General features: G+C 67.7%; 53 protein-coding genes. 25 read left to right on the top strand and 28 right to left on the bottom strand.

Annotation, left to right across the window (positions count from 1 at the left end):
- Positions 1-164 precede the first annotated feature (164 nt).
- On the bottom strand, positions 165-650 hold the full coding sequence (locus tag Q0263_RS17385; protein WP_298019361.1) for an Lrp/AsnC family transcriptional regulator: 486 nt from the start codon (positions 648-650) through the stop codon (positions 165-167).
- Positions 651-881: 231 nt separating this feature from the next.
- Between Q0263_RS17385 and Q0263_RS17380 the strand changes: the two genes are divergently transcribed.
- The 5 genes from Q0263_RS17380 to hslU all read left to right on the top strand — a co-directional run bounded on the left by Q0263_RS17380 (position 882) and on the right by hslU (position 5,692).
- The gene (locus Q0263_RS17380; protein ID WP_298019360.1) at positions 882-1,871 is read left to right on the top strand and encodes a nucleoside recognition domain-containing protein; all 990 of its coding nucleotides are present in this window, start codon (positions 882-884) and stop codon (positions 1,869-1,871) included.
- 159 nt (positions 1,872-2,030) lie between these two features.
- On the top strand, positions 2,031-3,137 hold the full coding sequence (locus Q0263_RS17375; protein WP_298019356.1) for a GTP-binding protein: 1,107 nt from the start codon (positions 2,031-2,033) through the stop codon (positions 3,135-3,137).
- A 78-nt stretch (positions 3,138-3,215) separates the two neighbouring features.
- Positions 3,216-3,656 carry an RNA polymerase-binding protein DksA gene (gene dksA / locus Q0263_RS17370; protein WP_298019353.1) on the top strand — a complete coding sequence of 147 codons (441 nt, stop codon included), beginning with the start codon at positions 3,216-3,218 and terminating at the stop codon, positions 3,654-3,656.
- 162 nt (positions 3,657-3,818) lie between these two features.
- A complete protein-coding gene (gene hslV / locus Q0263_RS17365; protein WP_298019351.1) occupies positions 3,819-4,352 on the top strand; it encodes an ATP-dependent protease subunit HslV in 534 nt (177 codons plus the stop codon).
- A gap of 8 nt (positions 4,353-4,360) precedes the next feature.
- Positions 4,361-5,692 carry an ATP-dependent protease ATPase subunit HslU gene (gene hslU, locus Q0263_RS17360; protein WP_298019347.1) on the top strand — a complete coding sequence of 444 codons (1,332 nt, stop codon included), beginning with the start codon at positions 4,361-4,363 and terminating at the stop codon, positions 5,690-5,692.
- Positions 5,693-5,753: 61 nt separating this feature from the next.
- Here hslU and Q0263_RS17355 read toward each other — a convergent pair whose 3' ends face one another.
- Positions 5,754-6,113, bottom strand: coding sequence for a copper-binding protein (locus Q0263_RS17355; RefSeq protein ID WP_298019345.1), 360 nt, complete (start codon positions 6,111-6,113; stop codon positions 5,754-5,756).
- 50 nt (positions 6,114-6,163) lie between these two features.
- On the opposite strand from Q0263_RS17355, the gene Q0263_RS17350 reads away from it, so the two are divergent.
- Together Q0263_RS17350 and Q0263_RS17345 are read left to right on the top strand one after the other, a co-directional pair.
- Complete coding sequence (locus tag Q0263_RS17350) at positions 6,164-6,670, top strand: GNAT family N-acetyltransferase (RefSeq protein WP_298019343.1); 507 nt, start codon at positions 6,164-6,166, stop codon at positions 6,668-6,670.
- A 42-nt stretch (positions 6,671-6,712) separates the two neighbouring features.
- A complete protein-coding gene (locus Q0263_RS17345) occupies positions 6,713-7,261 on the top strand; it encodes a cob(I)yrinic acid a,c-diamide adenosyltransferase (RefSeq protein WP_298019341.1) in 549 nt (182 codons plus the stop codon).
- Here Q0263_RS17345 and Q0263_RS17340 read toward each other — a convergent pair.
- Together Q0263_RS17340 and Q0263_RS17335 are read right to left on the bottom strand one after the other, a co-directional pair.
- Entirely contained in the window at positions 7,252-7,779 is a 528-nt protein-coding gene (locus tag Q0263_RS17340; protein ID WP_298019338.1) for a carboxymuconolactone decarboxylase family protein, read from the bottom strand. The two genes, Q0263_RS17345 and Q0263_RS17340, sit on opposite strands and share 10 nt — an antisense overlap.
- Before the next feature lie 80 nt (positions 7,780-7,859).
- Positions 7,860-9,185 (bottom strand): aspartate aminotransferase family protein, encoded by a 1,326-nt coding sequence (locus Q0263_RS17335; protein ID WP_298019336.1) that lies wholly within the window; start codon positions 9,183-9,185, stop codon positions 7,860-7,862.
- A gap of 85 nt (positions 9,186-9,270) precedes the next feature.
- On the opposite strand from Q0263_RS17335, the gene Q0263_RS17330 reads away from it, so the two are divergent.
- A complete protein-coding gene (locus Q0263_RS17330; protein WP_298019334.1) occupies positions 9,271-10,134 on the top strand; it encodes a MurR/RpiR family transcriptional regulator in 864 nt (287 codons plus the stop codon).
- A gap of 6 nt (positions 10,135-10,140) precedes the next feature.
- Complete coding sequence (locus tag Q0263_RS17325; RefSeq protein ID WP_298019332.1) at positions 10,141-11,190, top strand: C45 family peptidase; 1,050 nt, start codon at positions 10,141-10,143, stop codon at positions 11,188-11,190.
- Here Q0263_RS17325 and Q0263_RS17320 read toward each other — a convergent pair.
- From Q0263_RS17320 to Q0263_RS17290, 7 genes are all read right to left on the bottom strand, one after another.
- Positions 11,174-11,491, bottom strand: a complete 318-nt coding sequence (locus Q0263_RS17320; RefSeq protein ID WP_298019329.1) for a c-type cytochrome — start codon at positions 11,489-11,491, stop codon at positions 11,174-11,176. The genes Q0263_RS17325 and Q0263_RS17320 overlap by 17 nt on opposite strands.
- Positions 11,492-11,580: 89 nt before the next feature.
- The gene (gene nirK / locus Q0263_RS17315) at positions 11,581-12,663 is read right to left on the bottom strand and encodes a copper-containing nitrite reductase (protein ID WP_298019326.1); all 1,083 of its coding nucleotides are present in this window, start codon (positions 12,661-12,663) and stop codon (positions 11,581-11,583) included.
- Between the two features lie 194 nt (positions 12,664-12,857).
- Positions 12,858-13,691 carry an SUMF1/EgtB/PvdO family nonheme iron enzyme gene (locus tag Q0263_RS17310; protein WP_298019323.1) on the bottom strand — a complete coding sequence of 278 codons (834 nt, stop codon included), beginning with the start codon at positions 13,689-13,691 and terminating at the stop codon, positions 12,858-12,860.
- A 104-nt stretch (positions 13,692-13,795) separates the two neighbouring features.
- Positions 13,796-14,446 (bottom strand): lipoyl(octanoyl) transferase LipB, encoded by a 651-nt coding sequence (gene lipB, locus Q0263_RS17305; RefSeq protein ID WP_298019320.1) that lies wholly within the window; start codon positions 14,444-14,446, stop codon positions 13,796-13,798.
- Between the two features lie 9 nt (positions 14,447-14,455).
- Positions 14,456-14,731 carry a DUF493 family protein gene (locus Q0263_RS17300; protein WP_298019317.1) on the bottom strand — a complete coding sequence of 92 codons (276 nt, stop codon included), beginning with the start codon at positions 14,729-14,731 and terminating at the stop codon, positions 14,456-14,458.
- 8 nt (positions 14,732-14,739) lie between these two features.
- Entirely contained in the window at positions 14,740-15,984 is a 1,245-nt protein-coding gene (locus Q0263_RS17295) for a D-alanyl-D-alanine carboxypeptidase family protein (RefSeq protein ID WP_298019315.1), read from the bottom strand.
- 153 nt (positions 15,985-16,137) lie between these two features.
- Entirely contained in the window at positions 16,138-16,797 is a 660-nt protein-coding gene (locus Q0263_RS17290; RefSeq protein WP_298019313.1) for an alpha/beta family hydrolase, read from the bottom strand.
- A 57-nt stretch (positions 16,798-16,854) separates the two neighbouring features.
- On the opposite strand from Q0263_RS17290, the gene Q0263_RS17285 reads away from it, so the two are divergent.
- From Q0263_RS17285 to galU, 4 genes are all read left to right on the top strand, one after another.
- Positions 16,855-17,718 (top strand): biotin--[acetyl-CoA-carboxylase] ligase, encoded by an 864-nt coding sequence (locus Q0263_RS17285; protein ID WP_298019311.1) that lies wholly within the window; start codon positions 16,855-16,857, stop codon positions 17,716-17,718.
- A complete protein-coding gene (locus tag Q0263_RS17280; RefSeq protein ID WP_298019308.1) occupies positions 17,715-18,545 on the top strand; it encodes a type III pantothenate kinase in 831 nt (276 codons plus the stop codon). The genes Q0263_RS17285 and Q0263_RS17280 overlap by 4 nt, the downstream gene beginning before the upstream one ends.
- A gap of 139 nt (positions 18,546-18,684) precedes the next feature.
- On the top strand, positions 18,685-18,861 hold the full coding sequence (locus Q0263_RS17275; protein WP_298019305.1) for a hypothetical protein: 177 nt from the start codon (positions 18,685-18,687) through the stop codon (positions 18,859-18,861).
- On the top strand, positions 18,858-19,697 hold the full coding sequence (gene galU / locus Q0263_RS17270) for a UTP--glucose-1-phosphate uridylyltransferase GalU (protein ID WP_298019303.1): 840 nt from the start codon (positions 18,858-18,860) through the stop codon (positions 19,695-19,697). The genes Q0263_RS17275 and galU overlap by 4 nt, the downstream gene beginning before the upstream one ends.
- Positions 19,698-19,736: 39 nt before the next feature.
- On the opposite strand, the gene Q0263_RS17265 is transcribed toward galU, so the two are convergent.
- Together Q0263_RS17265 and waaC are read right to left on the bottom strand one after the other, a co-directional pair.
- Positions 19,737-21,071: a 3-deoxy-D-manno-octulosonic acid transferase gene (locus Q0263_RS17265; protein WP_298019300.1), complete on the bottom strand. Its 1,335-nt coding sequence runs from the start codon at positions 21,069-21,071 to the stop codon at positions 19,737-19,739.
- The gene (waaC, locus tag Q0263_RS17260; protein WP_298019297.1) at positions 21,068-22,042 is read right to left on the bottom strand and encodes a lipopolysaccharide heptosyltransferase I; all 975 of its coding nucleotides are present in this window, start codon (positions 22,040-22,042) and stop codon (positions 21,068-21,070) included. Before waaC ends, Q0263_RS17265 begins: the two co-directional genes overlap by 4 nt.
- A gap of 141 nt (positions 22,043-22,183) precedes the next feature.
- Here waaC and Q0263_RS17255 point away from each other — a divergent pair, with 141 nt between their 5' ends.
- A complete protein-coding gene (locus Q0263_RS17255) occupies positions 22,184-22,705 on the top strand; it encodes a gamma carbonic anhydrase family protein (RefSeq protein WP_298019294.1) in 522 nt (173 codons plus the stop codon).
- A 35-nt stretch (positions 22,706-22,740) separates the two neighbouring features.
- Here the strand turns inward: Q0263_RS17255 and Q0263_RS17250 are convergent, their stop codons facing one another.
- The 4 genes from Q0263_RS17250 to Q0263_RS17235 all read right to left on the bottom strand — a co-directional run bounded on the left by Q0263_RS17250 (position 22,741) and on the right by Q0263_RS17235 (position 26,877).
- Positions 22,741-23,796, bottom strand: coding sequence for a glycosyltransferase family 4 protein (locus Q0263_RS17250; RefSeq protein ID WP_298019292.1), 1,056 nt, complete (start codon positions 23,794-23,796; stop codon positions 22,741-22,743).
- Positions 23,797-23,867: 71 nt separating this feature from the next.
- Entirely contained in the window at positions 23,868-25,235 is a 1,368-nt protein-coding gene (gene glmU, locus Q0263_RS17245) for a bifunctional UDP-N-acetylglucosamine diphosphorylase/glucosamine-1-phosphate N-acetyltransferase GlmU (protein WP_298019289.1), read from the bottom strand.
- Between the two features lie 117 nt (positions 25,236-25,352).
- Positions 25,353-26,000: a PhaM family polyhydroxyalkanoate granule multifunctional regulatory protein gene (locus Q0263_RS17240; RefSeq protein ID WP_298019286.1), complete on the bottom strand. Its 648-nt coding sequence runs from the start codon at positions 25,998-26,000 to the stop codon at positions 25,353-25,355.
- Between the two features lie 43 nt (positions 26,001-26,043).
- Positions 26,044-26,877, bottom strand: a complete 834-nt coding sequence (locus tag Q0263_RS17235) for an NUDIX domain-containing protein (protein ID WP_298019283.1) — start codon at positions 26,875-26,877, stop codon at positions 26,044-26,046.
- Positions 26,878-27,131: 254 nt separating this feature from the next.
- Between Q0263_RS17235 and coxB the strand changes: the two genes are divergently transcribed.
- From coxB to Q0263_RS17210, 5 genes are all read left to right on the top strand, one after another.
- Positions 27,132-28,292, top strand: a complete 1,161-nt coding sequence (gene coxB, locus Q0263_RS17230) for a cytochrome c oxidase subunit II (protein WP_298019280.1) — start codon at positions 27,132-27,134, stop codon at positions 28,290-28,292.
- Positions 28,293-28,378: 86 nt separating this feature from the next.
- Complete coding sequence (ctaD, locus tag Q0263_RS17225) at positions 28,379-29,986, top strand: cytochrome c oxidase subunit I (protein WP_298019277.1); 1,608 nt, start codon at positions 28,379-28,381, stop codon at positions 29,984-29,986.
- A 31-nt stretch (positions 29,987-30,017) separates the two neighbouring features.
- Complete coding sequence (locus Q0263_RS17220) at positions 30,018-30,134, top strand: cytochrome oxidase small assembly protein (protein WP_298019274.1); 117 nt, start codon at positions 30,018-30,020, stop codon at positions 30,132-30,134.
- Complete coding sequence (locus Q0263_RS17215) at positions 30,131-30,322, top strand: DUF2970 domain-containing protein (protein ID WP_298019272.1); 192 nt, start codon at positions 30,131-30,133, stop codon at positions 30,320-30,322. The genes Q0263_RS17220 and Q0263_RS17215 overlap by 4 nt, the downstream gene beginning before the upstream one ends.
- Before the next feature lie 22 nt (positions 30,323-30,344).
- A complete protein-coding gene (locus Q0263_RS17210; RefSeq protein ID WP_298019271.1) occupies positions 30,345-31,223 on the top strand; it encodes a cytochrome c oxidase subunit 3 in 879 nt (292 codons plus the stop codon).
- Between the two features lie 20 nt (positions 31,224-31,243).
- Here Q0263_RS17210 and Q0263_RS17205 read toward each other — a convergent pair whose 3' ends face one another.
- On the bottom strand, positions 31,244-31,456 hold the full coding sequence (locus tag Q0263_RS17205) for a twin transmembrane helix small protein (protein WP_298019269.1): 213 nt from the start codon (positions 31,454-31,456) through the stop codon (positions 31,244-31,246).
- A 150-nt stretch (positions 31,457-31,606) separates the two neighbouring features.
- Here Q0263_RS17205 and Q0263_RS17200 point away from each other — a divergent pair, with 150 nt between their 5' ends.
- The 5 genes from Q0263_RS17200 (at position 31,607) to Q0263_RS17180 (ending at position 35,674) form a co-directional block, all read left to right on the top strand.
- Positions 31,607-32,365 (top strand): SURF1 family protein, encoded by a 759-nt coding sequence (locus tag Q0263_RS17200; protein WP_298019268.1) that lies wholly within the window; start codon positions 31,607-31,609, stop codon positions 32,363-32,365.
- The gene (locus Q0263_RS17195; RefSeq protein ID WP_298019265.1) at positions 32,362-32,970 is read left to right on the top strand and encodes a hypothetical protein; all 609 of its coding nucleotides are present in this window, start codon (positions 32,362-32,364) and stop codon (positions 32,968-32,970) included. Before Q0263_RS17200 ends, Q0263_RS17195 begins: the two co-directional genes overlap by 4 nt.
- Before the next feature lie 92 nt (positions 32,971-33,062).
- Positions 33,063-34,085 carry a COX15/CtaA family protein gene (locus tag Q0263_RS17190; RefSeq protein ID WP_298019369.1) on the top strand — a complete coding sequence of 341 codons (1,023 nt, stop codon included), beginning with the start codon at positions 33,063-33,065 and terminating at the stop codon, positions 34,083-34,085.
- A gap of 10 nt (positions 34,086-34,095) precedes the next feature.
- Positions 34,096-35,001, top strand: coding sequence for a heme o synthase (gene cyoE, locus Q0263_RS17185; RefSeq protein WP_298019262.1), 906 nt, complete (start codon positions 34,096-34,098; stop codon positions 34,999-35,001).
- A 61-nt stretch (positions 35,002-35,062) separates the two neighbouring features.
- On the top strand, positions 35,063-35,674 hold the full coding sequence (locus Q0263_RS17180) for an SCO family protein (protein ID WP_366140726.1): 612 nt from the start codon (positions 35,063-35,065) through the stop codon (positions 35,672-35,674).
- On the opposite strand, the gene Q0263_RS17175 is transcribed toward Q0263_RS17180, so the two are convergent.
- The 10 genes from Q0263_RS17175 to Q0263_RS17130 form a co-directional block, all read right to left on the bottom strand.
- Positions 35,658-38,270 (bottom strand): cation:proton antiporter, encoded by a 2,613-nt coding sequence (locus tag Q0263_RS17175; RefSeq protein ID WP_298019259.1) that lies wholly within the window; start codon positions 38,268-38,270, stop codon positions 35,658-35,660. The two genes, Q0263_RS17180 and Q0263_RS17175, sit on opposite strands and share 17 nt — an antisense overlap.
- A gap of 377 nt (positions 38,271-38,647) precedes the next feature.
- A complete protein-coding gene (gene rpoH / locus Q0263_RS17170) occupies positions 38,648-39,553 on the bottom strand; it encodes an RNA polymerase sigma factor RpoH (RefSeq protein ID WP_298019256.1) in 906 nt (301 codons plus the stop codon).
- 155 nt (positions 39,554-39,708) lie between these two features.
- A complete protein-coding gene (locus Q0263_RS17165; RefSeq protein WP_298019253.1) occupies positions 39,709-40,563 on the bottom strand; it encodes an endonuclease/exonuclease/phosphatase family protein in 855 nt (284 codons plus the stop codon).
- Positions 40,564-40,580: 17 nt separating this feature from the next.
- Entirely contained in the window at positions 40,581-42,371 is a 1,791-nt protein-coding gene (gene aspS / locus Q0263_RS17160; protein ID WP_298019251.1) for an aspartate--tRNA ligase, read from the bottom strand.
- Between the two features lie 45 nt (positions 42,372-42,416).
- Positions 42,417-43,064 (bottom strand): DUF502 domain-containing protein, encoded by a 648-nt coding sequence (locus tag Q0263_RS17155; protein ID WP_298019249.1) that lies wholly within the window; start codon positions 43,062-43,064, stop codon positions 42,417-42,419.
- Between the two features lie 17 nt (positions 43,065-43,081).
- Positions 43,082-43,429, bottom strand: coding sequence for an FmdB family zinc ribbon protein (locus Q0263_RS17150; RefSeq protein WP_298019247.1), 348 nt, complete (start codon positions 43,427-43,429; stop codon positions 43,082-43,084).
- A gap of 42 nt (positions 43,430-43,471) precedes the next feature.
- On the bottom strand, positions 43,472-44,746 hold the full coding sequence (locus Q0263_RS17145) for a putative Na+/H+ antiporter (RefSeq protein ID WP_298019244.1): 1,275 nt from the start codon (positions 44,744-44,746) through the stop codon (positions 43,472-43,474).
- A gap of 118 nt (positions 44,747-44,864) precedes the next feature.
- Entirely contained in the window at positions 44,865-46,478 is a 1,614-nt protein-coding gene (locus Q0263_RS17140) for a GMC family oxidoreductase N-terminal domain-containing protein (protein WP_298019240.1), read from the bottom strand.
- A gap of 186 nt (positions 46,479-46,664) precedes the next feature.
- Entirely contained in the window at positions 46,665-47,555 is an 891-nt protein-coding gene (gene ubiA, locus Q0263_RS17135; protein WP_298019364.1) for a 4-hydroxybenzoate octaprenyltransferase, read from the bottom strand.
- Positions 47,556-47,572: 17 nt separating this feature from the next.
- Entirely contained in the window at positions 47,573-48,775 is a 1,203-nt protein-coding gene (locus tag Q0263_RS17130) for a PLP-dependent aminotransferase family protein (protein ID WP_298019237.1), read from the bottom strand.
- Positions 48,776-49,086: 311 nt separating this feature from the next.
- On the opposite strand from Q0263_RS17130, the gene Q0263_RS17125 reads away from it, so the two are divergent.
- A partial coding sequence (locus Q0263_RS17125; RefSeq protein ID WP_298019234.1) for a HAMP domain-containing protein occupies positions 49,087-49,924 on the top strand: 838 nt, incomplete at its 3' end.

Below are 49,924 nucleotides of genomic sequence, written 5' to 3'. Positions count from 1 at the left end.
TGCCCTGCGGCGAAGAGACCGAACTATAGCACAGCTTTTTTACGCCATGCAAGTCATCCCGACATTTATCGAAAATATCGCGCCAGGCCCGTTCTCGCCGCATAGGCCGGCCCGGTTTCTTGCCGCATGGGATGGTCCGGTGTTCCCTATGTATAGGGCGACCGTCAGGCCTGGGAGACGGGCAGCTCGGTGGTTTCCTTGATGGATTGCAGGGCGAAGCTGCTGCGGATGTCGATCACGGCGGGATGGCGCAGCAGGGTATCCATGGCGAACCGCGAAAAGGCGGACAGGTCGGACACTTGCACGCGCAGCAGATAGTCCATGTCGCCCGACATGGCGTAGCACTGCGTGACCTCGGGCCAGCCCTGCACGTCCTGGACGAAGCCGGAGATGGCGCTGTGTTCGGCTCGATGGGATTTATCCAGACGCACGGAAATATAGGCCAGCAGGCCCAGGCCCAGGCGATCCGGATCGGCCAGGGCGACGTAGCGGCGGATGTAGCCCTGCTCTTCCAGGCGCTTGACGCGGCGCAGGCAGGGGCTGGGGGACAGATCGACCCGCTGGGCGAGCTCTTGGTTGCTGATGCGGCCGTCCTGCTGCAGATGCATCAGGATGAGCCGATCGGTCTGGTCCAGGTCCTCGGGCGTCATGGGGCTTCCGGTGTGAGTCGAGCATCGACGGAATCTTCAGAATAGAGGCTGGGGGCTGCGCTGGCAATCCCGAGCCATCCCGGGCATCCCTTCCTGGAAGACGCCGGACCGCGCGCCCTTGCCATGTCCGCGCGAGGCCCGTTTACACGGCGCCCCGTCGCCCGCTTACAATTTCCGGGCCAACGGGGCCGCAGGACGAGCCGGCAGCCAGGCGCCTTCTTCCGCACAACCATGACGATTCTTCACTATCTGAACACCATCCGCCAGCGCAGCACGCGCATGTTCATGACCATCGCCCGCATCATGGTGCCCGTCATGGTCATCGTCTACGCGGCGGACCGGTTCGGACTGGTGCGGCTGGCCGGGGAGACCCTGGCGCCCGCGATGTCGCTGCTGGGGCTGCCGCCGCAGGCGGGCATCATCTGGGTCACCACCGTCATCACCAACATCTATGGCGGCATGGCCTCGATGGCGGCGCTTTCCGACAGCCTGCAGATGAACGTGGCCCAGGTCAGCGCCCTGGGGGCCATGATGCTGTTCGCCCACAATGTGCCGACCGAGCAATCCGTGGTGCGCCGCGCCGGCGCCAGCGCCCTGGTCACGGGCGCGCTGCGGGTGGTGGTCGGCATTCTCTATGGCGCCGCCGTCACCTGGACGTGCCACGCCATGGGCTGGTTGCAGGACCCCGTTTCGTTCGCCTGGATGGGCCAGGACGCCGGCCTGACGCAGGGGCCGCCGGACTTCGGGACCTGGCTGCTGTCCACCGTGCAGTCGCTGCTGCTGGTGCTGGTCGTGATCATCGGCATGGTGATCCTGCTGGACCTGCTGGAGCGCCTGGGGATCACGCGCCTGGTGACCCGGCTGCTGACGCCCGTGCTGCGGCTGTCGGGGCTGGAGGAACGCGCGGCGCCGCTGACCACGGTGGGGGTGCTGCTGGGCCTGGCGTACGGCGGCGCCCTGATCATCGAGGCTGCCGAGCGCGAGGGCTTCAGCCCGCGCACACGCCTGCTGGCCCTGTCCTGGCTGTCGCTGTGCCATGCCCTGATCGAAGACACGCTGCTGATCCTGGCGCTGGGCGCCAACATCTGGGTGATCCTGGTCTGGCGCGCGCTGCTGACCCTGGGGATCCTGGCGGCGATCGCCGCGCTGACGCAGCCCCACACGCGCTGGGGCAGGCGCCTGACCGCCCGGGCCGGCGGCCCGTCCGCCCCGCCTGCCTGATCCCGCTCCAACGCCCCTTTCCTCCCGAGTTTGCCCTAAACCCCCGCCTATGATGTAATCGCATGCTGATCGCCCGAACCCCTTGACAAGGACCGCAAGGTCAGAATGACGTTCTGACAGACGGCATCGTCGGGGCGGCGCATCGCATTCGAGGTCATCATGAACGCTGCCAATCCCGCCCGAACCCCTGATTCCATGATTCCCGTCACCGTGCTGACGGGATTCCTGGGCGCGGGCAAAACCACGCTCCTGCGCCGGATCCTGACGGAATTCCACGGCCAGCGCATCGCCGTCATCGAAAACGAGTTCGGCGAGGAGAACATCGACAATGACGTGCTGGTGCAAGACAGCGACGAGCAGATCGTCGAACTGAGCAACGGCTGTGTCTGCTGCACGGTGCGCGGCGACCTGATCCGCACGCTCAACGACCTGGCCGCCCGCCGCAAGGCCGGCGGCATCCGGTTCGACCGCGTCATCATCGAGACCACCGGCATGGCCAATCCGGGGCCGGTGTGCCAGACGTTCTTCATGGACGACGACATCTCCGAGACCTACCGGCTGGACGCGGTCATCACCGTGGTCGACGCCAAGCACGGCATGGGCGCGCTGGACCGCCAGGAAGAGGCCCAGCGCCAGGTCGGCTTCGCCGACCGCATCCTGATTTCCAAGAAGGACCTGGTCAACGAGGCCGACTACGAAGCCCTGCGCGCCCGCCTGGTGCGCATCAATCCCCGCGCCTCGATCACGCCGGTGCATTTCGGCGAAACCGATCTGCACACCCTGCTGGACGTCAGCGGCTTCGACCTGGACGCCATCCTGGACATCGATCCGGAATTCCTGGCCGAAGAAGACGCGCACGATCATCATGGGCACGATCACGACCACGATCATGACCACGACGAAGACGGCCATGTCTGCGGCGCGGGCTGCGCCCACGATCACCACGACCACCATCACGCCCACCACAGCGACGACATCGGCGCCTTCGTGTTCCGGTCCAACCGGGCGTTCGACCCGGAACGCCTGGAAGACTTCCTGGGCGGCATCGTCCAGGTCTACGGCCCGGACCTGCTGCGCTACAAGGGCATCCTGTACATCAAGGGCATCAAGCGCCGCATGGTGTTCCAGGGCGTGCACATGATGATGGGCGCCGAACCGGGCGCTCCCTGGAAGGCCAGTGAAAAACCGAATACCCGGCTGGTGTTCATCGGCCGTAAACTGCCTCAAGACATCTTTACTCAGGGGCTCGAACAATGCCTGGCCTGACCGCCCACCCCACGCTGCCCCGCTGTACTCTCGGGATGCGGACGACAGGCCCCGGCACATAATAAGGAAGGACACAACATGGCTAGCAAATCCGGCTCCAAATCGACGGCCAAGGCCCTGACCGAAAAAGAACTGTTGGCGATGCCCGAACAGGACTACATGAACGACGCCCAGCTCGCCTTCTTCCGGGATCGCCTGCACCAGCTCGAACATGAAATCCTGACCAACGCGGGCGCCACCACGGAAAACCTGCGGGAAACCCAATACGTCCCGGATCCGGCCGACCGGGCCACGATCGAGGAAGAACACGCGCTGGAACTGCGCACCCGCGACCGCGAGCGCAAGCTGCTGAAAAAGGTCCAGCAGGCCATCGCCCGCATCGACGCCGGGGAATACGGCTGGTGCGAGGAAACCGGCGAACCCATCGGCATTCCGCGCCTGCTGGCGCGCCCCACGGCCACGCTGTCCCTGGAAGCCCAGGAACGCCGCGAAATGCGCCAGAAGCTCTACGGCGACTGATCCGGGCGCTGTCGACCCCACGCAAGGCCACGGCTCCAGCTCCTTCGGGAGCCGGGGCCGTTTTCATTCACGGGCCGGCGAACCCACGGTCCGCGCCGGCGGCAAGCCTTGAATTCCGCCGCCGCCATCCCCATCTGCAAGGTCTTGGACCAAGAGAACGCCATGGAACAATTTCACGCCACCACCATCGTCTGCGTCCGCCGCGGCAACGACGTCGCCCTGGGCGGCGACGGCCAGGTCACGCTGGGCAACATCGTCATCAAGGGCACGGCCCGCAAGATCCGCCGCCTGTACCACGACAAGGTCCTGGCCGGGTTCGCCGGCGCCACGGCCGACGCCTTCACCCTGCAGGAACGCTTCGAGGCCAAACTGGAAAAACACCAGGGCCACCTGATGCGCGCCGCCGTCGAACTGACCCGCGACTGGCGCACGGACCGGGTGCTGCGACGGCTGGAAGCGATGCTGATCGTCGCGGATCACGAACACACCCTGATCCTGACCGGCAACGGCGACGTGCTGGAGCCGGAGCACGGCATCGCCGCCATCGGGTCGGGGGGCGCCTACGCCCAGTCGGCCGCCCGCGCCCTGCTGGACGCCACCGAGTTCACGCCGGCGGAGATCGTCAAGAAATCCCTGGAGATCGCCGGGGAACTCTGCATCTACACCAATCAGAACCACATCGTCGAAACGCTATAAGGCCCGCCATGTCCGCCACCCCCATGACCCCCAAAGAAATCGTCTCGGAACTGGACAAGAACATCGTCGGCCAGGACAAGGCCAAGCGATCCGTCGCAGTGGCTCTGCGCAATCGCTGGCGCCGCCAGCAGGTCGCCGAACCTCTGCGCCATGAAATCGTCCCCAAGAACATCCTGATGATCGGCCCGACCGGCGTGGGCAAGACCGAAATCGCCCGCCGGCTGGCCAAGCTGGCCAACGCGCCCTTCATCAAGATCGAAGCCACCAAGTTCACGGAAGTCGGCTACGTCGGCCGCGACGTGGACACCATCGTGCGCGACCTGGTGGACGTGGCCGTCAAGCAGGTGCGCGAGACGGAAACGCGACGCGTGCGCACCCAGGCCGAAGACGCCGCCGAAGACCGCATCCTTGACGCCCTGCTGCCGCCTTCGCGCAATGCCCAGGGCGATCCGGAACGCGAGGAAACCAACACCCGCCAGGTGTTCCGCAAGCGCCTGCGGGAAGGCAAGCTGGACGACACCCAGATCGACATCGAGATCACCCAGGCGCCCGCGCACATGGAAATCATGGCGCCTCCGGGCATGGAGGAAATGACGGAACAGCTGCGCGGCATGTTCGCCGGCCTGTCGCAGGGCAAGACCAAGACCCGCAAGCTGTCCGTCAAGGAAGCCTTCCGCCTGCTGACCGAAGAAGAAGCCGCCCGCCGGATCAACGAGGAAGACCTGCGCACCCAGGCCGTCACCCTGGCGGAGCAGCACGGCATCGTCTTCCTGGATGAAATCGACAAGATCGCCACCCGCCAGGAAGCGGGCGGCTCGGACGTCTCCCGCCAGGGCGTGCAGCGCGACCTGCTGCCCCTGGTCGAAGGCACGTCCGTGAACACCAAGTACGGCATGGTCCACACCGACCACATCCTGTTCATCGCTTCGGGCGCCTTCCATCTGTCGCGGCCGTCCGACCTGATCCCCGAGCTGCAGGGGCGCTTTCCGATCCGGGTGGAACTGGATTCGCTGAGCACGGACGATTTCGTGCGCATCCTGAGCAGCACCGACGCCTCGCTGACCAAGCAGTACAGCGCCCTGATGGCGACGGAGGACGTGACCCTGGAATTCACCGAGGAAGGCATCCGGCGGCTGGCCGAACTGGCCTTCGAGGTGAACGAGCGCACGGAAAACATCGGCGCGCGCCGTCTGTACACCATCATGGAAAAACTGCTGGAGGACCTGTCCTTCGAGGCCGCGAGCCCCGGATCGCAGTCCGTGGTGATCGACGCCGACTACGTCAACGACAAGCTGTCGGAAACGGCTGGCAGCCAGGACCTGGCGCGCTACGTGCTGTAGCGGTCCGCCTGACGGGATCGGCTTCCGGAATCCCCGCCACGGCCCTCCCTGGCGGGGATTTTCATTTCTTTTCCAGCGCCAGGATGCGGTACTGGCCCTGGACGCGCGTCGCCGTGAAATTCACGGAATCCCCCGCCGCGATGCCCCGCAGCAAGGCGGGGTCCAGGTGATAGACCAGCGTCATGGCGGGGATGTCCAGCTTGCTGATCGCACCATGGCGGATGGCGATCTTGCCGGCAGCGGCATCGACGCGCACGACCTGGCCGCTGGCCTGGGCCTGCACGGGCTGGGCCTGCGCGACCGCCGGTGCCGGCCAGACCAGCGCGGCGGGCGCCGCGACGGCGGCTGACAAGAGAATCCCCGGCCCGGCGCCGCGCAGGGCGGCCAGCAGGTTCAGGGTGCGCAAGGCGGGAAAACGCATGGGCTACACTCCATTCATCAATCCAAGCATACCGCGAAACAGAGTCCATTTTGCCTACCCCCGTTCCCGGCTACATCCTTCGACCCGCCACCGAATCCGACATTCCCGCCATCCACGCCCTGATGCTCGAAATGGCCGTCTTCGAAAAACTGACGGACATCTTCAAGGCCAGCCACGACAGCCTGCGCGCCAGCTTCTTCGGCGCCGAACCCGCCGCGCGCTGCCTGGTGATCACGACCGAAGGCGCCCCGGACACGGCCATCGCCTACATCATGTGGTTTCACAACTATTCCAGCTTCCTGGACCGGCGCGGCCTGTATCTGGAAGACGTCTACATCTCGCCCGCCCACCGGGGGCAGGGCCTGGGCGGCTGGGTGCTGAAGCACCTGGCGGCCATGGCGGTGGAACTGGGCTGCGGCCGCTTCGAATGGGTGGTGCTGGACTGGAACCGGAATGCCATCGACTTCTACAAGCACCACGGCGGGGAAATCCTGGACGACTGGCGCGTCGTGCGCGTCACGGGCGAGGCGCTGCAGCGCCTGGCGACGCAGGACTGACAGCCGCGACATCCTCTTTCAAACCTGCCCCAGGAGCCTTCCATGTCGATCCGCGTCTCCATCGTCTCCACCCGCACCGGCGACGACGGCACCACCGGTCTGGGCGACAAGACCCGGGTGCCCAAGGACGCTCCGCGCATCGCCGCGCTGGGCGACGTGGACGAACTGAACAGCGCCATCGGGCTGTGGCGCGCGGTCGGCCTGCCGGCGGAAGTCGACGCCCTGCTGGACCGCATCCAGCACGATCTGTTCGACCTGGGCGGCGAGCTGTGCATTCCCGGCTGGACGGCGCTGAAGGAAGAACACGTCCTGCGCCTGGACGAGGCCCTGGCGCACTACAACGCGTCGCTGGGTCCGCTGCGGGAATTCATCCTGCCCGGCGGCTGCCCCGCCGCCGCCCACGCCCACATGGCGCGCACCATCGCGCGCCGCGCGGAACGGTCGGTGGTGACGCTGTCGCGCCAGGAAACGGTGAACCCGCCGGTGCTGCATTACCTGAACCGGCTGTCGGACCTGTGTTTCGTGCTGGCCCGCCACCTGAACCGGGCCGCGGGCGTGCCGGACACGCTATGGGAACACGGTCAACGCTGATCGTCGGAATGCACCTGCAAGGCTTCCAGAAAGCGCGACACCATGTTGTAGGCGGCGATCGTCGCCGTCAGTTCCACCAGCTCCGCTTCTGAAAAAAACGCCCGGACGGCGGCGAAGACCGCATCGGGGACCTGCACAGAGCGCGTCATGGCGTCCGCGTAGTCCAGCACGGCGGCCTGGCGCGGATCGAACACGCCCGACGGCGGCGCGGGCAGCGCCAGGGCATCCAGCTGGTCCTGGCGCAGGCCTTCGCGCAGGGCGATGGGCGCATGCTGGTCGGCCTCGTAGGGCGCCCGGTTCAGATGGGCGATACGCATGATCACGAGTTCGCGCAAGGCGCCGTCCAGGCCGGATTTCTGGCGGATGGCCGTCAGGTACGTCAGCCAGCCTTCGGCCACCGGGGGGCTGTGCAGCAGCATCTGGTACAGATGCAGCACGCTGCCGCGTTCGGCGATGATGCGCTGCGCCAGATCGGCGGCGGCGCCCTGCCGCAAGTCGGCGTAAGACAGTCGGGCCATACGGGTCTCCATGCAAGACGCCGGGCATCCCGCCCGGCAGGGGTTCGCGGCAACCGGGGCGCGGCCGGACGTGGCGGTTCTCAGGCCGGCAGGACCTGGCGCACCGTGCGGTCCAGCAGCTCCACGATCCGGTCGATATCGGACGCCGTGCAGATGAACGGCGGCGCCAGCAACACGTGATCGCCATGCACGCCATCGATCGTGCCGCCCATGGGATACATCATCAGGCCGTTTTCCATGGCCTGCTTCTTCAGCCTGGCATGCGTTTTCAGGACGGGGTCCAGCACGGTCTTGCCGGCCCGATCCTGCACGAATTCGACGCCGACGAACAGGCCCCGGCCCCGGATGTCGCCCACGTTCGGGTGATCGGCGAACACCTCGCGCAGGCGCGCCCGCAGCTGTTCGCCCCGGACGCGCACATTGGTCAGCAGATCGTCGCGCTCGATCACCCGCTGCACCGCCAGGGCGGCGGCGCAGGCCGTGGCATGCCCCATGTAGGTGTGGCCATGCTGGAAGAAGCCGCTGCCCCGCACGATGGTGTCGTACACCCCGCGGCTGGCCAGCAGCGCGCCGATGGGCTGGTAGCCCGCCCCCAGGCCCTTGGCGACGGTCAGGATGTCGGGAGCCGCGCCGTCCTCGGCGCAGGCGAACAGGTGGCCGGTGCGCCCCATGCCGGACATGACCTCGTCCAGGATCAGCAGCACCCCGTGCCGGTCGCACACCTGGCGGATGCGCTGCAGGTAGGTGCGCACGGGCGGTACGGCGCCCGCCGTGGCCCCCACCACGGTTTCCGCCACGAACGCCGCCACCCGGCCGGGGCCGATCGAACGGATCATCGCGTCCAGCTCGTCCGCCAGGCGCTGGGCATAGGCCTCCTCGGTCTCGTCGGGCCGCTGATCGCGGTAGGCATAGCAGGGCGATACGTGATGGGCCGGCGTCAGCAGCGGCAGAAACGGCTGGCGCCGCCAGGCATTGCCGCCGATGGCCAGCGCCCCCAGAGTATTGCCGTGATAGCTCTGGCGCCGGGCGATGAACTGGCTGCGGTCCGTTTCCCCGCGCTCGACGAAATACTGCCGGGCCAGCTTCAGGGCCGCCTCGACCGATTCCGACCCGCCCGACACGAAATAGACGTGGTCCAGATCGCCGGGCGCCCGCTGCGCCAGGAAGTCCGCCAGATCCTCGCAGGCCTGCGTCGTGAAGAACGAGGAGTGGGCATAGGCCACCTGGTCCAGCTGGTTCTTGATGGCGGCGATGACGTCCGGATGCCCATGCCCCAGACAGGATACGGCCGCCCCGCCGGACGCGTCCAGATAGGCGCGCCCGTCCTCGTCAAACAGGGAAATTCCCTGGCCGCGCACGGCATGTTTCAGCGTATGCTGGGGATTCCGGTGGAATACGTGTGTCATGATCGGATTCAACAAATGTTTCGTTTATCATATAACATGAAACACACAAATCAAACACCAAACCGCAATCTTCAACGCTCGCGTCATGTCGGCACCACATTCTCTGGATGAACTCACCCGCCTCATACAATCCCGGTACAAGGACCTCAGCCCCCAGTTCCAGGCGGGGGCCCGCTACCTGATCGACCACCCGACCCAGGTCTCGACCCTGTCGGCGCGCAAACTGGCGGCATTGGCCGGCGTGCAGCCCGCCACGCTGGTGCGCCTGGCCCAGCACCTGGGCTACTCGGGCTGGGACAGCCTGAAGACCATCTTCACGCAGGAACTTCACCCTCCGGGCGCCTACGCGGCCCGCGCCCAGTCCCTGGTCCGACACCCGGAATCGACCCAGGCCGCCTGGCAGGCCGCCGCCCGCCAGCAGACGGCCAATCTGCTGGCCCTGGAACACGCCAATCAGGCCGCCCTGGCCCAGGCCGTCGCCCTGCTGTCCGACGCCCGGCGCATCGTGATCGCCGGGTTCCGATCCTGCTACCCCGCCGCCTTCAGCCTGCGCTACCTGTGCAGCCTGTTCCGACCGGACGTGCTGCTGCTGGACGACACCGGCGGCGCCATGAGCCTGGACCTGCACCACCTGCGGCCCGACGACGCGGCGATCCTCATCAGCTACGCCCCCTATTCCCGCGAGGCCATCGAACTCGCAGACGCGCTTCCGCCCCAGGGCTGCCGCGTCCTGGCGCTGTGCGACAGCCAGCTCGCCCCGATCGCGCTGCACGCCGACTGCGTGCTGACCTTCACGACCCAGGGACATTCCTTCTTTCCGACCACAGTGGCCATCCAGGCCCTGGTGGAGATGCTGGCCCAGCAACTGCTGGTCCACGGCGGCAAAGCCGCCATCGCGGAACTGAGCCGCGCCGAAGCCCGGCTTCACGCCACAGGCGCCTACCGGTGAATTCCCATGACGATTGATCATTCCCCGCTTTTCTGGCTGGAGGCCCACGGATCCCATCATGAAATCGGCCTGGCCCTGGGCCGGTGGGGCGCGCGGGCTTGCCAGCGGCATCTGATCCATTCGCCGGCCTGGGCGCAGGTCATGGCCCATCGCCACGACCCAGCCGTACCGGCCCTGCGCGCGATGCTGCACCGGCATTTCCCCTGGATCGAGCAGGAACTCGCCGGCCTGGCGGAAGGCCTGGGCCTGCCGCCGGAAGACGTGTTCCTCTGGAATTGCCGGGGCGACCTCTGGGCCCTGGCGCCGGACGGCTGCACCACGGTGCTGGCGCCGCAACGGCTCAGCCACAACGAAGACGGAGACCCCGGATTCGCCGGCGCCTGCGGCCTGGCCCGGATCCGCCCCATCGACGCGCCCGCTTTCGTGTCGTTCCTGTATCCGGGTTCGCTGCCCGGACACACCTTCGCCGTCAACGGGGCCGGGCTGGCCATCACCGTCAACAACATCCGCGCCCGGGAAGCCCGGGCGGCGGGGCTGCCGCGCATGGCGCTGACCCGCGCGCTGCTGGCCGTCCAGTCACCCCCGCAGGCCATCGCGCTGCTGCAGGCGCATCCCCGCATGGGGGCTTTTCACCTGGGCATCGGCCAGCCGGGCGGCGCCGGCACGTTCAGTGTGGAGTTCAGCCAGGCGGCGGTCTCCGTGCAACCCATCCGCCAGGCCAGGCGCCTGCATGCCAACCATGCCCTGCACGAAGCCCAGCGGGATCTGCCCCAGATCGTCACGGAATCGTCTTCGCGCCGCCAGGCCCGGGGAGCGGCGATGCTGGATCGGCAGGCCGACGCGCTGGACATCCTGCGCGACACGGAAGACGGCGCCGAACCCATTTTGCGCCTGTCCCCGGCCGACACCGACCAGGAAAACACCCTGGCCACGGCGGACATCGATCTGTCAGGCGAACAGGTCCGCTGGGCCGTCTACAGCCCGGGCGGCCGCCAACCCGACTACCGGTTCGACGGCCTGCGCCAACCCCCGGCGCCGCCTACTTGGCGCGGCTGACCATGTATTCGACGGCGGCGCGCAGCGCGGCGTCGTCGGCCTTGGTGCCCCCGCGGGCCGGCATCGCGCCCTTGCCGTTGGTGGCGACCGTCATCATTTCATCCATGCCGCGCGCGATGATGGGCGCCCAGGCCTGCTTGTTGCCCAGTTTCGGCGCGTTGGCCGCGCCGGTGCTATGGCAGGCGACGCACGCCGACTTGTACAGCTTCTCGCCCTGTTGCAGGGTGCCGCCATCGTTGGCCATCGACACGGCCGGAATCAGGGCCAGGCTCAGGGTGGCGATACTCAGGGTCTTCAACATGCTCATCTCCGTCATTCAGGTGCCTTGCCACGCAAGGCGATGATTTTTCCGCATCCGGGCCGGCTTGCGGCCCGGATTCCGTCCAGCGATTACTTGATCGGGCTGGGCGCCACGACCTGTTTCATCAGGTCGTTGTTCCACTTGCCTTCCACCTTCACGTGCCCCGCCGCGCCCAATTCGAAGGCCTCGATCAGGTTGTGGTTCACGTAGGCGTACACGCCCGGCTGCTTGAAGGTGTAGAGCGCCGCGCCGGCCGTGCCGCCCGGGATGAACCAGGTCTCCAGGTTGCGTTCCGGCTTGTTGATGAACTTGCCCGTGGCCCAGACGTAGTCGCCGTGACCGCCGATCAGGTGCGGACGCGTGTCGCGGTTGGCGGACGAGTGGATGAACAGCACCGACTCGCCGACCTTGGCCGTCAGGGCGCCTGCGCCGGTCAGGGCGCCGACCTTGCCGTTGAACACGACGTGGGTGGGCGTCAGCTTGCGCATGGCTTCCACCGTGTCGCCGTAGCTTTCCAGCGGCGTGTCGTAGGACTTGTACTGGCCGTTTTCATCCTTGGGGATGTACAGATCGAATTCACCGATCGTGTAGGCCTTGTCGTAGCTCAGCTTCTTGCCGTTGCCGTCGGTCAGGCCTTCGCGCGGCAGCACCATCAGCGTGCCGCTCATGCCGGAGACCACGTGCCAGGGCACCATGCCTTCCGGGGCGCAGTGATAGACGAATGTACCGGTGCGATCCGCCTTGAAGCGCAGCACGGTCTGCTCGCCCGGCTTGATCTTGGTCAGCGCGCCGCCGCCCAGAGCGCCGGTCGAGGCATGGAAATCGATGTTGTGTTCCAGCGTGTTCTTGGTCGGATTGATCAGGGTCAGCTGCACATAGTCGCCCTCGTGCACCACCATGGTCGGACCCGGCATCGTGCCGTTGAAGGTCATGGCCTGCAGGGTCGTGCCGTTTTCCTCATCGATGACGATCTTCTTTTCCTCGATCGTCATGGTGAATTCAACGACGCGCGGTTTGGCCTTGGTCGCCTGCTCGTGCTTCATCACATTGGGCGGAGCCACCAGCATGGGGCGGATGTGCTCCAGCGAGTCGGCAGGGTCTGCAAGCGCCACGCCGCCCGCCAGCAAGGACGCCAGCGCGGTGGCTGCCATACACAGACGAAATACCTTCATATACAACTCCCTGTTTGATGTTGTCGTCTCTTTCGACGATTCCATCTTGTCACGCCCAGGGTTAACCCTTGTTGCGCTGGATCAAACTCATTCAGGGGAGGTTCAGGTGTCGTGAAGCGGCTTTGATCTGGCGCAAAAGCCGGCGGGCGGCGGCCGCCCGCATGTCGCCGGAAAGCGACAGCCGCGGGATGGCTTCAGAGGTCGCGGATCAGCCGGAACCCCAGATTCGCGGGCGGCAGGCCGATCGAGCAGGCGCCGTTGCGCGGATCGCGAATGAAATCCGGCATGGCGGCGATATGCGCCCCGGCCAGGATGCGCACGCCGCAGTTCTCGCGCGGAGCCAGGGGCAGCGCGCCCACGCTGTGGCTGGCAAAGCAGGTGGCCGTCCATTCCCAGACGTTCCCCGCCATGTCGCTGACGCCCAGGGCATTGACGCCGAAATGTCCGAAAGGCTGGGCGGGCTTGATGCGCCCCTGGCTGCGGCTGATCTCCCGATCGTATTCGGCCAGCCAGCGCACCGCCGGATCGTTCGGATCCGACGGCAGCGCGCCTTCCTCCCGGTAGCGGTCCGCGGCCGCCCGCACCCATTCGGCATAGGCCGGCAGCCGCCAGGACTGGCCGGTCTCCCGGGACAGCCAGGCCGCGTATGCCATGGCATCAGCCCAGCTCACCCCGACGGCGGGCAGATCCGGCGACGCCAGGTGGCGGAAACCCTTGTCCAGCGGCTTGCAGGCGCCGGCCCCGACGCACTGCGCGTATTCGGCCTGGCTGACCTGCCGGCGCATGATGGCCCGTCCGGCATCGACGGTGCCCTGCACGCGCGGCGCATCCACCGGCCGCCCCTGGTCCAGGAATTCGCCGGCGGCCTGATAGGTGAAGGCGCCCGCCGGAATGGGCACGACGTCGATGGCGGGCGCCGACGCGGCCGCCATCGACGCGGCCGCCAAGGCCGCGGCCAGCGCCGCGCGCCGCAGCGCCCGCGCGCGGCGGGGGAACGGGAAGTTCTGAGGAAAAGGAATCTGCTTCATGGAAAGGCCTCATGGAGACCCTTCCATTGGACGCGGAAGACGCGCGCGCCGTATTGAGGCGCATCAAGCAACCGCGTCTGCGCCGCGCCGGGGCGCGGCGCGCTTCAACGATCCGTGGTTTCCCAGGCGGCGCTGAAGCGCCCCGCCAGGCGCTCGCCGACGTCCGCCAGGTCCGCCCGCACCCCGCAGGCCCGCAGGTCCACGGTCTGCAGGCCCGCGTAACCGCAGGGGTTGATGCCCGAAAAGGGATCGAGATCCATGTCCACGTTCAGGGCCACCCCATGATAGGCGCAGCCCCGGCGGACCTTGATGCCCAGCGCCGCGATCTTGGCCAGATCATCCCCCCGGGGCTGGCTCAGCGTCGATTGGGGCACGTAGATGCCGGGGGCGCCCGGCTTGCGGCACGCCGACGACACGCCCAGATCCGCCAGCACGTCCAGGACGGACTGCTCCAGCAAGGTCACGAAATCGCGCACGAACACCCCGCGCCGGCGCAGGTCCACCAGGGTATAGAGCACCACCTGCCCCGGCCCGTGGTAAGTGACCTGCCCGCCGCGATTGCAATGCACGACGGGAATGCCATGAGGGTTCAGGATGTGGGATTCCAGCCCGGCCTGCCCCAGGGTATAGACGGGGGCGTGTTCCACCAGCCACAGTTCGTCGGGCGTGTCCGCCCGGCGGTCTTCGGTGAAATCCTGCATGGCCTGCCAGACGGGCAGATAGGCGGCGGGACGATCCAGCCAACGCAAGCGCATGCCGCCCGCCTACAGGACGACGGACACCAGTTCGTGCCCATGCAGGGCGCGGTACAGGTTGTCCAGTTGTTCGCGCGAGTGCACCCGCACCGTCAGGGTCAGGCCCAGGTAATTGCCGCTGGAACTGGGGCGCACTTCGATGGAGGCCGGATCGAAGCCGGGATCGAAGCCCCGGACCAGGTCGGCCATGGCGGGCAGGAATGTGTCCACCGCCCGCCCCATGACCTTGATCGGAAAATCGCAGGGATACTGGATCAGGGATTCTTCCGGAGGAATGGTCGCCATGCCGGGCCTTACTGGAACATCAGGCGGACCTTGTCCACCAGGCGGCCGAAGAAGCCGGCCTCGGGCACCGAATGCATCACCAGCAGCGGCACCTGTTTCAGCGGCTTGCCATCGAGGGACGCCACCAGGGTGCCGGCCTGGTCGCCTTCGGTCAGGGGCGCCATCAGCGGCTGGGTGTAGCGGGCTTCGGTTTTGATCTGATCGGCCTTGCCGCGCGGCACGGTCACCCACAGCGGTTCGGTCACCCCCAGATCGGCGGTCTCGGTCGCGCCTTCCCAGACCCGGGCGGAGACGGCCGGCTTGGTCTTGTCCAGCAGCTTGACCGTGTCGAAGTTCTTGAAGCTCCAGTTCAGCAGCTTCAGGCTGCTTTCGGTACGGGCGGCATCGCTGGCCGCGCCCACGATCACGGACACCACCCGGCGCCCGTCGCGCAGCGCCGTCGCCACCAGGCAGTATCCCGCCGACTGGGTGTGGCCGGTCTTCAGGCCGTCGACGGTGGAATCCGCCCACAGCAGGCGGTTGCGGTTGCTCTGCTTGATGTTGTTGTAGGTGAATTCCTTCTGGCTGTCGTAGTGCCGGTACTGCGGGAAGCGCTGCACCAGCGCGCGCGCCAGGATCGCCAGGTCCTCGACCGTGGTCATGTGGTTGGGGTCGGGCAGGCCGGGAGCGTTGGTGAAGTTCGTGTGCTTCATGCCCAGGGCCTTGGCCTGCTGGTTCATCAGCGCGACGAAGGCCGATTCGCTGCCGGCCACGGCTTCGGCCAGCGCCACGGTGGCGTCGTTGCCCGACTGCACCAGCATGCCCTGCAGCAGGTCATCCACCGACACTTCCGTGTTCGGGTTGATGAACATGCGGGAGCCTTCGGTCTTCCAGGCCTTTTCGGAGATCCGGACCTTCTGGTCGAGCTTCAGGCGGCCGCTTTCCAGGGCCTCGAAGATCACGTAGGCCGACATCAGCTTGGTCAGGGACGCGGGTTCGACGGCGTCCTGGGCGCCCTGGGCCGCGATGATCTGGCCGCTGGTGGCGTCCAGCGTCAGCCAGGCCTTGGCGCCCAGCGTGGGCGCGGGCACGCTGGACAGGGCGCTGACGCCTTCGGCCGGCGCGGCGGCGGGCGTTTCAGCGGTGGCCGCGGGCTGTTGGGCCGGCGCGGCCGCGGTGGCCGACCAGGCCGCACCCGGCACCAGCAGCGCGCAACTGAGCGCCAGCGGCGCCAGACGGAAACGGCGAAGGGTCGGCAGCGGAACAGATCTCATGGGCATCATCGAAAAAGGGAAATAAAACGTGAGGCCCATTATAGGCAGCGCACCTGACGGCTTCATGGACCGCCTCGGCGGAAATCGAGACAAAACGCAAGCAACTGAAACTCGAAGTCTCGATGCCCGCGGGCGCCGGCCGCCGGCGGATCGTCAGGGCAAAGGTTCCGCCAGCCCCGCCAGGCTGCTCAGCACGATCTGGCGCAGGATCAGCAGCTTGCCATGGAAGAAATGACCGGCATCCGGCACGATCGTCAGGGGCAGCTGGTGCGCCCGGGCGAAATCCATGCCTTCGGACAAGGGCACGACCTCGTCCTGTTCGCCATGGATCATCAGCGTGGACGCCGGCATGGACAGGGGGCGGTACCGGAAGCGTTCGACGGCGCAGCCGATCAGCATCAGGCGCGAGGGCAACGGCAGGCCGCGGTCGGCCAGTTCCGCATACAATTGAGCCGCCACGGCCGAGCCGAAGGAGAAGCCGGCCAGCACCCACGGCCCCTGGGCCGCCTGCGGCCAGTCCTGGAAGACCTGCTCGACGCACGCCACCATGTCGGCGGTTTCGCCGACGGCCCGGTCGAATTCCCCCTGCGAGCCGCCGACCCCGCGGAAATTCGGCCGGATCGACAGCAGGCCCTGCTGCACGCAGGCGCGCGCCACGGTGGTGACGACCTTGTTGTCGCGCGTGCCGCCATGCAGCGGATGCGGGTGCAGGACCAGGGCCCATCCGGCGGGTGACTGTTCCGGATGGTCCACGGTATATTCAACCGTTCCCGACATCCCCCGGAAAGCCGATTGTTCCGTACGCAAACTCATGATGAACTGGACTCTTGATCGGTGTGACTCACGCCTCATTCTACCTACATGAACGGCATGGCTCCTGATTCCGCCTTCCCCTTCCCCGACCCCGATCGGATGGCCAGCGAGCTGCGGGCGGCGCTGCCGTTCTTTCAACAGGTCGACTGGCTGGCGGACACCGGCTCGACCAACGCGGATCTGCTGGCGCGCGCGCGCCAGCCCCAGGGCTCGGTCGCCCGCCCCTGGCTTCTGGGCACGCACCTGCAGACCCAGGGGCGCGGACGCGCGGGCCGCACCTGGCAGAACAGGGTGGGCGCCAACCTGATGTTTTCTTGCGCCTTCGACGTCTTCCTGCCCGCGCGGCAGCTGCCCACCCTGTCGCCGCTCATCGGGCTGGCGACCTGCCAGGCGCTGCGCCGGCAGCTGGGCCCGGAACACCGGGCCCGGCTGAACATGAAATGGCCCAACGACCTGCAATGGGACCAGGCCAAGCTGGCCGGCATCCTGATCGAGTCCACCCGCTCGGGCACCGCCCAGGTCGCCGACCACCACCTGATCATCATCGGCATGGGGCTCAATCTGCTCGACGCCCGCGCGCTGTCGCAGTCCCTGGACCGCAACGTGGCGGACTGGTCGGGCCTGGCGGCCCTGGACTCTCAGGCCGCCCGGGCCACGCCCGCGTCGCTGGCCGCCTGCGCCGCCCTGGCCTGGTATGACGCGCTGAACCAGGCCACGGCGCATGGTTTCGCCGACCTGCCCGCCCGTTATGCCCAGGTGGACGGCCTGGCGGGGCAGCCGCTGGACGTCATCGACGACGGCAAGCTGCGGCAGACCGGAATCGCCTGCGGCATCGACACGCAGGGCCGGCTGCTGCTGCGCAGCGCCAACGGCGTCCAGGCCGTCTCGGTCGGCGAAATTTCGGTACGGCTGCGACGATGAAGCTGCTGATCGACGTCGGCAACACCCGCGCCAAGATCGCCTGGGTGACGCCCGGGGCCGCCGCCCGCCGCAGCCCGGCGCAGACTCTGGACTACGCGCTGCTGCCGGAACTGGCCGCCCGCCTGCCGCACCGGCCCGGGGAAATCCTGGGATCGAACGTGGCCGGGCCGCACATCCGCCAGCAACTGGATCAGTCCTGCCAGGCGGCCTGGGGCCTGGCGATACGATGGTGCGACACCCGCGACGGCCGGACGCTGCTGGACAATCCCTATGCCGATCCCTCCCGCCTGGGGGCGGATCGCTGGCTGGGTCTGCTGGGACTGCTGGACACGCTGTCCGACGAACCCGGCTGGCGCTCGGGCCACCCCGCGCTGCTGGTCAGCTTCGGCACCGCCACCACCATCGACACGATCCTGCCGGGCGACGGCCGGGCCAGGCCCGCCTTTCTGGGCGGACTGATCCTGCCCGGCCCATCCCTGATGGCCCGCAGCCTGGCCCAGGGCACGGCGCAACTGCCCCTGGGGTCGGGGCGCTGCGTGGACTTTCCGCAGGACACGCAGGATGCCATCGCCAGCGGCATCGCCGCCGCCCAGGCCGGCGCCCTGCTGCGCCAATGGCGTCTGGCCCGCCAGCAGGCGCAGGGCCGGGCGCCGCTGGTGTTCGTCTGCGGCGGAGGCTGGCCCGCGGTCGAGACGGCGATCCAGGCGGAACTGGCCCGCGCCCAGGATGCGCTGCAGCTGCCCCGCAGCCCCGCCCGGGCGCTGGACGGCCCCGTGCTGGACGGACTGGCCTGCCTGGCCGCGGCCGTCCGCGCGCCGGCCGCCTGACCGCCCCGGGGAACGGCCGGATCCCGACGGCCGGCCGGAAGCCCCGCCCGCGCCAGTTGATATACTGGCCTTTGCATCGCCTCAACGGCGCCATTCCGGCCGGCCTGTCCGGCGGCCGATATCCGACACCCTTCGCCTCATGCGCTTCCTGCTGACCCTCGCCGTCGCCGCCAATCTGGCCCTGCTGGCCTACGGCCAAGGGTTTTTCGGCCCGCCGCCCTCGGAACAGGGCCGCACGCCGCGTCCCCTGTCGCAGCGCAATCAGCAGGCGCTGGCGCCCAGCGCCCCGATCCCTCCTGAATTCACGCCACGATGAAACCTATCCGCAAAGCCGTTTTCCCGGTTGCCGGCCTGGGCACCCGTTTTCTGCCCGCCACCAAGGCCATGCCCAAGGAAATGCTGCCGATCGTCGACAAGCCGCTGATCCAGTACGCCGTCGAAGAAGCCCTGGCCGCCGGCATCACCGAACTGGTCTTCGTCACGGGCCGCAACAAGCGCGCCATCGAAGACCACTTCGACCGCGCCCCCGAACTGGAAGCGGAACTGGAAGCCAAAGGCAAACAGGCGCTGCTGGACACCATCCGCACCATCCTGCCCGATCACGTGCACTGCATCTACACCCGCCAGGCGCAGCCTCTGGGCCTGGGCCACGCGGTGCTGTGCGCCGCGCCCATCGTCGGCAACGAACCCTTCGCCGTGCTGCTGGCCGACGACCTGCTGGACGCCGACACGGCCGTGACGCGCCAGTTGGTCGATGCCGCCCATCAGCACGACGGCAGCGTGCTGGCCATCCAGGAAATCGACCCCGCGGATTCGCGCAAGTACGGCATCGTCGCCGGGTCCTCCGTCGACGCCCGGAACACCCGGGTGGAACACATCGTCGAGAAGCCCGCGCCGCAGGACGCGCCCTCGAACCAGGCGGTCGTCGGCCGCTACGTGCTGGAACCGGAAATCTTCGACTTCCTGCGCCAGACCCAGGCCGGCGTGGGCCAGGAGATCCAGCTGACCGACGCGATCTCGGCCATGCTGCGGCACCGCAAGGTCTTCGGCCACCGCTACGTCGGCGAACGCTACGACTGCGGCAGCAAGGAAGGGTTCTTCAAGGCCACGATCGCCCTGGGCAAGAAATACCACGGCCTGAGCGCCGACTGATTTCTTCGCGAAGGGCCGACGTTCCGCCCGGCCCCGGCATCAGGCTGGCCGCCGCGCCAGCAGATCCTCGATCCCGTCGACCACCCGGGCCACCGCGCCCGCATGCTGGCGCACCCAATGGCGACCGGCCTGCCCCGCCTGCGCGGCGAGAGCCGGATCGTCCAGCCACCGCAGGGCCTGGCGCACCGCCTGCTCGGGATCGGCCGCCTGGACGACCGCGCCGGCCGCCTGCGCATCGGCCACGGCCTGCTGAAAATTCGCCGTATGCGGCCCGACGATCACGGGGCAGCCCAGGGCGCTGGCCTCGATGAAATTCTGCCCGCCCAGCGGCGCGAAGCTGCCGCCGACGATCGCCACCTGGCTGCCGGCGTAATACCAGGGCATTTCCCCCAGGGTGTCGCCCAGCAGCACCGCCGCCTGCCGGCAGGCCGCCAGCGCGGAACTGCTTCCGTCGCCCAGTTCCAGCAGCTGCGTGCGCCGCACGAACGGCAGGCCCGCCGTGCGCAACTGATCGGCCGCCTGATCGAAGCGCTGGGGATGCCGGGGAATCAGCAGGAACAGCAGCGGCGGGACGGATTCCGCCCCGGTCGCCGCCACCCGTTCGCGCGCGCGGCGGATGGCCTGGATGAACGCCGGGTCCTCGCCCTCGCGCGTGCTGGCGATGGCGATCACCCGGCGGCCCAGCTGCGCGGCGAACGCCCGCCCGCGCGCGGCCTTGTCCTGATCCAGCTGGACGTCGAATTTGAAATTGCCCGAGACGCTGACCTGCCGGGCGCCGGCGCGTTCCAGGCGCCGCGCGTCCGCCAGCGACTGGGCGTAGGTGCGGGCGATGCCGCCGTAGGCCGGGCGCATCAGCCCGCCCACGCGCAGGGCGCGGCGCAGGCCGGATTCGGACAGGCGGGCGCTGGCCAGCACCAGCGGCACCCCCGCCCGCTGCGCGGCATGGACCAGATTGGGCCAGAGTTCGCGTTCGATCAGCACGCCCAGCGAGGGCCGGTACTGGCGCAGGAACCGGCGCGTCGCCCCGGGGAAATCATAAGGCAGCCAGGCCTGCTGCAAGGCGCCCCGATCCAGGTCTTCCGCATACGCCCGCCGGCCTTCGGCCCATCCGGTGGCGGTCAGGTGCGTCAGCAGCACCCGATGGCCGCGATCCAGCAGCGCGCGGATCAGCGGCTGGGCCGCGCGGGTCTCGCCCAGGCTGACGGCATGGATCCAGATCGCGCCGGCGGCCGGCGCAGCCGTCTTGTAGCGGCCAAAGCGCGCGCCGTCCAGCACCGCCCACCGCCCCCCCGCCCGGCGCGCCCGCATTCCCATCCAGGCCAGCAGCAGCGGCGACAGCAGCGTCAGCAGCAGGGAATACAGGCGGCGGATCATTGCGCCGGATCCGGCCGGGCCGCATCCAGGGCGGCGTCGATGGCCGCCAGCACCTGCCCGGCATCGGGTTCCTGGCCGCGTTCGCCCAGGCTGGCCGTGTAGGCCGGCCCCTGCAGCGGCGTGCGCACCGGCGTGGAGGCCTTGTAGATGCCGATGGTGGGGCGCCCCAGGCCGGCGCTGAGATGCGTCAGGCCGCTGTCCAGCCCCACCATGATCCGCGCCCGCGCCAGTTGGTCGGCCACCTGGCGCAGCCCCAGGCGCGGCAGGACTTCGGCCTGTTCGCGCCCCTGGATCAGTTCGCGGGCCCGCGCCTGTTCGGCCTCGTTGCCCGCCAGCAGGCGCAGGCCCAGGCCGCGCGCCTGCAGATGATCGAAGACCCGGCGCCAATGACCGGCCGGCCAGAGCTTGTCGTCGCGGCTGGCCGACGGCATGATCAGGGCCGCCGGTTCGATGGCCGCGCCGTCGGTGATGGCCCGCAGGCCGAAATCGGGCGCCCCTTCGGGGGTGTAGCCGAAGGTCGCCGCCGCCAGCGTGCGCTGGCGGACGATGGCCGGTTGCCAGAACTCCACGCGGTGCTTGACGTCGTAGAACAGGGACGCCAGGGGCTCGCGGGCGGATTTCCAGTCCAGCCCGTGGCGCACGCCTCGCGCCTGGCGCACCAGCCAGACCGATTTCAGCAAGGCCTGCATGTCCAGGATGATGTCGTATTGCCGCGCCGCCAGATCCGCCCGCAGGGCCGCCCGCTCGCGGCGCGTCTGCGCATCCCACCAATGCTTGCGCCAGCGCCGGTGCGCCACGGGAATGACCTCGTGCACGGCCGGATGCCAGGAAGGGATCTCGGCGAAGGATTCCTCCGCGATCCAGTCGATCCGCGCGTCGGGCACATGCCCGGCGATGTCGGAGATGGCCGGCAGCATGTGCACCAGGTCCCCCAGCGAGGACGTGCGGACGATCAGGATACGGGTTGTCATGGCGCGATTATAGGCGGGCTACCCTCTCCGCTTGCGGGGCTGGTATCCTTGTTGGCATCCAGCCACACGGCCCCGCCGGCGCGGCGCGCGGTCCGCGATCGAGCCCCGCCGCCGACCGGCCCCGACCCGGAGCACCGACCCATGACCTGTTATTCCCTGGGGGATCTGACCCCGCACATCGATCCCTCCGCCTTCATCGCCGCCGAGGCCACCGTGATCGGCGCGGCGACCTTGCAGGCGGGCGCCAGCATCTGGCCGGGCGCGGTGATCCGCGCCGACAACGAACCGATCGTCGTGGGCGAGCAGTCCAACATCCAGGAAAACGCCGTGCTGCACGTCGACAAGGGCAAGCCGCTGACCATCGGCCGGCAGGTCACGGTCGGCCACCAGGCCATGCTGCACGGCTGCACCATCGAAGACGGTTCCCTGATCGGCATCCAGGCCGTCGTGCTGAACGGCGCCGTCATCCGCCGCAACAGCCTGGTGGGCGCCGGGGCGCTCGTCACCGAAGGCAAGACCTTTCCCGAAAGATCCCTGATCCTGGGCGCGCCCGCCAAGGCCGTGCGCACATTGTCGGACGAGGAAGTCGCGGCCCTGCAGCGCAGCGCCGCCGACTACGCCGAGCGCGCCGGCCACTACAAGGACGCCTTGCGCCCGCTGTAGTCCCCGGGCCGATCTTCAGGGCCGCCGGCGGGACGCTAGGCGCGCAGCAGGCGGCCGTACAGCTGCTGATACGCGGCCACCATCGCCGGCACCGAATACGCCTGAGCCACGTGCGCCTGAGCCCGCTGCCCCATGACCCGGGCGGCATCCGCGTGGTCCAGCACCCAGGCGACGCGCCGCGCGATGGCCGAATCATCGCCGGCCGGCGCCAGCAGGCCGCGATCCGGATCCAGGATCTCCCGATGGCCGCCCACGTCCGTCGCCACCACGGGCAGGCCGGCCAGGCAGGCATCCAGCACGCTGGTACCCAGGGCCTCGAATCGCGAGCTGCTGACGTAGACATCCGCCAGCGCCAGGCAGTCGCCCACGTTCCCCTGAAAGCCGGCGAAGCGGTAATGATCCTGCAGGCCCAGAGCCAGCACCCGGGCGCGGGCGGCGTCGGCCGCCGCGCCGTCGGCCCCGCAATGCAGGCAGATCACGTCCGGATGATCCGCGCGCAGGCGGTGCACGGCCTCGATCAGGGTCAGGGGATCTTTTTCGGGGCTGAGCGCCGCCGCCGTCACCAGCACCCGGCGCCCCGTCAGACCGAACTGCCGGCGCAAGGCCTCGACACGGGCCGGATCCGCCTGCTGCGGCTCCACCGCGCTGGGGATCACGATGGCCGACAGCCCGCAGGCCCGGGGCGCCGCGGCGGCGGCCTGGCTGATGGCCACCAGGGCATCGGCCCGCCCCCATTTCCAGCGCTGTCGCCGCACCCTGTCCGGCGCATCGAAGGCGGTGCGCCGGGTGAAGACCAGGGCCGCCCGCAGGACGGGCCGCAGAAAGGCCAGCAGGCTCATGGCCTGGGCCGTCTGGGCATGGATCACGTCATGGGAACGGCGCTGCGCCAGCAGCAGCCGCGCCAGCGCCAGGCTGCCCGAACAAGGAAAGACCCGAATGCCGGCGGCCTCGGCGCGCTGCGCCAGCGGCCCACCCGCGCGCGCCGCCAGGGCCACCTGATGGCCGGCGGCCCGCAGGCCTTGCAGAGTGAACAGCGTCTGGCGCTCGCCGCCGCGCCAGCCTTTTTCCAGGTTCAGATGCAAAATGCGCATGGCGCGGCCCATCCCCTTTCAGGCGAAGTGCCCGGACGGCGCCCGCGCGCGCCCTGCGCGGCACCCCACGATCAGCCCTTGCGCGCCGGCCGCTTCCAGCCTTGCACGGTCTGCTGGCGGGGCCGCGACAGGGTGAGCTCGCCCGCGGGCGCATCGCGCGTCAGCGTGGTGCCCGCGCCCAGCGTCGCCCCCTGGCCGACCTTCACGGGGGCGACCAGCTGCGTGTCCGAGCCGATGAAGACGTCGTCTTCGATGATCGTCTGGAATTTGTTCACGCCGTCGTAATTGCAGGTGATGGTGCCGGCGCCCACGTTGACGCGCTCGCCGATCACGGCATCGCCCAGATACGCCAGGTGATTGGCCTTGGACCCCCGCCCCAGGCGGGTCTTCTTCAGTTCGACGAAGTTGCCGACGTGCGCGTCGGGGCCGACGTCCGCGCCCGGCCGCAGGCGGGCGTAGGGGCCGATGCGGGCGGAGTCGCCCACCAGCGCGCCTTCGACGTGGCTATAGGCATCCAGCGCCGCGCCCGCGCCGATGTCGGCGTCGCGGATCACGCAATGCGGCCCGACGCGCACCCCGTCGGCCAGCCGCACGCGGCCTTCGAAGACGCAGCCCACATCGATGAAGACGTCGCGCCCGCAGCTCAATTCGCCCCGCAGGTCGAAGCGCGCCGGGTCCGCCAGGGTGACCCCCTGTTCCAGCAGCAGCCGGGCCTGCTCGCCCTGCCAGATGCGTTCCAGCTGCGCCTGCTGCACGCGGCTGTTCACCCCCAGGGTTTCCCAGTGCGCGGCCGGCTGGGCATGCGCCACCGGCACGTGCTCGCCCACCGCCAGCCCGACGATGTCGGTCAGATAGTATTCGCCCTGGGCGTTGTGGTTGTCGATCCGCCCCAGCCAGCGCCGCAGCGCGGCCGTGGGCGCGGCCAGGATGCCGGTGTTGACCTCGGCGATGGCGCGCTCGGCGTCGCTGGCGTCTTTATGTTCGACGATGCGCTGCACGCGCCCCTGGGCGTCGCGCACGATGCGCCCGTAGCCGCTGGGGTCGTCGAGCGTTTCCGTCAGCAGCGCCAGGCCGTCGCCCCGCGCCTGCAACAGCGCCTGCAAGGTGGCGGACTGCACCAGGGGCACGTCGCCATACAGCACCAGGCAGGTGTCGTCGGGATCGCCCTCCAGCAGATGCGGCAAGGCCTGCATGACGGCATGGCCGGTGCCCTGCTGGGGCTGCTGCAGCGCGAACGTCAGGTCCTGGCCCGCATAGGCCGCCTGCACGCGATCCGCGCCATGGCCCACCACGACCACCACCCGGTCGGGATTCAGGGCGCGGGCCGCGCCCAGCACGTGGCTGAGCATGGGTTGCCCGGCGATCGGGTGCAGGACTTTCGGCAGGTCGGACTGCATGCGCTTGCCCAGGCCCGCGGCCAGAATGATGATGTTCAGCATAGATGTAAAGATTGAAAATTGAAGATGGGATTCCGATGGATGCCGCGGGCCGGCCGGCCCCGGTCAGGGGCGGTCGGCCCCGGTCAGGGGCGGTCGGCCCGCGGTGCGCGACGCGCGTCAGGCGCGGGGCTTGCGGCCGGTCTTGCCGGCTGCCGGGGTCCGGCTGGTCTTGCCGGCGCGCGCGGAGGAGGTCTTCGCGGCCGTGGCGCGGGGCTTGGCCGGTTTCTTGGCCGTTCCCGCCACCGAGGCGGTTTCGGCGGCTTCCGCCATGCTGCCCAGGCTGGCGGTGGTGGCTTCGCGCAACTGTTCGAACTGCTGCTGCACCATGTTCCACCAATCGCCGGCCGCCTGCGCATAGGCCTGCCCCGCGGCATCGGCCTGGGCGCCGGCCGAAGGCTTCGCCGACCGGGCCGACGCGGCGGATTTGCCGGACTTGGCCGCCGAGGCGGCCGCGCCGGGGAACGCGCCCCCGGAGAAGGATTGCAGGGTCTTGAGCGTGCTGCGCTGGATTTCCAGCCCCTGGATGGTGTTGGCCAGCATCGTGGCGTTCAGCTGCAGCCAGTTCTGCACTGTCTGCAATTCGCGGATGCGCCGGTCCAGCTCATCCAGGGACATGGCCGGCATGGCCGGGGCATCCATGTGCCCGGCCAGGTTCTGCCAGGCCTGGCGCATCATGTCCAGCCCGGCGAACAGCGGGTTGCCGGCGGACTCGCCTTGCTGACCGAATCCGGGCAACACGAAGGGATTGGGGGATTCCTGTGCCATGATGGTTTACCTCCGCCGGATCGGGCCGGCATCAATCAAGGGGTCAAGGACGCGGCGGCGCGGTCAGGCGCCGCCGCAGCGAATCCAGGATGCACAATTCGGCTTCCAGAGTAAAGGCGCCGCGCGTGATCATGTCCCACAATTCGGCCATGTCGACGCAGCGGAACGCCAGGACTTCGCCATCCAGATTGGCCGGCGCCGTGGCGGCGTCCAGCACGCAATCGCTGAGCAGCACGGTTTCCACCTGATAACCGTCGGGCAGGCGGCGATGCATGCGCAGCACGGTGCGCACGGGGCTGTGCGAGGCCAGCGCGGCCGGCACCAGGCCGGCTTCTTCGTGGGATTCGCGCAACAGCGCCGAGGCGGGGTCTTCGCCCGCCGCCACCAGCCCGCCCGACAAGGTATCCCACAGCCCGGGGTCCGTGGATTTGCTGAGCGCGCGGCGGGCCACCCACAGCCGGCCGTCGGGGGCCCAGCCGTTCAGGTGCACGGCCTGCGTCAACAGCCCCAGCGGACGCACGGCGCCGCGTTCGATGCGCCCCAGCAGGCGGCCTTCGGCCACGACGTCCAGCAATTCGTCGCGCCAGCTGCGGATGCAGCCCGCATCCCGCAGGGCCAGGGCCAGGGCGCGCAATACGCCATCCAGTCCCAGGCGCGCCGCGGGCGCCGCCGACAGGTGGGCGGCTTCGGCTTCGACGTGGACGCCGGGATGATCGGCGATGGCGGCCAGGGCCTCGGGACCGATCCAGCCGGCCACCCGCCCCGAGACCGTCACCGGCCGCGCGCCGACCGGCGGCAGCTGCTGGGCGCGGCGCACCAGCCGCGCACTGCGTGCCGACACGTCGCCCAGGGTAAAGACCTCGGAGGTGGAATCCATCGGAGCATTGTAGTGGAAGCCCGGACGGGATAGGTGGAAACCCGCGAAAGCCCACGATCAGCGCCGCACCCCGCCTGTACAAGCCTGCATGCTTGGCTATAATCCCTTCAAGCTTATAAGGACATCGCAGGCCGCCGCTGTCGCAGTTTCGCGGCCTGACGATATCATCATGTGTGCAGGGCTCGTTTCCCCCTCGTGTGTCTTTGACGAAGGTCAACCCGCCCCGGAGAACACACACCAACCAGAGGGACAACATGAAGATGGTCAGAGGGTTGTTGGGCATGATCGCGCTGTCATGGATGGCAGTCGCCACCGCGCAGGTTCAGGACATTCCGGGGGGACCGGCGGTCGATCAGCTGAACGTCACTCCGGGGGTCACGCCGATCTCCCAGGAAATACACGAATTGCACTGGATGATCCTGATCGTCTGTACGATCATCTTCATCGGGGTTTTCGGCACGATGCTGTATTCCATCGTCAAGCACCGGAAATCCAAGGGCTACAAGGCCGCCAAATTCGATGAAAACCTGTCCATCGAACTCACCTGGACCGTCATCCCCTTCCTGATCATCGTCGGCATGGCCATCCCGGCCAGCCGCACGGTCGTCGCCATGAAGGACACCACGGGAGCCGACCTCACCATCAAGGCCACCGGCTACCAATGGAAATGGGGCTACGAATACCTCGACGGCCCGGCCACCGGCGTGCACTTCCTGTCCAATCTGTCCACGCCCCAGGACCAGATCGACGGCAAGGCCCCCAAGAGCAACACCTATCTGCTGGAAGTCGACCGCCCGCTGGTGGTGCCGGTCGACAAGAAAGTCCGCGTCGTCCTGACCGCCTCCGACGTCATCCACTCCTGGATGGTGCCCGACTTCGGCGTCAAGCAGGACGCCGTTCCCGGCTACCTGCGCGACACCTGGTTCCGCGCCGAAAAGGTCGGCACCTATCGCGGCCAGTGCGCCGAACTGTGCGGCAAGAACCACGCCTACATGCCCATCGTGGTCGAGGTCAAATCCGCCGAAGACTACGCCAAATGGGTCAAGGACCAGAAGGCCGCGATGGCCGCCGCCACCGAAGATCCCAACAAGACCTGGTCCAAGGACGAACTCTTCGCCAAAGGCAAGGAAGTCTTCGCCGCCAACTGCGTGGCCTGCCACCAGGCCAACGGCCAGGGCATCCCGGGCACCTTCCCGGCGCTGAACGGCGACAAGAAATTCGTGCTGGCTCCCATGAAGGAACAGATCCTGACCGAACTCAACGGCCATCCGGGCACCGCCATGGCGGCATTCCGCGATCAGCTCAATGATGTCCAGCTGGCAGCCGTCATCACCTATACCCGCAACGCTTGGGACAACGCCGGAAAAGGCCCCGACCCCGTCGTGCAGCCGTCTGACGTCAAGGCCCTGCGCTGACACACAGATAGTCGCGCAACGGCACTATCCCGAACCCAATTTTTCCGCGCCGCCCTGCGTGCGGCGCGTCCTCGAAGGAGGCATTCATGAGCAGCGTCACCGCAGACCACATCCCGCCCAGCGTGGGTCATGACGACCACGCGCACGACCACGTCCCCACCGGCTGGCGACGCTGGGTCTTCGCCACGAATCACAAAGACATCGGGACGATGTACCTGATCTTCTCGTTCTGCATGCTGCTCGAAGGCGGCACCCTGGCGCTGTTGCTGCGCACGGAGCTCTTCGAACCCGGCATCCAGTTCTTCCAGCCCGAGCTGTTCAACCAGTTCACCACCATGCACGGGCTGATCATGATCTTCGGGGCCATCATGCCGGCCTTCGTGGGCTTCGCCAACTGGATGATTCCGCTGCAGATCGGCGCCTCCGACATGGCCTTCGCCCGCATGAACAACTTCAGCTTCTGGCTGCTGCCCGTGGGCGCCATCCTGCTGACCGCGTCGTTCTTCGTGCCGGGCGGCGCCAACGCGTCCGGCTGGACCATGTACGCGCCGCTGTCCCTGCAGATGGGCCCGGGCATGGACTTCGCCATCTTCGCCGTGCACATCCTGGGCGCCTCGTCCATCATGGGCGCGATCAACATCATCGTCACCATCCTGAACATGCGCGCCCCCGGCATGACGCTGATGAAGATGCCGATGTTCTGCTGGTCCTGGCTGGTCACGGCCTACCTGCTGCTGGCCGTGATGCCGGTGCTGGCCGCCGCCGTCACCATGCTGCTGACCGACCGCCATTTCGGCACCCACTTCTTCAACGCCGCCGGCGGCGGCGACCCGGTGCTGTACCAGCACGTGTTCTGGTTCTTCGGGCACCCCGAGGTCTACATCATGATCCTGCCGGCCTTCGGCATCGTGTCGCAGATCATCCCGACCTTCGCCCGCAAGCGCCTGTTCGGCTATGCCTCCATGGTCTACGCCATCTGCGCCATCGCCATCCTGTCCTTCCTGGTGTGGGCGCACCACATGTTCACCACCGGCATGCCGGTCACGGCCCAGCTGTTCTTCATGTACGGCACCATGCTGATTTCCATCCCGACGGGGGTCAAGGTCTTCAACTGGACGGCCACCATGTGGCGCGGGTCCATGACCTTCGAAACCCCCATGCTGTGGGCCATCGGCTTCATCTTCGTGTTCACCATCGGCGGCTTCACCGGGCTGGTGCTGGCCATCGCGCCCATCGACATCCAGGCGCAGGACACCTACTACGTGGTGGCGCACTTCCACTACGTGCTGGTGGCCGGATCCCTGTTCGCCCTGTTCGGCGCCGCCTACTACTGGCTGCCCAAATGGTGCGGCCACATGTACGACGAAAAGCTGGGCAAGCTGCACTTCTGGAGCAGCATGATCTCCTTCAACGTCGCCTTCTTCCCGATGCACTTCCTGGGCCTGGCCGGCATGCCGCGCCGCTATGCGGACTACGCCGCGCAGTTCACGACCTTCCACCAGGTGGCCACCATCGGCGCCTTCTGGTTCGGCCTGTCGCAGCTGATCTTCATCTACGTGGTGGTCAAGGCCGTGCGCAGCACCGGCCCCACCGTGGCGGCCTCTCCCTGGGAAAGCGCCGAAGGCCTGGAATGGACGGTGCCGTCGCCGGCGCCCCACCACACCTTCGTCACGCCGCCCCAGTATGAAGGCTGATCCTGTGCAGACCAGAACCTCCGGATCCGTCATGACTCCTGAACAACGTCGCCGCAATCGCCGCACCGGATGGCTCCTGGCCCTGTTCGCCGTGGCCATCCTGGTCTGGACCTTTGTCCGCGCCAACCTGTACGGGGTCGTTGATTGAGCGGTCCGGGCAATTTTCTGCGATCGGTACGCACCGTCGCGTGGGCCTTCCTGGGCCTGCGCAAACGCTCCGGGCACGATGACGATCTGAATCGCATCGGCCCAGCGCATCTCATCGTGGCAGGCCTGCTGGGCGGGCTGATATTCGTATTGCTTCTGTTACTGGCCGTCCGGCTGGTCACGGCCTAGAATCAGAAAAGAGGAGAACAAAATGACAGCAGTTGCACAGACGGCGCATAGCGGCAAGGCTCCTTACTACTATGTCCCGCCTCAATCGGTCCACCCCATCCGGGGCAGCCTCTGCATGCTGGCCACGCTGCTGGGCGCGGCCCTGTGGGTCAATGGCTACGCCGCCGGCCCCTGGCTGTGCATCGCCGGCATCCTGTGCATGTTCGTGGTGCTGTTCTGCTGGTTCGGGGACGCCATCCGCGAATCCGAAGGCGGCATGAACAGCCAGCGCATCGACCACTCCTACCGCTGGAGCATGACCTGGTTCATTTTTTCCGAGGTCATGTTCTTTTCGGCCTTCTTCGGGTCCCTGTGGTACACCCGCGACGTGTCCACCCCCTGGCTGAGCACGCTGGACTCCCAGACCTGGCTGTGGCCGAATTTCGCCGGCACCTGGCCCAACTTCGGCCCGGCCGGCACCGTCGCGCCGTTCAAGTCCGTGGGCCCGTTCTGGCTGCCCACCATCAACACGGCGCTGCTGCTGACCTCCGGCCTGACCCTGACTATCGCCCACCATGCGCTGCGCGCCGCTCACCGGCAGAAAGCGATCCTGTGGATGGTCGCCACGGTCCTGCTGGGCTTCGCCTTCGTCGCCTGCCAGGCCTATGAATACCACCACGCCTACACCGAACTGAACCTGCGCTTCACCTCCGGGGCGTTCGGGGCGCTGTTCTACATGCTGACCGGCTTCCACGGCTTCCACGTGATCCTGGGCGCCACCATGCTGACCGTCATCCTGTTCCGCCTGGTGCGCGGCCACTTCACGCCCGAAAGCCACTTCGGCTTCGAAGGCGCGGCGTGGTACTGGCACTTCGTGGACGTGGTCTGGCTGGGCTTGTATATCTTCGTCTACTGGATGTAGACCCGCCGTCCCGAGCCGGCCTACCCCGCGGTGGCCGGCACCCCGGTGGCATCGATCCACCCCAGGGCATGCGCCAGCAGCAGGAACAGAAACAGCAGGATCGACAAACCCACCCGCCAGGTCAGGGCCCAGGCCATACGGCCGCTGCGGCCCTGGTCCTGCATCAGGAAGATCAAAGCGGAACCCAGACTGGCCACGATGGCCAGAAACAGGACGACAATCAGCACTTTCATGGATGGATCCCTGCCTTTCTATCCGTCACACTGAACCGCCACGCCAAGTGGCACAATGTTTTCAACCGCCAGTCTATCTGATCCGCAGCCCGTTTTTTTGATGTTGTCGCGCCCATGATTCAGCAACGCCCCGCCTCACGAAAAAAAGCCTTGGCGGCCGTCGTATTGCTGATCCTGCTGGCCGGCGTGTGCATCGCCGCGGGCCAATGGCAGCTGCGCCGCGCCCACGAACGGGAAGCCCTGCGCGCCGCCCGGCTGGCCGGGCAGCAAGCCCCCGCCATGACCCTGACGGCAGCCACCCCCGACGGCCCGGACTGGCACCGCGCCACCGCCCAGGGGCGCTGGCTCAATCCGTTCACTGTACTCCTGGATAATCGCAACCTCAAAGGTCAGCCCGGTTTCTGGGTGGCCACTCCCCTGGCCCTCCAGGACGCGCCCGACACCGCCGTGCTGGTGCTGCGCGGCTGGGTCGCCCGGCCGCTGCCGCCGGCCTCCTTGCCGGACCTGAGCGCCGCCGACGGCCCCGTGCAGGTCCAGGGCACCCTGCTGCACCGGGTGCCCCGCCTGTTCGACCTGGGCAGCCTCACCGGCAGCCCGGACAATGTCCTGCCCCGCCCCTTCCCCGCTCCCGACGGCGCGCCGCCACGTGTGCAGAACCTGCCGCTGGACACGCTGGCCGCCGCCTCGGGACTGAAGCTGCTGCCCGTGGTCCTGGAACAGGCGCCCGCCCGGGACGCCGGCCTGGTCCAGGACTGGCCCGGCCCCTCCGAGAACGCCAGCCAGAACTACAACTACGCCGGGCAATGGTTCAGCTTCGCCGCCATTGCCCTGATCGCCGCCGCCGTGATGCTGTGGCGCACCTGGCGGCGACCCGCCGCCCCCTCGAAACCCGACCCGGCCCGCCCATGACGACTGCCTCCTCCCGCCCGCGCTCTCTGACTCCGCTCATCGCCATCTTCCTGATCGCCCTGGCGCCCGTCGTATTCGCCTTGCTGGCCTACTACGTGCCCGCGCTGGGCCTGCGGCCGGCCGTCCAGACCCAGTACGGCCAGCTGATCGATCCCCAGCGCCCGATCCCCGACCTGAGCCTGCGCGACGCCCAGGGCCAGGCCTACGACCTGAAGCAACTGAAGGGCCAGTGGCTGCTGATCAGCGCCGGCCCGGGCGCCTGCCCCGAATCCTGCGTGCGCGGCCTGTTCGTGCTGCGCAATTCCCACGCCAGCCAGGGCAAGAACGTGGACCGGCTGGAACGCATCCTGTTCGTGACCGACGATGCCCCGATCGCCCCGGTGGTGGGCGAGGCCTACGTCGGCACCCACGTGCTGCGGGCCGACCCGGCCCAGCTGGCGGCATGGCTGGCCCCCGACGCCGCCGATCCGGCGGCCGCGCTGGCCACCGGCATGTGGATCGTGGATCCGCTGGGCAACCTGATGATGCGGTTCCCGGACGGCCAGGACCCCGAAGGGGTGCGTGACGACATCCGCACGCTGCTGAAGAACTCCCGGATCGGCTAGCCGGGCGCCCATCCATGTCCACGACGCCTGATTCCGCCACCGTCCCCATCGCCGCCCGCGCCCGCGCGGTCGACGGAAATCCCGCCGCCGCGCTGCGCGGAATCCGGAGATACCGGCGGCTGGTCTTCCTGGCCTGGTTCCTGACCCTGGACCTGATCATGTTCGGCGCCTTCGTGCGCCTGACCGATTCGGGCCTGGGCTGCCCGGACTGGCCCGGCTGCTACGGCCACTTCAGTCCCCTGGGGGCCAGCGAATCCATCCAGCAGGCCCTGCAGGCCATGCCCTACGGCCCGGTCAGCGCCTTCCAGGCCTGGATCGAGATGATCCACCGCTACGCCGGGGCTTTCCTGGGCCTGCTGATCATCGCCTTCACCGTCCTGGCCTGGCGCCTGCGCCGGACCCTGGCGCGCAGCCCGGCGCTGTCCACCGCCGTCCTGGGGCTGGTCTGCCTGCAGGGCGCCTTCGGGGCCTGGACCGTCACCCACCGCCTGATGCCGCTGGTGGTCACCACCCACCTGGTCCTGGGCATGAGCCTGCTGGCCATGATGACCTGGCTGGCCGCGCGCGAAAAAGCCCACGACCCGGTCCCGGCGGCCCTGGACAGCGACCGGCGCTGGATGGCGCTGGGGCTGGCGGTGCTGTTTCTGCAGCTGGCGCTGGGCGGCTGGGTCAGCACCAACTACGCCGCCCTGGCCTGCATGGATTTCCCCACCTGCCACGGCGCCTGGGTGCCGGCCATGGATTTCCAGGGGGGCTTCGCCCTGCTGCGGGGCCTGGGCAAGCAGACCAGCGGCGACCTGATTTCCCAGGACGCCCTGACCGCCATCCACTGGACCCATCGCAATTTCGCGCTGGTGGTGCTGGCCCTTCTGGGCGGCCTGGCCTGGCGCTGGCGCCGCGCCCCCGGCCTGCGCGGCCCCGCCCGCCTGCTGCTGGCGCTGCTGGCGCTGCAACTGGCCACCGGCCTGACCACCATCTTCTTCCAATGGCCGCTGCTGATCGCCGTGCTGCACAACGGCGGCGCCGCCGGCCTGGTGCTGGTCAGCGTCACCCTGCTGTGGCGCCTGGCCCAGGCAGGGAAACCCCCTAGCGGCAAGCCTCTCCACGACGCCTAGAATTGACCCCATGACAAGCACCGCTGCAGTCCATCATCCGTCTCTCCTGCGCCAGTATCTGGTGCTGACCAAACCCCGCGTCACCCAGCTGGCGGTATTCTGCGCCGTCATCGGCATGTTCCTGGCCGTGCCGGGCCTGCCCGACTTGGGCAGGGTGGCCGCCGCCACCCTGGGCATCTGGCTGCTGGCGGCCGCGGCGTTCTCCGTCAACTGCCTGATCGAACGCGAAACCGACGCCCGCATGCGCCGCACGGCGCGGCGCGGCACGGCATCGGGCCAGATCACCCCGCCCCAGGTGCTGCTGATGGCGGGGGTGCTCGGCGGCGCCGGCATGCTCATCCTGAACACCTGGGTCAACGCCCTGACCATGTGGCTGACCTTCGCCACCTTCGTCGGCTACGCCCTGATCTACACCGCCATCCTGAAGCCCCTGACGCCCCAGAACATCGTCATCGGCGGCCTGTCCGGCGCCATGCCGCCCGCCCTGGGCTGGGCCGCCATGGCCGACGCCGTCCCGGCCGAGGCCTGGGTCCTGGTGCTGATCATCTTCATCTGGACGCCGCCGCATTTCTGGGCGCTGGCCCTGTACCGCCACCACGACTACGAGGAATCCGGCCTGCCCATGCTGCCGGTCACGCACGGCCAGAACTTCACCCAGCTGCACGTGCTGCTCTACAGCATCGCCCTGTTCGCCGCCTCGCTGCTGCCCTACGTCATCCGCATGAGCGGTCCGGCCTATCTGGCGGCGGCCGCCCTGCTCAGCGGCTATTTCGTCTGGCAGGCCATCGCCCTGTACCGGAACTATTCCGACGCGCGAGCGCGTAAACTGTTCTGGTATTCAATCCTGTATCTGGCCCTGTTGTTCGCAGCCCTGTTGCTGGATCACTGGGTTGGCCTGGCGCTGGGCAGCAACTGATCCGTCCATCGGGACGACCGCCGCGCATGTCAGGCCTCGCCCCCTGACCTGTAGGTAAAGCATGATCGTTCCGTTTTCCGCCTCCCGCCGCGCCCTGCTGGCGGGGGCCGTCGCCGCCCTCCCCCTGGCCCTGATGGCCTGCACGCCCAAACCCGCGGGCCCGCTGCCCTTCGAAGGCAGCGACATCAGCGGCACCCACCTGGGTCGCGATCTTTCCATGACCGACACCACGGGCGCGACCCGCACCCTGGCCGACTACAAGGGCAAGGTCCTGCTGGTGTTCTTCGGCTACACCCAATGCCCGGACGTCTGCCCGACCGCCATGGCGCAGGCCGCCCAGGCCCTGCAGATCCTGGGCGACCAGGCGGCCAAGGTCCAGGTCATCATGATCTCCGTCGATCCGGCCCGCGACACTCCGGAAATCCTGGGCGCCTACGTGCATGCCTTCGATCCGTCCTTCGTCGGCCTGACCGGCACCCCGGAACAACTGGACAAGACCGCGCGATCGTTCAAGGCCTTCTACGCCAAGGAAGACAGCACCACGCCCGGGCAATACGCCATGAACCACTCGTCGGCCTTCTACCTGATGGACCAGGACGGCGAGGCCCGCGCCCTGCTGGGGCCGTCCCTGACGCCGGAAGACATGGCCCACGACATCAAGCTTTTGCTGTAGTCCCGTCGGCGGGGTCGTCTTCCTGGACGGCATCGGCCAGGTCCGACAGGGCGGCCCCGGAGGCATTCGCATGCAGGTCGGGCAGCGGTTCGTGCTGCCGCTCGCCCGATTCGAACTGCTGCCAGACTTCGACCGCCCGCAGGCGCTGGCGCACGATGGCGTCGATCTTGTCGCGCAGATCGGGCAGTCGTTCCAGCAGCTTCTTGAAATCCCTTTCCTGCAGCATCAGCAGGCGGCTGTAGCCCAGGGACCGGACGCGCGCCTGGAAATCGTGGTCCATGGCCAGCGCCATTTCGCCGAAGATCTGCCCGCTGCCCAGTTCGGCCGCCGTGCCGTCCGGCAGATCCAGCACCACCGCGCCGGAAGCCACGAAATACATGGCGCGGCTGCGCCCGATGCGGGTGGGAATGTCCTGCCCCGGCACCGCCAGGCGGGGCTTGAGCATCTTGCAGATCGCCTCCATGGTGGCCTCGTCCAGGCCCTCGAACAGGCTGACCCGCTGCACCATCGCGGCGGCGCTCAGGGCGATGTCCAGGCCGTGGTGCTTTTCCAGCGGCCCCCAGCGCGTTTCCACCTGCTGGATCAGGTCGGAATAGGTTTCGCCGCTGATCAGGTTCTGCGTCAGCATGTCGCGGTAGCGCATGCGTTCCATGGACCTCGCCATCCGCGCCAGATAGGCCTCCTGCAGGTGCTGGGCATAACTGGGATACTGCAGCGCCAGAGCCTGCAGGGCGCCTTCCAGCAAGGTCAGGCGGCGCTGATGGGCCGCGATGATGATGTCCGCGACCTCCGCCCCCAGCAGCGGCTGCACGTCGGTGCGCGCGAACTGGATCAGGCGGCGGGCCACGGCCCATTTGCACATCAGATTGGTGAAGCGCTGGGCCAGTTCCCGCGCCAGCCAGAAAGGCTTGCCGGTCAGGTGATGCAGGCGCAGGACCAGGCGCAGGGAATTCGAATAGCGCAGATCGCCTTCGATGGCGGATTCGAAGCCTTCAAGCCCGCCCGTGCGCACGGCGTCGCCCAGGCGTTCGGCCCGGGCCAGCAGGGATTCCGCCGTGCGCCAGTCCACCACCTGGGCCTTCAGCGTTTCGAAGAACATCTCTTCTTCCCGGCCCGCCAGGATGCCCATGCCCACGGCGACCTTCTGGTCCATGGACAATTGATGCACCTGCGCCGCGTCCATGCTGGTCTGGCTGGCGTCGAAGACGGCGTTCAGGCGGTCCAGGACTTCCTGCCCGATATGTTCGTTGCGGGCGATCTCGTCGATGCGCAGCCGCAGGGATTCCAGTTCCACCACCTGGGCCTGGTCGCGCAAGGCCCGGTCCACCGGCGAGAGCTGATTCAGGCCCAGGCGGGCGATGAGGGGGCGCAGGGTCAGGCCGTTGACGAACAGGGTCATCAGCACGAAGCCCGTGGTCGCCACCGCGATGAACTGGCGGGCCTCGTGCGGCACGGCCGGCTGTTCGGTCACCGCCAGGGCCAGGGCCAGGGACACGGCGCCGCGCAGGCCGCCCAGCAGCATCACCGCCCGGTAGGAGGGGCTGACCTGGGTGCTCAGGCGCAAGCGCCCCAGCAGCGGCAGCAGGCCGTAGACCATGACCGCCCGCGCCGCCAGGGTGACGATGAACACCACCAGGATCAGGAAGACTTCCATCCAGGTGATTTCCGCCATCATGCGCGGAATCAGCATGGCGGCGAACAGGAAGATCAGGGAATTGGCCCAGAAGCCGAACTGCGCCCAGGCGCCTTCCAGTTGTTCGAAGGTCGTGGGCGACATGCGGGTGCGGCCGTTGGACCCCACCACCAGGCCCGCGATCACTGTCGCCACCACGCCGGACACCCCCAGGTAATGTTCGGACGCGTAGAAGGTCAGATAAGCCAGGGCCACGGTCAGGGTGACTTCGGCCGCCGGCCAGCCGCGCAGCCAGCGGAACAGCTCCGTCGCCAGCCGGCCCATGGCCAGCCCCGCCAGGCCGCCGCCGATGAAGCTGAACAGGAAGCTGCCGACGACCGTGGTCATGGACAGTTCCCCGCCGCTGAACAGCACACTGAGCAGCACCGAATACAGGGCGATCGACGCAGCATCGTTGAACAGGGACTCGCCTTCGACCAGGGTGGTCAGGCGGCGCGGCGCGCCGACCTCGCGGAAGATGCCGACGACGGCCACCGGGTCCGTGGTGGCGACGATGGCCCCCAGCATCAGGCAGACCACCAGTCCGTAGGGGGAGACGGCCGCCAGGGAAAAGCCCACCGCCACCGTGCACACCACCACGGCCACGATGGCCATCACCAGGATGGGGCTGATGTCATCCAGCAGGCGGCGTATGTTCATCGCCAGCGCCGTCTCGAACAGCAGCACGGGCAGGAACACGAACAGGAAGGTTTCGGAGGAGATCTCGAAGTGCTGCAGCGAATCGAGGAAATCCGCCACCACGCCCGGCGCCCAGCCATGCACATGGATGATCACGCCCAGCACGAAGCCCACGATGGCCAGCAGCACGGAATACGGCAGACGCAGACGCCCCGCCAGGGGCGGCATGAAGGAAATCAGGGCCAGCAGCCCGGCCAGGCCAAAGACCAAGAGGCCAATTTTCATGGTCGAAATACATCACAAAATACGCGTCGCCTATTATGTTACAGGCTGGCCGGCCGTGTCTGAAACAATTATGGCGCATATGAAAACACCTCGCGGAGGCGGAACATGCCCCCGCGCCGCGCAGGCCGGCGCCCGCGGCGCCTCGGCGCTTTTTGCCCCGGGGCGCGGGCCCAAGGCAAAAAAAAGGGATGCCGTGGAGGCATCCCGTGAACATCCGCTTCGATAGGGAGGGGAAGAGGAGAAGCAGAAGCGGACGACAAGACGACGAGGCCCGGAGGCCAGACGTTCGTCCATGTCAGCTTAGTCCCGCGGTTCCAGCGAAAGTTCAGTCGCCGCCGGCCCCAAAGCGTAAAAAAACGTATCCACCCCCCGAGGGGTCAGGCGGCCATGAAGTCCGGCTGCCGATCCGCCAGGGCGGTTTTCAGCTTCTTCAGCGCGGCGGCTTCGATCTGGCGGACGCGTTCGGCCGAAATGCCGTATTCCGCCGCCAGTTCGTGCAGGGTCGCGCCGCCATCGTCGGCCAGCCAGCGGGCCTGCACGATATGCCGCGAACGGTCGTCCAGCGTGTCCAGGGCGTCGGCCAGGCCCTGGCTCTGCAGGGCATCCATGCTGCGGCGCGCCAGCACCTGGGCCGGTTCCTGGCTGTCGTCGGCCAGCCACGCGATCGGGGCGTAGCGGTCTTCGTCGTCGGCCGGCGCATCCAGGGCGCAATCCCCGCCCGACAGGCGGACTTCCATTTCGGAGACGTCTTCGGGACGCACGTCGAGTTCGCGGGCGATGTCTGACACTTGGTCCGGCGCCAGAGTGTGGCCGTCCGGACGCATGCGCCGCAGGTTGAAAAACAGTTTGCGCTGGGCCTTGGTGGTGGCGATCTTCACCAGGCGCCAGTTGCGCACCACGTATTCATGGATTTCGGCGCGGATCCAGTGCACCGCGAAGGACACCAGACGCACCCCCCGATCGGGGTCGAAACGGCGCACGGCCTTCATCAGGCCGATATTGCCTTCCTGGATCAGGTCGGCGTGCGCCAGACCATAGCCCAGGTACTGACGGGCGACGGACACGACCAGCCGCAGGTGGGACAGGACCAGTTCGCGGGCGGCTTCCAGATCGTTGTCGTCGCGCAGCCTGCGGCCCAGGCTGGATTCCTGTTCGGCCGTCAGCATGGGCATGCGATTGACCGCCCCGATGTAGGCATCGATGGTGCCCAGGGCGCCCGGGTTGGATATGGCCTGCGCGAGCTGGGCCGGCGCCAACACCAGGGAAGACGAAGTGTGGCTCATGGCAAAATCCTTGGGATCATTCCCGGTGATCTTAGCACTCTCTGTGCCAGAGTGCTAATTTTCAGGTAACAGGGATTAGACGGCGACCGGCGGGGAAAGTTCCCGGCACGGCTCCGCCCCGCTTCGGCGCGACACGCCGGCGCGGCGCCCCGGGATCAGGGCAGTTCCAGTTCAGCCACCAGCGGGGCGTGATCCGACAATTTCTTCCAGGGCGCCCCATGCAGCACCCGCGCGCGGCGCACGGCGAAGCCGCGCTGATAGATGCGGTCCAGGCGCAGCCAGGGAAAGACCGAGGGAAAGGTGCGCGGCGGCGGCGTCAGGCGGGCGGCATGGCCCGTCATCGACAGGGCGGGCGCGGCGCCCAGCCGCTGCCCCGGCAGCCAGCTCATACGCTGGCGCAGCTGCGCCACCCGGTGGCGCAGGCGGTAGATCTCGTCCGTTCCCTGGGGAGCGGCGGCGAAGACCTCCACCAGTCCCAGCTGTTCGACGAACAGAGGAGCCAGACGGTTGGCCCAGTCGTTGAAATCCCCGGCGATCAGCAGCGGTTCGGAATCCGGCACCAGCCGCCGGATGCGTTCGACCAGGGCATGCACCTGGCGGGACCGGCCGCCGGCCAGCAGCCCCAGGTGCACCACCAGGCAGTGCACCTGCGTCTGTTCCACCTGCACGACGCCATGCAGCAGCCCGCGCTGTTCCAGGCGGTGATCGGAAATATCCTGGTTTTCGTAATACAGGATGGGATAGCGCGACAGCAGGGCGTTGCCATGGTCGGTGGCCACCCGCACGGCATTGCAGCCGTAGGCGACCTGCATGTGCATGGCCGCCGCCAGCGATTCGTGCTGGGCGTCCAGGCTGTTGTGGCGCTGGTTGCGCCCCTGGACTTCCTGCAGGAACAGAAGGTCGGGGCGCAGGCCATACAGACCCAGCCGCAGGTCCGCCAGCGATTCCCGCCCACCGCTGGCCGAACGGCCCTTGTGGATGTTGTAGCTGACGACCCGCACGACTGACATGCCCCGGCCCTCCGGTCTTATTTTGCTTCCGTCTGACGCAGGCGGATGTGCAATTCGCGCAGCTGCTTTTCGTCGACCGGCGACGGCGCCTGCACCAGCAGGTCCTGGGCGCGCTGGGTCTTGGGGAAGGCGATCACGTCGCGAATGGATTCCGCGCCCGCCATCAGCGTCACCAGACGATCCAGGCCGAACGCCAGGCCGCCATGCGGCGGGGCGCCGAACTGCAGCGCGTCCAGCAGGAAGCCGAATTTCTCGCGGGCTTCCTCTTCGTCGATCTTCAGGGCCTTGAAGACCTTGGTCTGCACGTCGGCGCGGTGGATACGTTCCGACCCGCCGCCCACTTCCCAGCCATTCATGACCATGTCGTAGGCGCGCGCCAGGGCGCTGCCGGGATCGGATTCCAGCAGGTCCTCGTGACCGGCCTTGGGGCAGGTGAAGGGATGGTGCGCGGCCGAATAGCGGCCCTCGGCCTCGTCGTATTCGAACATGGGGAAATCCACCACCCACAAGGGCTGCCAGCCGGCTTCGAACAGGCCGTTGGCGCGGCCGAATTCGCTGAGGCCGATCTTCACCCGCAGGGCGCCGATGGCGTCGTTCACGACCTTCGTGCGATCGGCGCCGAAGAAGATCAGGTCGCCGCTCTGCGCGCCGGTGCGCTCGATCAGGCCGCGCAGGGCGTCGGCATGGATGTTCTTCACGATGGGCGACTGCAGGCCTTCGGGGATGGCGGCCGCGTCGTTGACCTTGATGTAGGCCAGGCCGCGGGCGCCGTAGATGCCCACGAACTGCGTATAGGCGTCGATTTCGCTGCGCGGCAGGCTGGCGCCGCCCGGCACCCGCATGGCGACCACGCGGCAGGCGGGGTCTTTCGCCGGGCCGGCGAAGACCTTGAAGTCCACGTCCTGCATCAGGTCGGCGATGTCGGTGAATTCCAGCTTCACACGCAGGTCCGGCTTGTCGGACCCGTAGCGGCGCATGGCTTCGGACCAGCTCATGACCGGGAATTCGGGCAGGGCGACGTCCAGCACCTGGCGATAGACTTCGCGCACCATGCCTTCGAAGATCTCGCGGATCTGGACTTCGTCCAGGAAGGACGTTTCGCAATCGATCTGCGTGAATTCCGGCTGGCGGTCGGCGCGCAGGTCCTCGTCGCGGAAGCACTTGGTGATCTGATAGTAGCGGTCGAAGCCGGCGACCATCAGCATTTGCTTGAACAGCTGCGGCGACTGCGGCAGGGCGAAGAATTCGCCGGGATTGACGCGCGAGGGCACCAGGTAGTCGCGGGCGCCTTCGGGCGTGCTGCGGGTCAGCATCGGGGTTTCGATGTCGATGAAGCCCAGCGCGTCCAGGTAATTGCGGGCCACCATCGATACGCGGTAGCGCAGCATCAGGTTGCGCTGCATCTGCGGGCGGCGCAGGTCCAGCACCCGGTGGGTCAGGCGCGTGGTTTCCGACAGATTGTCGTCGTCCAGCTGGAACGGCGGCGTCACGGACGCATTCAGGATTTCCAGTTCGCGGCACAGGATTTCGACGTCGCCCGACAGCAGCTCGGGATTGCGCGTGCCTTCGGGGCGCAACCGCACCAGACCCGTGATGCGCAGGCAATATTCGTTGCGGATACGTTCCGCGGTGGCGAAGGCGGCCTGATTGTCGGGATCCACCACGATCTGGGCCAGCCCCGCCCGGTCGCGCAGGTCGATGAAGATCACCCCGCCGTGGTCGCGGCGGCGATGGACCCAGCCGAACAGGGTGACGGTCTGGTCAAGGTGGGCTTTGGACACCTCGCCGGTATAGCAGGTACGGTTCAAGAATGGCTCCGAAATATTTGAAAGCAATGCTGCGGATGTTCGAAATTACTGCGGTGCGTCGCCGTCGGCGGCGGGAGCCGGCCGGACGGTGGGCGGCGGGGTCAGCGCGGGCGGCGCCACCACCCCCATGGACACCACGTATTTCAGGGCGGTTTCGACCGACATGTCGAGCACCTGGACATCGGCGCGCGGCATCATCAGAAAGAAGCCGGAGGTGGGGTTGGGCGTGGTCGGCACATACACGCTGATGTAATCGCCCGCCAGCAGACCGGCGATTTCTTCGCACGGCGCGCCGGTCAGGAAACCGATGGTCCAGGCGCCCTGGCGCGGATACTGCACCAGGATGGCCTGGCGAAACGCCTGGCCGTTGGGCGCGAACACGGTGTCGCTGACCTGCTTGACCGAATTATAAATGGAGCGCACTAGCGGAATGCGCCCCAGCAGCGATTCCCAGCGAGACAGGATGGCGCGGCCGATGAAATTGGCGCAGAACAGGCCGGTGACCAGGATGACGAGCAGCACCAGCACCAGTTCGAAGCCGGGGATGGCCACGCCGAACAGGACTTCCGGGGACAGGAAGGAAGGCACCAGCGAGCCCAGGGTGCGGGCCAGCGTCACCAGCACCCAGACGGTGATCACCAGCGGCAGCCAGATCAGCAGGCCGGTTACGAAATAGCGCTTGAAAAATCGCATGGATGACAAAGCGGGCATCAGCCCGGCGTGGCGGCCGGCGCGGGGCTGCTGGGGGACGCGGCGGCCGGCGAGGCCGAACCCGACGTCCCTGCGGAAGAGCCGCCGGACGCGGCGCCCGAGCCGTTATCCGGCGTCGAGGGGCTGGCCGAACCCAGCACCCCTTCGGAGTGCGAGCCGGACTTCCCGCCCCGGAAATCGGTTTCGTACCAGCCCGAGCCCTTCAGGCGGAAACCCGCCGCCGTGACCTGCTTTTCATAGGTGGCCTGCCCGCAGGACGGGCACACCGTCAGGCGCGGGTCGGACATTTTCTGCAGCACGTCCTGCTGATGACCGCAGTGGCTGCAACGATAGACATAAATCGGCACAACAGTGTCCTGGAAATCTGAACTGCCTGGATTTTAGTCCTTTTAGCTGAAGGAATTGGGCAACAGGAACATGACGGCCGCCACCAGCGTGGGCACGGCGGCCGCCCCCAGCAGCTTCAGCGGCGAAATCGTGCCGTCGCTGAAGCAGCCCTTCAGGATGGAGAACCCGGCGGGATTGGGCGCATTGGCGATCACGGTCAGCCCGCCGCCCGTCACGGCCCCCGCGACCAGCATGTAGCGCCACAGTTCGTTGGTGCCTTCCACCAGCGACCCCAGATAGGTCAGGGCGGCGTTGTCGGTCACGGCCGTCAGGGCCGTGGCGCCCAGGTACAGCACGAAGGGCGACAGGCCGGCCAGCAGATCCTGCAGCCACCATTGCTGCAGGCCGCCCAGCACCACCAGCCCCGCCAGGAAGAACCCCACCATCAGGCCTTCGCGCAGCAGCAGCGGCGACTGATGGCGCTTGTAGGCGTGGGCGTAGCCGATGAACAGCACCAGCAGCGCCAGGAAGATCTTGATGTGGTGCGAGGCCAGCACCACCCCCACCAGGAACAGCACGTGCACGGCCATCACCACCCACGACACAGGGTCGCGGACCGGGTCCTTTTCCTGCACGCCCAGGTCGCCGTTGAGCAGGAACGGCCGGCAGATCCAGGTCAGGACCAGGCCGTTGAACAGCACGGCGACCGCGGCCCGCCAGCCGAAATGCGTGGCCATGAAGGCGGTGTCCCAGCCGAAGGTCTGGGCGACCATCAGCACGGGCGGCGCCGCATAGGCCGTCAGCACGCCGCCGATGGACACATTGACGAACAGCACGCCCAGCGTCAGGTATTTGAAGCCATCCTGTCCCGAGCGGCGGAAATACGCCTGGCGCAGCAGCAGGGCGGCCAAGGTCATGGCGGCCGGTTCGGTGATCAGCGATCCCGACAGCGGCACCAGCGTCATGATGACGAAAAAGCGGGCCAGTTCCTTGCTGACCGGCAGCGCCCGCGCCACGCCATCCACCGCCAGATGCACCAGTTCAATGATGGGCCGGCTGGCGGCCACCACCATGATGACGAACACGAAGGCCGGTTCGGTGAAGTTGCGGGTATCCAGGTATTCGACCGCACCCTTGACCCCCAGCGTCAGCCCCATCCAGATGAACAGCGCACAGGCCCACACGCCGAAAACGGCCTCGACTTCGGACAGCAGATGCCATAAGCCGGCATGGCGGCCGCCCTGGTTGGCCAGGCGGGCGAACACCGGCACGGAAAACGTATGAATGATGGCGATGGCAAACAGTACGCTGGCCACGACCTCGGTGTGACTGACCATATCCGAGTCCAAAAAAGGGGCTAGACAAAGGGCCTGAGCCGCTTTCTGGGAACGGCAACGCAGGCCCGGGGAAATTCCAGGCGCCGCCCGCAGACGGGCGGGCGCCTGTTCGGTACAGCTAGGCGCCGCCCAGGATCAGACGGGCGCCTTTTTCGGCAATCATGATAGTAGGCGAATTGGTGTTGCCCGAGGTGATCACCGGCATGATGGACGCGTCGATCACCCGCAGGCTTTCCACCCCCCGCACACGCAGTTCGGGGTCGACCACCGCCAACGAATCGACACCCATTTTACATGTCCCCACAGGATGGAAAATGGTGGTGCCGATATCGCCCGCCGCGGCCTCCAGGGCTTCCTGGGTCTGGACGGCGTCGCCGGGCAGATATTCCCGCGGCTGATAGGGCGCCAGGGCGGGCTGCGCCATGATGCGCCGCGTCAGGCGCAGCGCATCGGCCGCCACCGCGCGGTCTTCGGGAGTCTGCAGATAATTGCAGAGGATGTCGGGATGATCCGCCACGTTGGGAGAGGTGATGCGCACATAGCCCCGGCTGCTGGGCTGCAGATTGCACACCGACGCCGTCATGGCCGGGAAGCGGTGCAGCGGATCGCCGAACTTGTCCAGCGAGAGCGGCTGCACATGGTATTCCAGGTTGGCGCGGGGGCGGGACGGATCGGACCGGGCGAAGGCCCCCAGCTGCGACGGCGCCATGGACAGCGGCCCGCGCCGCCACAGCGCGTACTGCAGGCCCATCCAGGCCTTGCCCCACCAGGCATTGGCCAGGGCGTTCAGGGTCAGGCCTTTCCGCAGGCGGTAGATCATGCGCAGCTGCAGGTGATCCTGCAGGTTCTCGCCCACGCCCGGCAGATCGTGCACCAGCGGAATCCCCAGATGGCGCAAACGTTCGGCCGGCCCGACGCCCGACACCTGCAGCAATTGCGGCGAGCCGATGGCGCCCGCCGCCAGGATCAGTTCGCGGCGCGCCACGGCATGGCGGCGCAGGCCATCCTGGACGAAGGCGACCCCGGTGGCGCGGCGCCCGGAAAATTCGATGCGCTCGACGCAGGCGCCGGTCAGCACCTGCAGCGTGTCCCGCCCCATCACCGGATGCAGGAAGGCCTTGGCCGCATTCCAGCGCACGCCCCGGCGCTGATTGACCTCGAAGTAGTTGCAACCGGCGTTGTCGCCCCGGTTGAAGTCATCCGTGCGTTCGATGCCGGCCTGGGCGGCCGCATCCCGGAAGGCGTCCAGCACGGCCCAGCGCAAGCGCTGGGATTCGACCCGCCAGGCGCCCGAGGCGCCGTGGAATTCGCTGGCCCCGGCGTGATGGTCTTCCACGTCGCGGAACAGCGGCAGCACGTCGCGCCAGGCCCATCCGGGATTGCCCAGGGATTCCCAGTGGTCGTAATCGGCCGCCTGCCCGCGCAGATACAGCATGCCGTTGATAGAGGACGAGCCCCCCAGCACCCGGCCGCGCGGATAGCCCAGCGAGCGGTAGTTCAGGCCGGGGTCGGGCTGCGTGTGATAGCACCAGTCGGTGCGCGGATTGCCGATGCAGTAGAGATAGCCGACGGGGATGTGGATCCAGCGCCAGTCGTCGGGGCCGCCGGCCTCGAGCAGCAGGACGCGGTGCTGCCGCGACAGGCGATTGGCCAGCAAGCAGCCAGCGGAACCGGCCCCCACGATGACGTAGTCGAATTCCAGTTGCGCTTCTGCGGGGGTGTTGCCGGCCATTCGGGTGTCTCCCGGGGCCTGGAGACAGCCCCTGATCTTTGCGGATCAGTCTAGCCGCAATTTCGCGCGGACGCCAAGGAACCCATCCGCCGCGCCGGGGAATGCGGGGCCGGCCGGAACGCGCCGCATGGGCCTCGGGCCAATGATCGAAAACCGGGAGCCGGGGACCGGAGATCGGCCCGGATCCTAGACGGGCAGGACGGTCCCGGCCAGCCCGGCCACAATGAGCAGCACGCCGACCTGCATGTTGGAACGGAAGATCCGCAGACCGCGTTCGGGATGACGCACATCGAACACCGTCATCTGCCAGACGAAATGACCCGCGATGATCGCCATGACGACATAGTATGGCCAATCCATCCCCATGCCCCAGCCTGCCGTGGTCCACAGCGCCGCCGTGACGGCATAGAATCCGCCGATCCAGGCGCGTCCTCGATCGCCGAACCGCATGGCGACGGACTTCAGACCCAGCATGCGATCGTCGCGCAGATCGATGTAGGCGTAAACGGCGTCGTAGCCGATCTGCCACAGCACCGCCCCCACCCACATGGCCACGCCGTACCAGGGCAGGATGTCCCGCGTGTCGGTCCAGGCCATCAGCATGCCCCAGTTGAAGGCCATGCCCAGCACCGCCTGGGGCCAGTAGGTGAAGCGTTTGCACAGAGGATAGATCACCACCAGCGGCACCAGCGCCAGGGCCAGCCAGCGGCTGTAGGCGTTGATGGCCAGCAGCAGGCTGGCGCTGACCAGCATCTGCGCGGCGGCGAACCACAGCGCGGCGCGCAGCGTCAGCTGGCCGCTGGTCAGCGGGCGAAAGCGCGTGCGTTCCACCCGACGGTCGAAATCGCGGTCGAAGATGTCGTTGAACGTGCAGCCCACGCCGCGCATCAGCAGCGCGCCCAGCGAAAAGATGACCACCCGCCACACGGTGGGCCAGCCGTCGGCGGCCTGCACCAGGGCGGCCAGCGCCGGCAGCAGCGTCAGCCAGGTGCCCACCGGGCGGTCCAGCCGGCACAGCCGCGCGTAAGGCCCCCAGGCGGCCGGCAGCCAGCGGGCCACCCAGTCGTCGTGCCGCATGTCGGACAGATCAGGGCTCACGCCACCGGGCCGATCAGTTCGCCCAACACCTGGACGCCGACGCGGATGCGGTCTTCGGGCACTGTGACGAAGCTGAGCCGCAACGTATTGGTCGGAGCGTCCACGCCGGCATAGAACGGCGCGCCCGGCACGAAGGCGACGTTGCGGGCGATGGCCCGCTGCAGCAATTCGGTCGTATCGATGCCTTCGCGCAGCGTGACCCAGATGAACATGCCGCCCTGCGGCTGCGTCCAATGGGCGTCCGCCGGAAAATAGCGCCGCAGGGCGTCGAGCATGTAGCCGCACTGGCGCTGATACAGGGCGCGGACCTTGGGCAGGTGCTGGTCCAGGAAGCCGCTGCGCACGGTTTCGTAGACCGCCATCTGGGTGACGGTGGCCGTGTGCAGATCGGTGGCCTGCTTGATCTGCACCAGCTTGCCGATGATGTCGCGCGGCGCCACCACGTAGCCCAGGCGCATGCCCGGCGCCAGCACCTTGGAGAAGGTGCCCAGGCGGATCACGGTCGCGCCCGCGGCGCGCCCCAGTTCCAGCAGGCCGGGCTGGGGTTCGCCGCCGTAGCGCAGTTCGCCGTAGGGATCGTCTTCGATGACGGGCAGCCCCAGGGCGGCGCAGCGTTCCACCAGCGCCTGGCGGCGCGCCCGATCCAGCGTCAGGCCGGTCGGGTTCTGGAAATTGGGCAGCGCATAGATGAAGCGCGCATCCCGGCACAGTTCGTCATCCAGGGCTTCCGGAATCAGGCCGCCCGCATCGGTGGGCACGGCCTGGAATTGCGGCTCGAACAGGGAGAACGACTGCAGGGCGCCCAGGTAGCTGGGGGCCTCGACCAGCACTTTCGAACCCGGATCGATGAACAGCTTGCCCAGCATGTCCAGGGCCTGCTGTGAGCCGGAGACGATCAGGACTTCCTCGGGATCGATCGGGGCGCCGGCGCGGGACAGATCCCGCGCCACCCATTCGCGCAAGGGGGTGTAGCCTTCCGTGCGGCCGTACTGCAGCGCCGTGGCGCCCTGGGTGGACAGCACGCGGTCGAAGGCGGCCTGCAATTCCGCGATGGGGAAGCCCTCGGGCGAAGGCAGGCCGCCCGCAAAGGAAATGACTTCGGGGCGTTCGGTGATCTTGAGAATTTCGCGGATGGCCGAACTGGTGAGTTGCCTGGCGCGTTGGGAAAAAACAGCGGGGGAGGAAGTCAGCGTGTCCATGATGAAAGCCCGAATGAGAGCCTGCCTTGTGAGCCGGCCGATTGGCATGAACCGATCAGCCCGGATCGGCGGGCGGCCGGCGCGGATGAGGGGGGTTTTCCGGCTTTGGAAAACTCCAAGCTTTCTATATTAGAACAATTGCCCGCCATTGTCGGAGCGATCATCCGCCTTTGTGGCGGATACGGGTTAACCGCAATATCGGCAGCAAATGATAAATATTGGAATATGTTGTGACAGACGCGCGGGCCGACGCCCGGGCGCGACGCGGCCATCGGGATATCCCGATGGCCGGCAACACCATAAGGACATCCATGAAAAATCTGAAGATCGGCGCCCGTCTGGCGATCGGGTTCGGCTTCGTCATCCTGCTGCTGACGGTCATGGCCGGCATCGGCCTGTGGCGCATCCTGGACAGCAACGCATCCAATCAGCTGCTTCAGGGGCGCGAAGCCAACAACGCCATGATTCTGCAGTGGGCCCGCCAGACCGAGGTCAACAACAACCTGACGCTGGCCGCCACCAACATGAACGATCCGGAAGCCCAGGCCAAGGCCAAGGAAGGGCTGGCGGCATCCGACGCGCGCATCGAATCCCTCCACAAGCAGCTGGGCGACTCGATCAAGCATCCCCAGGCCGTCGCGCTGTACAAGCAGGCCCTCGCAGACCAGGATCTCTATTTCCGGAAACGCGACGAAGCCTTCAAATTCCTGGAAAACTGGGACGTTGGCAAGGCCAAGACCTTCTTCAATCGTGAAATGCCCGAACTCAGCGGCAAGATCACCGGCGCCATCGACCAACTGAGCGCCTTCCAGAACCAGTACACCGACCAGGTCTTCGAACAAAGCTTCGAAGCCAACCGGATGGGCATGCTGATCCTGAGCATCGCCGCCCTGCTGGCGCTGATCGTCAGCCCGATCTTCGCCTGGCGCGTCACGCGATCCGTCACCCACCCGCTGCGCCGCGCCGTGGATCTGGCCGAATCCGTGGCCCGCCGCGACCTCAGCCAGCACATCCAGGCCGACGGCAAGGACGAAGTCGGCCAGCTGCTGCGGGCGCTGGAAACCATGACGCAGCAGCTGCACGACACCGTGGGCGAAGTGCGCACAGGCGCCGACTCGATCGCCTCGGCCGCCAGCCAGATCTCCGCCG

Origin of the sequence: uncultured Castellaniella sp., from assembly GCF_937988725.1 — a bacterium.
Taxonomy (GTDB): Bacteria; Pseudomonadota; Gammaproteobacteria; order Burkholderiales; family Burkholderiaceae_B; genus Castellaniella.
The sequence above is the reverse complement of the archived record's forward strand: the minus strand, read 5'-3'. Positions and strand labels throughout refer to the sequence as shown.

Bases quoted from the DNA above. Each gene is read 5' to 3' on its own strand.
- Q0263_RS17140 (WP_298019240.1), bottom strand. From the start codon at position 46,478: ATGGCCGGCAACACCCCCGCAGAAGCGCAACTGGAATTCGACTACGTC.
- Q0263_RS17240 (WP_298019286.1), bottom strand. From the start codon at position 26,000: ATGGCACAGGAATCCCCCAATCCCTTCGTGTTGCCCGGATTCGGTCAG.
- Q0263_RS17285 (WP_298019311.1), top strand. From the start codon at position 16,855: ATGGCTCCTGATTCCGCCTTCCCCTTCCCCGACCCCGATCGGATGGCC.
- Q0263_RS17280 (WP_298019308.1), top strand. From the start codon at position 17,715: ATGAAGCTGCTGATCGACGTCGGCAACACCCGCGCCAAGATCGCCTGG.
- Q0263_RS17235 (WP_298019283.1), bottom strand. From the start codon at position 26,877: ATGGATTCCACCTCCGAGGTCTTTACCCTGGGCGACGTGTCGGCACGC.
- Q0263_RS17380 (WP_298019360.1), top strand. From the start codon at position 882: ATGACGATTCTTCACTATCTGAACACCATCCGCCAGCGCAGCACGCGC.
- Q0263_RS17155 (WP_298019249.1), bottom strand. From the start codon at position 43,064: ATGCGATTTTTCAAGCGCTATTTCGTAACCGGCCTGCTGATCTGGCTG.
- rpoH (WP_298019256.1), bottom strand. From the start codon at position 39,553: ATGAGCCACACTTCGTCTTCCCTGGTGTTGGCGCCGGCCCAGCTCGCG.
- hslV (WP_298019351.1), top strand. From the start codon at position 3,819: ATGGAACAATTTCACGCCACCACCATCGTCTGCGTCCGCCGCGGCAAC.
- dksA (WP_298019353.1), top strand. From the start codon at position 3,216: ATGGCTAGCAAATCCGGCTCCAAATCGACGGCCAAGGCCCTGACCGAA.
- Q0263_RS17145 (WP_298019244.1), bottom strand. From the start codon at position 44,746: ATGGTCAGTCACACCGAGGTCGTGGCCAGCGTACTGTTTGCCATCGCC.
- Q0263_RS17175 (WP_298019259.1), bottom strand. From the start codon at position 38,270: ATGAAAATTGGCCTCTTGGTCTTTGGCCTGGCCGGGCTGCTGGCCCTG.
- Q0263_RS17340 (WP_298019338.1), bottom strand. From the start codon at position 7,779: ATGGCCCGACTGTCTTACGCCGACTTGCGGCAGGGCGCCGCCGCCGAT.
- Q0263_RS17355 (WP_298019345.1), bottom strand. From the start codon at position 6,113: ATGCGTTTTCCCGCCTTGCGCACCCTGAACCTGCTGGCCGCCCTGCGC.
- Q0263_RS17310 (WP_298019323.1), bottom strand. From the start codon at position 13,691: ATGAAGCAGATTCCTTTTCCTCAGAACTTCCCGTTCCCCCGCCGCGCG.
- Q0263_RS17255 (WP_298019294.1), top strand. From the start codon at position 22,184: ATGACCTGTTATTCCCTGGGGGATCTGACCCCGCACATCGATCCCTCC.
- Q0263_RS17275 (WP_298019305.1), top strand. From the start codon at position 18,685: ATGCGCTTCCTGCTGACCCTCGCCGTCGCCGCCAATCTGGCCCTGCTG.
- Q0263_RS17335 (WP_298019336.1), bottom strand. From the start codon at position 9,185: ATGACACACGTATTCCACCGGAATCCCCAGCATACGCTGAAACATGCC.
- Q0263_RS17375 (WP_298019356.1), top strand. From the start codon at position 2,031: ATGAACGCTGCCAATCCCGCCCGAACCCCTGATTCCATGATTCCCGTC.
- ubiA (WP_298019364.1), bottom strand. From the start codon at position 47,555: ATGCGGCACGACGACTGGGTGGCCCGCTGGCTGCCGGCCGCCTGGGGG.
- waaC (WP_298019297.1), bottom strand. From the start codon at position 22,042: ATGACAACCCGTATCCTGATCGTCCGCACGTCCTCGCTGGGGGACCTG.
- Q0263_RS17300 (WP_298019317.1), bottom strand. From the start codon at position 14,731: ATGGCGACCATTCCTCCGGAAGAATCCCTGATCCAGTATCCCTGCGAT.
- Q0263_RS17250 (WP_298019292.1), bottom strand. From the start codon at position 23,796: ATGCGCATTTTGCATCTGAACCTGGAAAAAGGCTGGCGCGGCGGCGAG.
- Q0263_RS17220 (WP_298019274.1), top strand. From the start codon at position 30,018: ATGACTCCTGAACAACGTCGCCGCAATCGCCGCACCGGATGGCTCCTG.
- Q0263_RS17210 (WP_298019271.1), top strand. From the start codon at position 30,345: ATGACAGCAGTTGCACAGACGGCGCATAGCGGCAAGGCTCCTTACTAC.
- cyoE (WP_298019262.1), top strand. From the start codon at position 34,096: ATGACAAGCACCGCTGCAGTCCATCATCCGTCTCTCCTGCGCCAGTAT.
- Q0263_RS17130 (WP_298019237.1), bottom strand. From the start codon at position 48,775: ATGGACACGCTGACTTCCTCCCCCGCTGTTTTTTCCCAACGCGCCAGG.
- Q0263_RS17180 (WP_366140726.1), top strand. From the start codon at position 35,063: ATGATCGTTCCGTTTTCCGCCTCCCGCCGCGCCCTGCTGGCGGGGGCC.
- Q0263_RS17195 (WP_298019265.1), top strand. From the start codon at position 32,362: ATGACGACTGCCTCCTCCCGCCCGCGCTCTCTGACTCCGCTCATCGCC.
- Q0263_RS17265 (WP_298019300.1), bottom strand. From the start codon at position 21,071: ATGATCCGCCGCCTGTATTCCCTGCTGCTGACGCTGCTGTCGCCGCTG.
- hslU (WP_298019347.1), top strand. From the start codon at position 4,361: ATGTCCGCCACCCCCATGACCCCCAAAGAAATCGTCTCGGAACTGGAC.
- glmU (WP_298019289.1), bottom strand. From the start codon at position 25,235: ATGCTGAACATCATCATTCTGGCCGCGGGCCTGGGCAAGCGCATGCAG.
- Q0263_RS17165 (WP_298019253.1), bottom strand. From the start codon at position 40,563: ATGTCAGTCGTGCGGGTCGTCAGCTACAACATCCACAAGGGCCGTTCG.
- Q0263_RS17320 (WP_298019329.1), bottom strand. From the start codon at position 11,491: ATGTTGAAGACCCTGAGTATCGCCACCCTGAGCCTGGCCCTGATTCCG.
- Q0263_RS17330 (WP_298019334.1), top strand. From the start codon at position 9,271: ATGTCGGCACCACATTCTCTGGATGAACTCACCCGCCTCATACAATCC.
- Q0263_RS17290 (WP_298019313.1), bottom strand. From the start codon at position 16,797: ATGAGTTTGCGTACGGAACAATCGGCTTTCCGGGGGATGTCGGGAACG.
- galU (WP_298019303.1), top strand. From the start codon at position 18,858: ATGAAACCTATCCGCAAAGCCGTTTTCCCGGTTGCCGGCCTGGGCACC.
- Q0263_RS17385 (WP_298019361.1), bottom strand. From the start codon at position 650: ATGACGCCCGAGGACCTGGACCAGACCGATCGGCTCATCCTGATGCAT.
- Q0263_RS17295 (WP_298019315.1), bottom strand. From the start codon at position 15,984: ATGAGATCTGTTCCGCTGCCGACCCTTCGCCGTTTCCGTCTGGCGCCG.
- nirK (WP_298019326.1), bottom strand. From the start codon at position 12,663: ATGAAGGTATTTCGTCTGTGTATGGCAGCCACCGCGCTGGCGTCCTTG.
- Q0263_RS17345 (WP_298019341.1), top strand. From the start codon at position 6,713: ATGTCGATCCGCGTCTCCATCGTCTCCACCCGCACCGGCGACGACGGC.
- lipB (WP_298019320.1), bottom strand. From the start codon at position 14,446: ATGCGCTTGCGTTGGCTGGATCGTCCCGCCGCCTATCTGCCCGTCTGG.
- ctaD (WP_298019277.1), top strand. From the start codon at position 28,379: ATGAGCAGCGTCACCGCAGACCACATCCCGCCCAGCGTGGGTCATGAC.
- coxB (WP_298019280.1), top strand. From the start codon at position 27,132: ATGAAGATGGTCAGAGGGTTGTTGGGCATGATCGCGCTGTCATGGATG.
- Q0263_RS17205 (WP_298019269.1), bottom strand. From the start codon at position 31,456: ATGAAAGTGCTGATTGTCGTCCTGTTTCTGGCCATCGTGGCCAGTCTG.
- Q0263_RS17325 (WP_298019332.1), top strand. From the start codon at position 10,141: ATGACGATTGATCATTCCCCGCTTTTCTGGCTGGAGGCCCACGGATCC.